This window comes from Streptomyces sp. NPDC001450 (genome assembly GCF_053597295.1).
The window spans coordinates 1-54,600 of the sequence record NZ_JBSFHY010000002.1; the positions used below are offsets into that span (position 1 = coordinate 1).

General features: G+C 72.3%; 46 protein-coding genes and 1 pseudogene. 22 read left to right on the plus strand and 25 right to left on the minus strand.

The annotated features are described in order from the left end of the window. Positions 1 to 176: 176 nt before the first annotated feature. Together ACWC5O_RS01860 and ACWC5O_RS01865 are read right to left on the minus strand one after the other, a co-directional pair. Positions 177 to 2,102, minus strand: a complete 1,926-nt coding sequence (locus ACWC5O_RS01860; RefSeq protein WP_450582144.1) for a phosphatase PAP2 family protein — start codon at positions 2,100 to 2,102, stop codon at positions 177 to 179. A gap of 219 nt (positions 2,103 to 2,321) precedes the next feature. Beyond that, positions 2,322 to 3,224, minus strand: a complete 903-nt coding sequence (locus ACWC5O_RS01865; protein ID WP_450582143.1) for a BadF/BadG/BcrA/BcrD ATPase family protein — start codon at positions 3,222 to 3,224, stop codon at positions 2,322 to 2,324. Between the two features lie 261 nt (positions 3,225 to 3,485). On the opposite strand from ACWC5O_RS01865, the gene ACWC5O_RS01870 reads away from it, so the two are divergent. The 5 genes from ACWC5O_RS01870 (at position 3,486) to ACWC5O_RS01890 (ending at position 10,069) form a co-directional block, all read left to right on the plus strand. Then, positions 3,486 to 4,607, plus strand: a complete 1,122-nt coding sequence (locus ACWC5O_RS01870) for an ROK family protein (protein WP_450582141.1) — start codon at positions 3,486 to 3,488, stop codon at positions 4,605 to 4,607. 269 nt (positions 4,608 to 4,876) lie between these two features. Next, positions 4,877 to 6,208, plus strand: a complete 1,332-nt coding sequence (locus ACWC5O_RS01875; RefSeq protein ID WP_450582139.1) for an ABC transporter substrate-binding protein — start codon at positions 4,877 to 4,879, stop codon at positions 6,206 to 6,208. 53 nt (positions 6,209 to 6,261) lie between these two features. Next, entirely contained in the window at positions 6,262 to 7,242 is a 981-nt protein-coding gene (locus ACWC5O_RS01880; RefSeq protein WP_450582137.1) for a carbohydrate ABC transporter permease, read from the plus strand. A 48-nt stretch (positions 7,243 to 7,290) separates the two neighbouring features. Further along, positions 7,291 to 8,178: a carbohydrate ABC transporter permease gene (locus ACWC5O_RS01885; RefSeq protein ID WP_450582135.1), complete on the plus strand. Its 888-nt coding sequence runs from the start codon at positions 7,291 to 7,293 to the stop codon at positions 8,176 to 8,178. A 7-nt stretch (positions 8,179 to 8,185) separates the two neighbouring features. Continuing rightward, positions 8,186 to 10,069, plus strand: coding sequence for a hypothetical protein (locus ACWC5O_RS01890; protein ID WP_450582133.1), 1,884 nt, complete (start codon positions 8,186 to 8,188; stop codon positions 10,067 to 10,069). Here ACWC5O_RS01890 and ACWC5O_RS01895 read toward each other — a convergent pair. Further along, positions 9,999 to 10,658 carry a nucleoside/nucleotide kinase family protein gene (locus ACWC5O_RS01895; RefSeq protein ID WP_450582242.1) on the minus strand — a complete coding sequence of 220 codons (660 nt, stop codon included), beginning with the start codon at positions 10,656 to 10,658 and terminating at the stop codon, positions 9,999 to 10,001. The genes ACWC5O_RS01890 and ACWC5O_RS01895 overlap by 71 nt on opposite strands. Before the next feature lie 119 nt (positions 10,659 to 10,777). Between ACWC5O_RS01895 and ACWC5O_RS01900 the strand changes: the two genes are divergently transcribed. Together ACWC5O_RS01900 and ACWC5O_RS01905 are read left to right on the plus strand one after the other, a co-directional pair. Further along, positions 10,778 to 11,518 carry an HAD family hydrolase gene (locus tag ACWC5O_RS01900; RefSeq protein WP_450582131.1) on the plus strand — a complete coding sequence of 247 codons (741 nt, stop codon included), beginning with the start codon at positions 10,778 to 10,780 and terminating at the stop codon, positions 11,516 to 11,518. After that, positions 11,515 to 13,857, plus strand: coding sequence for a glycoside hydrolase family 65 protein (locus ACWC5O_RS01905; protein WP_450582130.1), 2,343 nt, complete (start codon positions 11,515 to 11,517; stop codon positions 13,855 to 13,857). The genes ACWC5O_RS01900 and ACWC5O_RS01905 overlap by 4 nt, the downstream gene beginning before the upstream one ends. A gap of 3 nt (positions 13,858 to 13,860) precedes the next feature. Here the strand turns inward: ACWC5O_RS01905 and ACWC5O_RS01910 are convergent, their stop codons facing one another. Further along, positions 13,861 to 14,754 (minus strand): M48 family metalloprotease, encoded by an 894-nt coding sequence (locus tag ACWC5O_RS01910; RefSeq protein WP_450582128.1) that lies wholly within the window; start codon positions 14,752 to 14,754, stop codon positions 13,861 to 13,863. After that, entirely contained in the window at positions 14,751 to 15,134 is a 384-nt protein-coding gene (locus ACWC5O_RS01915; RefSeq protein ID WP_450582126.1) for a BlaI/MecI/CopY family transcriptional regulator, read from the minus strand. The genes ACWC5O_RS01910 and ACWC5O_RS01915 overlap by 4 nt, the downstream gene beginning before the upstream one ends. Before the next feature lie 168 nt (positions 15,135 to 15,302). Between ACWC5O_RS01915 and ACWC5O_RS01920 the strand changes: the two genes are divergently transcribed. From ACWC5O_RS01920 to prcB, 3 genes are all read left to right on the plus strand, one after another. Then, positions 15,303 to 16,790, plus strand: a complete 1,488-nt coding sequence (locus tag ACWC5O_RS01920; RefSeq protein ID WP_450582124.1) for a hypothetical protein — start codon at positions 15,303 to 15,305, stop codon at positions 16,788 to 16,790. 97 nt (positions 16,791 to 16,887) lie between these two features. After that, positions 16,888 to 17,829, plus strand: a complete 942-nt coding sequence (locus ACWC5O_RS01925; RefSeq protein WP_450582240.1) for a lysylphosphatidylglycerol synthase domain-containing protein — start codon at positions 16,888 to 16,890, stop codon at positions 17,827 to 17,829. 74 nt (positions 17,830 to 17,903) lie between these two features. Then, positions 17,904 to 18,758: a proteasome subunit beta gene (gene prcB, locus ACWC5O_RS01930; RefSeq protein ID WP_450582123.1), complete on the plus strand. Its 855-nt coding sequence runs from the start codon at positions 17,904 to 17,906 to the stop codon at positions 18,756 to 18,758. Between the two features lie 36 nt (positions 18,759 to 18,794). Here the strand turns inward: prcB and ACWC5O_RS01935 are convergent, their stop codons facing one another. The 3 genes from ACWC5O_RS01935 to ACWC5O_RS01945 are packed head-to-tail and all read right to left on the minus strand — an operon-like array spanning position 18,795 to position 20,733. Beyond that, on the minus strand, positions 18,795 to 19,475 hold the full coding sequence (locus ACWC5O_RS01935) for a phosphatase PAP2 family protein (protein WP_450582121.1): 681 nt from the start codon (positions 19,473 to 19,475) through the stop codon (positions 18,795 to 18,797). Next, positions 19,472 to 20,074 carry a phosphatase PAP2 family protein gene (locus ACWC5O_RS01940; RefSeq protein WP_450582119.1) on the minus strand — a complete coding sequence of 201 codons (603 nt, stop codon included), beginning with the start codon at positions 20,072 to 20,074 and terminating at the stop codon, positions 19,472 to 19,474. Before ACWC5O_RS01940 ends, ACWC5O_RS01935 begins: the two co-directional genes overlap by 4 nt. Beyond that, complete coding sequence (locus ACWC5O_RS01945; protein WP_450582118.1) at positions 20,071 to 20,733, minus strand: DedA family protein; 663 nt, start codon at positions 20,731 to 20,733, stop codon at positions 20,071 to 20,073. The genes ACWC5O_RS01940 and ACWC5O_RS01945 overlap by 4 nt, the downstream gene beginning before the upstream one ends. A gap of 214 nt (positions 20,734 to 20,947) precedes the next feature. Between ACWC5O_RS01945 and efeU the strand changes: the two genes are divergently transcribed. The 4 genes from efeU (at position 20,948) to ACWC5O_RS01965 (ending at position 26,225) form a co-directional block, all read left to right on the plus strand. Then, a complete protein-coding gene (gene efeU, locus ACWC5O_RS01950) occupies positions 20,948 to 22,978 on the plus strand; it encodes an iron uptake transporter permease EfeU (RefSeq protein ID WP_450582116.1) in 2,031 nt (676 codons plus the stop codon). A 32-nt stretch (positions 22,979 to 23,010) separates the two neighbouring features. Then, positions 23,011 to 24,273 (plus strand): iron uptake transporter deferrochelatase/peroxidase subunit, encoded by a 1,263-nt coding sequence (gene efeB / locus ACWC5O_RS01955; RefSeq protein WP_450582114.1) that lies wholly within the window; start codon positions 23,011 to 23,013, stop codon positions 24,271 to 24,273. A gap of 146 nt (positions 24,274 to 24,419) precedes the next feature. Further along, entirely contained in the window at positions 24,420 to 25,571 is a 1,152-nt protein-coding gene (locus ACWC5O_RS01960; RefSeq protein WP_450582112.1) for a HoxN/HupN/NixA family nickel/cobalt transporter, read from the plus strand. A gap of 114 nt (positions 25,572 to 25,685) precedes the next feature. Next, a complete protein-coding gene (locus tag ACWC5O_RS01965; RefSeq protein WP_450582110.1) occupies positions 25,686 to 26,225 on the plus strand; it encodes a hypothetical protein in 540 nt (179 codons plus the stop codon). A 46-nt stretch (positions 26,226 to 26,271) separates the two neighbouring features. Here the strand turns inward: ACWC5O_RS01965 and ACWC5O_RS01970 are convergent, their stop codons facing one another. Beyond that, on the minus strand, positions 26,272 to 27,282 hold the full coding sequence (locus ACWC5O_RS01970) for a GlxA family transcriptional regulator (RefSeq protein WP_450582108.1): 1,011 nt from the start codon (positions 27,280 to 27,282) through the stop codon (positions 26,272 to 26,274). A 100-nt stretch (positions 27,283 to 27,382) separates the two neighbouring features. Between ACWC5O_RS01970 and ACWC5O_RS01975 the strand changes: the two genes are divergently transcribed. Beyond that, positions 27,383 to 28,207, plus strand: a complete 825-nt coding sequence (locus tag ACWC5O_RS01975) for a dienelactone hydrolase family protein (RefSeq protein ID WP_450582106.1) — start codon at positions 27,383 to 27,385, stop codon at positions 28,205 to 28,207. Between the two features lie 36 nt (positions 28,208 to 28,243). Here ACWC5O_RS01975 and ACWC5O_RS01980 read toward each other — a convergent pair whose 3' ends face one another. Further along, positions 28,244 to 28,516, minus strand: coding sequence for a YrhB domain-containing protein (locus ACWC5O_RS01980; protein ID WP_450582104.1), 273 nt, complete (start codon positions 28,514 to 28,516; stop codon positions 28,244 to 28,246). A 186-nt stretch (positions 28,517 to 28,702) separates the two neighbouring features. Here ACWC5O_RS01980 and ACWC5O_RS01985 point away from each other — a divergent pair, with 186 nt between their 5' ends. Further along, on the plus strand, positions 28,703 to 28,864 hold the full coding sequence (locus ACWC5O_RS01985; RefSeq protein ID WP_450582103.1) for a hypothetical protein: 162 nt from the start codon (positions 28,703 to 28,705) through the stop codon (positions 28,862 to 28,864). Positions 28,865 to 29,712: 848 nt separating this feature from the next. Here the strand turns inward: ACWC5O_RS01985 and ACWC5O_RS01990 are convergent. The 6 genes from ACWC5O_RS01990 to ACWC5O_RS02015 form a co-directional block, all read right to left on the minus strand. Continuing rightward, positions 29,713 to 31,164: an amidase gene (locus tag ACWC5O_RS01990; protein WP_450582101.1), complete on the minus strand. Its 1,452-nt coding sequence runs from the start codon at positions 31,162 to 31,164 to the stop codon at positions 29,713 to 29,715. Between the two features lie 233 nt (positions 31,165 to 31,397). Then, complete coding sequence (locus ACWC5O_RS01995) at positions 31,398 to 31,712, minus strand: hypothetical protein (RefSeq protein ID WP_450582100.1); 315 nt, start codon at positions 31,710 to 31,712, stop codon at positions 31,398 to 31,400. Positions 31,713 to 31,794: 82 nt separating this feature from the next. After that, a complete protein-coding gene (locus ACWC5O_RS02000) occupies positions 31,795 to 32,754 on the minus strand; it encodes a hypothetical protein (RefSeq protein ID WP_450582098.1) in 960 nt (319 codons plus the stop codon). Between the two features lie 11 nt (positions 32,755 to 32,765). Beyond that, on the minus strand, positions 32,766 to 34,235 hold the full coding sequence (locus tag ACWC5O_RS02005) for an APC family permease (RefSeq protein WP_450582096.1): 1,470 nt from the start codon (positions 34,233 to 34,235) through the stop codon (positions 32,766 to 32,768). A gap of 256 nt (positions 34,236 to 34,491) precedes the next feature. Continuing rightward, positions 34,492 to 35,898, minus strand: a complete 1,407-nt coding sequence (sthA, locus tag ACWC5O_RS02010; RefSeq protein ID WP_450582094.1) for a Si-specific NAD(P)(+) transhydrogenase — start codon at positions 35,896 to 35,898, stop codon at positions 34,492 to 34,494. Between the two features lie 284 nt (positions 35,899 to 36,182). Then, complete coding sequence (locus tag ACWC5O_RS02015) at positions 36,183 to 36,701, minus strand: N-acetyltransferase family protein (protein ID WP_450582093.1); 519 nt, start codon at positions 36,699 to 36,701, stop codon at positions 36,183 to 36,185. On the opposite strand from ACWC5O_RS02015, the gene ACWC5O_RS02020 reads away from it, so the two are divergent. Together ACWC5O_RS02020 and ACWC5O_RS02025 are read left to right on the plus strand one after the other, a co-directional pair. Next, positions 36,700 to 37,308 (plus strand): helix-turn-helix domain-containing protein, encoded by a 609-nt coding sequence (locus ACWC5O_RS02020; RefSeq protein WP_450582091.1) that lies wholly within the window; start codon positions 36,700 to 36,702, stop codon positions 37,306 to 37,308. The two genes, ACWC5O_RS02015 and ACWC5O_RS02020, sit on opposite strands and share 2 nt — an antisense overlap. Further along, on the plus strand, positions 37,305 to 38,477 hold the full coding sequence (locus tag ACWC5O_RS02025; protein ID WP_450582089.1) for an MFS transporter: 1,173 nt from the start codon (positions 37,305 to 37,307) through the stop codon (positions 38,475 to 38,477). Before ACWC5O_RS02020 ends, ACWC5O_RS02025 begins: the two co-directional genes overlap by 4 nt. 131 nt (positions 38,478 to 38,608) lie before the next feature. Here ACWC5O_RS02025 and ACWC5O_RS02030 read toward each other — a convergent pair whose 3' ends face one another. Next, positions 38,609 to 38,815, minus strand: coding sequence for a hypothetical protein (locus tag ACWC5O_RS02030; RefSeq protein WP_450582087.1), 207 nt, complete (start codon positions 38,813 to 38,815; stop codon positions 38,609 to 38,611). Positions 38,816 to 39,057: 242 nt separating this feature from the next. On the opposite strand from ACWC5O_RS02030, the gene ACWC5O_RS02035 reads away from it, so the two are divergent. Next, on the plus strand, positions 39,058 to 40,896 hold the full coding sequence (locus ACWC5O_RS02035; RefSeq protein WP_450582086.1) for a glycoside hydrolase family 15 protein: 1,839 nt from the start codon (positions 39,058 to 39,060) through the stop codon (positions 40,894 to 40,896). A gap of 185 nt (positions 40,897 to 41,081) precedes the next feature. Here ACWC5O_RS02035 and ACWC5O_RS02040 read toward each other — a convergent pair whose 3' ends face one another. The 5 genes from ACWC5O_RS02040 to ACWC5O_RS02060 all read right to left on the minus strand — a co-directional run bounded on the left by ACWC5O_RS02040 (position 41,082) and on the right by ACWC5O_RS02060 (position 49,179). Further along, a complete protein-coding gene (locus ACWC5O_RS02040; RefSeq protein WP_450582238.1) occupies positions 41,082 to 43,706 on the minus strand; it encodes a SpoIIE family protein phosphatase in 2,625 nt (874 codons plus the stop codon). 197 nt (positions 43,707 to 43,903) lie between these two features. Further along, a complete protein-coding gene (locus tag ACWC5O_RS02045) occupies positions 43,904 to 46,423 on the minus strand; it encodes a SpoIIE family protein phosphatase (protein WP_450582084.1) in 2,520 nt (839 codons plus the stop codon). 528 nt (positions 46,424 to 46,951) lie between these two features. Next, positions 46,952 to 47,647, minus strand: a complete 696-nt coding sequence (locus ACWC5O_RS02050; protein ID WP_450582082.1) for a 2-phosphosulfolactate phosphatase — start codon at positions 47,645 to 47,647, stop codon at positions 46,952 to 46,954. Positions 47,648 to 47,687: 40 nt separating this feature from the next. Further along, positions 47,688 to 47,975 (minus strand): DUF1232 domain-containing protein, encoded by a 288-nt coding sequence (locus tag ACWC5O_RS02055; protein WP_450582080.1) that lies wholly within the window; start codon positions 47,973 to 47,975, stop codon positions 47,688 to 47,690. 22 nt (positions 47,976 to 47,997) lie between these two features. Continuing rightward, positions 47,998 to 49,179 carry a hypothetical protein gene (locus ACWC5O_RS02060; RefSeq protein ID WP_450582078.1) on the minus strand — a complete coding sequence of 394 codons (1,182 nt, stop codon included), beginning with the start codon at positions 49,177 to 49,179 and terminating at the stop codon, positions 47,998 to 48,000. Between the two features lie 366 nt (positions 49,180 to 49,545). Here ACWC5O_RS02060 and ACWC5O_RS02065 point away from each other — a divergent pair, with 366 nt between their 5' ends. Together ACWC5O_RS02065 and ACWC5O_RS02070 are read left to right on the plus strand one after the other, a co-directional pair. After that, positions 49,546 to 49,923 carry a PadR family transcriptional regulator gene (locus ACWC5O_RS02065; protein ID WP_450582236.1) on the plus strand — a complete coding sequence of 126 codons (378 nt, stop codon included), beginning with the start codon at positions 49,546 to 49,548 and terminating at the stop codon, positions 49,921 to 49,923. Further along, positions 49,920 to 50,936 (plus strand): hypothetical protein, encoded by a 1,017-nt coding sequence (locus tag ACWC5O_RS02070; protein ID WP_450582076.1) that lies wholly within the window; start codon positions 49,920 to 49,922, stop codon positions 50,934 to 50,936. The genes ACWC5O_RS02065 and ACWC5O_RS02070 overlap by 4 nt, the downstream gene beginning before the upstream one ends. Before the next feature lie 15 nt (positions 50,937 to 50,951). Here ACWC5O_RS02070 and ACWC5O_RS02075 read toward each other — a convergent pair whose 3' ends face one another. Then, positions 50,952 to 51,917 (minus strand): DUF1152 domain-containing protein, encoded by a 966-nt coding sequence (locus ACWC5O_RS02075; RefSeq protein ID WP_450582075.1) that lies wholly within the window; start codon positions 51,915 to 51,917, stop codon positions 50,952 to 50,954. A gap of 74 nt (positions 51,918 to 51,991) precedes the next feature. Next, positions 51,992 to 53,356, minus strand: a complete 1,365-nt coding sequence (locus tag ACWC5O_RS02080; RefSeq protein WP_450582073.1) for an FAD-dependent oxidoreductase — start codon at positions 53,354 to 53,356, stop codon at positions 51,992 to 51,994. Between the two features lie 173 nt (positions 53,357 to 53,529). On the opposite strand from ACWC5O_RS02080, the pseudogene ACWC5O_RS02085 reads away from it, so the two are divergent. Beyond that, positions 53,530 to 53,928, plus strand: a pseudogene (locus ACWC5O_RS02085) (NAD-dependent epimerase/dehydratase family protein); the annotation flags it as partial. A 19-nt stretch (positions 53,929 to 53,947) separates the two neighbouring features. Here ACWC5O_RS02085 and ACWC5O_RS02090 read toward each other — a convergent pair. Then, on the minus strand, positions 53,948 to 54,600 hold a 653-nt coding region (locus tag ACWC5O_RS02090; RefSeq protein WP_450780890.1), incomplete at its 5' end, for a C40 family peptidase.

Sequence of the window (54,600 nt, forward strand, 5' to 3'; positions counted from 1 at the left end):
AAGTCCTCGTCCGTCTCCGGTACCGCCACCAGGCCTCGGTCGCTCGGGAGGGTTTGGATGGTGAAGCCGGGGATGCCGGACTCTGTGGCCGAGAGCGGACGACGGTAGTCCGGCGACAGGACCTGGCCGGGGCCGGATCATGGCCCTACTGTCGCACCGCTCCCGCCACCGGGGCGTCACCGCTTCACGAGTCGTACCGACAGACCTTCTGCCGTGTACACGGGTACGGCCCGCAGCGCGTCGGAGTTCACCTCCACACGGTCGAACTGCCCGCGCAGCCGGGGCACGTCGAGCACCGGCAAGGTGCTGCCCGCGGCCGGCGGCCGCTCGGTGTCCAGCCGCAGCGACAGCACGGCCGAACGGCCCAGCACCGCCAGGTGCTTCACGGCCAGCGGCGCCTTGCAGCCCGCGCGCAGGGTGACTTCCAGGGTGCCGGAGTCCTGGGCGTACCCGCCGCGTACCCGCAGCCGCTCGTCGACCCGCAGGGTGCCGCCCGAGACCCGCACGTCCCCGTGGCCGAGAGCGTCCTCGGAACCGGCCGTCAGCCCGCCGGACTCCAGCACCGTCCCGCCCGTGTACCGGTTGCGGCCGGTCAGCGTCAGCGTGCCGGTGCCCCGCTTGGTCAGGCCGCCGCACCCGTCGATGGCGTTGCGCCAGCTGTCGGCCGCCGAGAAGCCGCCGGCGGCCGCGTCCAGGGTGAGGGCGACGTCGGAGTCGAAGGCGCCGTAGCCGTCGGCGGCGGCGAACAGGTTCAGCCGCCCCCACTGCTCGGCGCCGTCGAGCAGCACGTATCCGGCGGGCAGCCCGGTGGTGCGCAGCACCTCGCGGCGCTGGTCCGCGTCCAGGTACGGCAGCCGGGTCTCCAGCAGCACCTCGGCGCCCTTCGGCACGGTCAGCGGCGCGCTGTGGCCCTGCCGGGTCAGTACGTACGTCAGCCGGGGCCGGACCGAGCGGGCGCCCGCGTCCCGGTCGGCGTACGGGTCGGTGTCCGGGTGCGCGTAGGTGTACAGGGTGTCGGCGGTGGTGCCGGTCTGCGCGGTGAAGTAGGCGAGGGCCTGGGCGCGGGCGGCGGCCTTCAGTCCGGCGTTGGCCGGGTCGGCGAGGGCGGCCGCGGCCAGCGCGGTGGCCATGACGCGGCCGCCGATGACGTCGACGGTGCTGTGCATGCCCGCCACGATCCGGGTGTGGCTCAGCTCGAAGGCTCGCGTCACCAGCTCCTGGAACCGCTCGGGCACCGCGTACGCGTAGGCGAGAGCGGCCAGGTGGAAGGCGTTGGTGTGGCCGCTCGGGAAGCCGCCGTCGTCGGTCGGGGACGTGCCGCGCTGACGCAGCAACTGCGGCGCGACCACCACGTCGGACTCGTACACCGGGTAGCCGAGCGGGTCCTTCGCGCCGGTGTCGACGACCTCGCTGTCCTCGTTCATGCGCCACGGACGCGGGTACTGGTAGGCGTACTTGGCCGGGTTGCCGGAGGCGTACGGGCCGCGCACGGTGTCGACCAGCTCGGCGACCTTGCCGAGCGCGGAGTCGTGGGCGCCCGCGCCGAGCGCCGAGCCGGCCGGGGCGTTCGCGGGTACGGCGTCGCCGACGGTGGTGGCCGGGGTGCCGTCGGGCGCGCCGGTGATCGAGGTGACCGCCTTGGCGCCCGCCTTGTAGAGGCCGGCCAGCGGGCCGAGACCGGCGATCATCGCGTAGCTCTGGTGCTGGCGGTCGTAGACGAACGCCTCCCTGGCCTGCGCGTCGGTGCGCTCGCTGGTGATCCGGGCGCAGTAGCGCATGTTGGCGCGCAGCACCTCGGGCTGCAGCGGGGTGCCGGTGTCCCAGGCCGGGCCGGTCTTCCACGCCTGGGCGAAGCCGCCGAGGATCCGGACCACCGCGTTGGTCTCGGGGGTGAGGTTGGTGAGGACGTTGGTCCGGTAGTCGTCGACGAACGCGGCGGGGGCGGTGGCGGCCTCGGCGTCGGCGGCGGACAGCCACGCGGCGAAGGCCGGGGCGGCGAGCACACCCGCCGGCACGCCCAGCGAGGTCTTGAGGAAACCGCGCCGGCCCAGGGCGGTTCCACGGGCCGGCGAGGAGGAGCGGAGCCCGGCGGGTGACGGCATGCGTGTGCCTCTCTCGAGTTCTTCGGCCGGACGGCGGCCGGGGAATGACCCACGGGACCGCCCGGCGCGCACGGCCGAGACACCGGGCCGCGATGGGCCCGATTGTGCGATCCCGTGGGAAAGAAGTTGAACGAGTGAATATCTAGGGCGGGGTCGTGTCCCGCCGGGGAGTCCCCGGCGACGAGGGCGGGTGCGGCAGGTGAACGCGGGGCACGCCGTTCACAGGATCGAACGCGCCAGCGCCACCGCCCCGTTGACGGGCGGCACCCGCAACGGGTACGGCCGTGCTCCGGGCAGGGCGTCGGCGAGCGCGGCGGCGAAGGCGTCGTACAGGAGCGGCTGGGCGAGGACGGTGCTGCCCGCGACCACCACGTCGTCCACGGCGAGGCCGCGGTCCGCGAGCCGGACGACGAGCGCGGCGAGGGAGCGGCCCCCGGCGGCTATCACCTCGTGGGCGAGCCGGGAACCCGCCGCGGCGGCCGAGAAGAGGACCGGGGCGTGTCGCCCCCACTCGGCGGAGGCGTCCGTGGCGCTCTCCAACGCCGCGCCGAGCGCGGGTACTTCGGGCACCTCGAACGCGGCGAGCAGCGCGGCGGCCAGCGCGTCGGGTGCCTGGCCGCGGTCGTGGGCGGCCCAGCAGGCCCGCGCGGCCTCCCGGACCAGCCCGGCCGACCCGCCCTCGTCACCGAGGACCGCGCCCCAGCCACCGACCTGCACCGGCGTGCCGTCGGCCGCATGGCCCACCGCGACCGAGCCGGTGCCCGCGACCAGACCGACCCCCTTCTCCAGCCCGGCGGCGGGAACGAGGAGTTCGGCGTCGCCGACGATCAGCGCGGGCGCGTCCAGGACGTCGCCGAGGGCGGCCCGGATCGCGGCGCACTGGCGCGGGGTCTCGCAGGCGTGCCCGCCCACGGCGAGGGCGGCCGGGCTCAGACCGGCCGGCAGGGCGTCGTCGAGCAGTGCGGCCAGCCAGGCCGCGGCGGCGGCCGGGGCGTGCGGCCGCCAGCCGCCGCTGGAACGGACACGGTCGGCGACCAGCTCGCCCCCGGCCAGAGCCCGGAGACGGGTCTTGGTGCCGCCCACGTCGATGCCGACCACGAGGGGATACGGAACGTCCTGCACGGATCCTCTTTCGTCGTCCGCAGGGAGCTGCGCTGCAGGAGCCGTGCTCCCTGGTGCTGTGCTGCGACGGTGGGCGAACCGCGCCTGGATGAACGGCTGCAGAAGGTGTCGGGAAGCCCCGGGACGGGCTTCGGCGGCGGCCACGGCAGGCGAGTACCGTGGAGTTCGTTAGGAAATTAACTAACGAAGTAGAGTGCGTCAAGAGGCACGCAATCCCGGCGCCCCTCACCAGCAGACTGCGGCTCGAATCTGGGGGAGAGCATGAACCTGAGCGAGAGCGCCCGCGCGGTGTTCGCCGTCCTGGCCGCGGCCGGCTCCGCCACCCGCCCCCGGCTGGCGGCCGACGCGGGCCTTTCGAAACCGACGGTCTCCGGCGCCGTGGCCGAGCTCGAGGCCGCAGGGCTCGCCGCCCACTCCGGTACGGCCTCCAGCGGTACCGGCCGCACCGCCGCCGTCTACCGTCTCGGCCCGGCCGCAGGGGCCGTGCTCGCCGTGGACCTCGGCCCCGCCCGCACCCGGGTACGCGGCTGCGCCCTCGACGGCAGCCTGCTCGCCCAGGCCACCACCTCCCGGGCCGACGCCGCCGACGCCGTGCGCGAGGCCCTCGGAGCGCTGCCCGCCGACGCCCCGCTGCGCACCATCGTCGTCGCCGTCGGCGACGTCACCGCACAGGACCGGGAGGGCACGGGCATGCGGCCCGCGACCGCCAAGGCCGGCCCCGCCTACGACGCCATGGCCGTCGCGCTGCCGCCCGGTGTCCCCGTCCACCTCGAGAACAACGTGAACTGCGCCGCGCTCGCGGAACTGCACGAGGGCGCCGCCCGCGGCCGCCACACCTTCGGCTACCTGCGGATCGGCGTGGGCATCGGCCTCGGGATCGTCGTCGGCGGCCGGGTGCTGCGCGGAGCGAACGGCGCCGCGGGCGAGCTGGCCCGGCTGCCCTACCCCTGGGACGACGACCGCGAGCCGCGCCGCGAGGCCCTGGAGGAGTACGTCGGTGCGCACTCCCTGCTGGGTCGGGCGGCGGAGGCCTGGCAGCCCGCCGACGGCCCCTGCCCCCACACCACCGAGCAGCTCTTCGCCCTCGCCGCACAGGGCCGGGCGACGGCCCGCGCCGTCGTCGGCCGCCATGCCGCCGACGTGGGCCGGCTCGCCGCCGCCGTGGCCGCCGTGCTGGACCCCGGACTGATCGTGCTCGGCGGCAGCACCGGCGCGGACCCGCAACTCCTGCCCGGTGTGCGGGCCGAACTGGAGCGGCTGAGCTGGCCCACCGAGGTGGTCAGCAGCACGGTCGGGGACCTCGGTACCGTCGCCGGCGCGGCCCGGCTCGCGGTCGCGCGAGGAGTCCAAACCGTGACCGAGGCCCTGCCGGCGAAGCATTGACGGCCTCCGACTCGGTCTGCCAATGTCCGGACAAGCGCTTTCTAAGCCGGGCGGGAACCCCGGCTCGAGGGTGGGCGTCCCGACGTACGCGACGTACGGCAGCCACGCGAGGGCGTGCTCGCTGGGCAACGGCCGTGAGGGCCGGGGACCGCACCCGTCAGGGGTGCGCGGCCGGGCGAGGCCGCGTACCGGGAGCGATTCCAACACCAAGGCACCCGAGCCGAGTTGACCGGCTCCGGGATCCGTCACGCACCTTCAGGGAGGACCCGGTGGGTCACCAGATCTCGCGCAGAACCCTCATCCGCACCGCGAGCGGGCTGGCCGCCGCCGGCGCGCTCGGCTCGACGCTCGCCGCCTGCGCCGGCGGCACCGGCGCGGGCAGCGACAGCGGCAAGCTGACCATGACCTGGTGGGGCAGCGACGAGCGGCACGCCGCGTACAAGAAGGCCCTCGCCTACTTCCTGAAGAAGAACCCGAAGATCGAGATCGAGACCCGTTACCAGGGCTACGACGGCTACTTCGACAAGTTCAACACCCAGGTCGCCGGCGGCAGCGCCCCCGACCTGCTGCAGATGGACACCGCGCTGGTCGCGCAGTACGCCCGCAAGGGCATCCTCGCCCCGCTCGACTCCTACGTCGGCAAGTCCCTCGACCTGACCGGCTTCTCCAAGACGCTCCTCGCCGCCGGCACCGTCGACGGCAAGCTGTACGGCGTCCCGTCCGGCATCGGCGTCAACCAGCTCACCGTCAACCGCTCCGGACTGGAGCAGCTCGGCCTGAAGCTGCCCGACCGCGAGTGGACCTGGAACGACCTGAAGAAGATCGCGACCGACGTCTACAAGAAGAGCGGCGGCAAGCGGTACGGCGTCGACGACGGCGGCGGCTCCACCCTCCAGTGCTTCGAGATCTTCGCCCGCGAGAAGGGCCAGCAGTTCTTCTCCGACGACGGCAAGAAGCTCGGCTTCACCGCCGACACCCTTCAGGAGTGGTGGGAGTTCTGGACCGGGATGCGAAAGGACCACGCCTCCCCGCCGCCCGCCATCACCTCCGCCGCGCACAACGACCTCACCAAGAACGCGGTCGTCATAGGCAAGGCCCTGTTCACCTTCGACTCCGGTGTCTACGGAGCCGGCGGCTCGATCACCGACGCCCAGCTGGACTTCCTGCCCACCCCGCAGGGCGACTGGTCCGGCGCCCGCGAGGGCAACTTCGTCAACGGCGGTGTGCTGCTGAGCGCCACCAAGGCCGGCAAGAAGGTCGCCGACTCGGTGAAGATCATGGACTTCTTCGCCCAGGACGCCACCGCCATCAAGGACATGCAGCTGCTGCGCGGCATCCCGCCGACCGAGAAGGCCCGTTCGCTGATCTCCGGCGGGCTGACCGAGACCGACAAGCTGAACATGGCGAACGCCGACTACATCTCCCAGCGGGTCTCCAAGGCCGCGGGCGCGCTGCCCGCGCCGGTGCCCCCGCCCAAGGGCGCGGACCAGATCTGGGACCTGCTGTTCCAGTCCAACCTGGCGGTCGCCTTCGGCAAGAAGTCCGTCAAGGCGCAGCTGAGCGAGTTCTTCGACCAGGCGCAGTCGATCCTCGCGGGCTGACCGCCCGCCCCAGCACAGTCAGGCACCGGGAGAGGGCCAGGGAGAAGATGGGCATGACCACCACCAAGACCGACGAGGTCGTGGGGGAGGCGCCGGCGGCGTCGGCGGCCCCCGCCGACCAGCGCGAGCGGGAACGGATGCGCCGGCGTGCCGCCAGACGGCGCGGCGGGGGCTTGTGGCCGTACCTCTTCCTGGCCCCCTGGTTCGTCGGCCTGTTCGGCCTGACGGTCTATCCGATGCTGGACTCGCTGTACCTGTCCTTCACGGACTTCGACCTGCTCTCGCCCGCCAAGTGGGTCGGCGCCGAGAACTACTCACGCATGTTCACCGACGACCCGGTGTTCTGGGACTCGGTGCACGCCACCCTGCTGTACGTCCTCGTCTCCGTGCCGCTGAAACTGGCGCTCGCGCTCGGCGTGGCGATGCTGCTCAACCGGGACCTGTTGGGCATCGGCCTGTACCGGGCCGCGTTCTATCTGCCCTCGCTGCTGGGCGGAGCGGTGGCCATCGCCATCGTGTGGCGCCAGGTCTTCGGCGGCGACGGCCTGTTCAACGACTTCCTCGGCTGGTTCGGCATCAAGGGCCAGGACTGGATCTCCAGCCCCGACTCCGCGCTCTACACGCTCGTCCTGCTCGCCGTCTGGCAGTTCGGCACCCCGATGGTCATCTTCCTCGCCGGGCTCAAGCAGCTGCCGAAGGACGTGTACGAGGCGGCGGCGATCGACGGCGCCCGGCCCGTCACCCGGTTCTTCCGGATCACCCTTCCGCTGCTCACGCCGATCGTCTTCTTCAACGTGGTCCTGCAGATCATCGACGCGTTCAAGACGTTCACCCCCGCCTTCGTGATCAGCAACGGCACCGGGGGACCGCTCAACTCGACCATGCTGTACTCCCTGTACCTGTACAAGAAGGGCTTCACCGACCTGCAGATGGGGTACGCCTCGGCGCTGGCCTGGGTGCTGTTCCTGGTCATCGCAGGCTTCACGGCGGTCAACTTCGTCGCCAGTCGCTACTGGGTGCATTACGACGACTGACGTCGTCGGAGTCCGATTCGACGCCTGAGCGAGGAGTCCTCACACCCCATGTCCGCCATCACCCCGCCCCGATCCTCGATGCCGCCGCTGCAGAAGCTCCGCTCGGCCACCGGCACCCGCCGCATCTTCATCCACACCGTGCTCATCGGCGTGGCGGTCGTCATGCTGTACCCGCTGCTGTGGATGCTGAGCAGCTCGCTCAAGCCCGACACCGAGATCTTCACCCACCCCGGGCTGATCCCGGACCGGCTGCACCCGCAGAACTACTCCGAGGGCTGGAGCGGCTCCGGCAACTCCTTCTCCCTCTACGTCACCAACTCGCTGATCGTCACGATCGGCGCGGTGATCGGAAACGTCATCTCCTGCTCGCTGGCCGCCTACGCCTTCGCGCGCTTCGAGTTCCGGGGCAAGAAGATCTGGTTCGGCCTGATGCTCGGCACGCTGATGCTGCCCACGCAGGCCGTCCTGATCCCGCAGTACACGATCTTCTACAACCTGACCTGGATCAACACCTACCTCCCGCTGATCGTGCCGAAGTTCCTGGCCACGGACGCGTTCTTCATCTTCCTGATGGTCCAGTTCATCCGTTCCATCCCGCGCGAGCTGGACCAGGCTGCCATGATGGACGGCGCCAACCCGCTGCAGATCTACTGGAAGATCATTCTGCCGCTGATGAAGCCGGCCCTGATCACCACCACGATCTTCACCTTCATCTGGACGTACGACGACTTCCTCCACCAGCTCGTCTACCTCCAGCAGAACGACAAGTTCACGGTCCCGCTCGGGCTGACCCTGTTCCTGGACCAGACGAGCGGCTCCTCGTACGGCGCAATGTTCGCCATGTCGACCATCGCGCTCGCGCCCACGCTCATCTGCTTCCTCATCTTCCAGAAGAGGCTGGTGGAAGGCATGGCGACCTCCGGCATGAAGGGCTGATCCACCCGTGCATCTCCCCCACCAGCGCGGCCCCTTGCACGACCTCCCGGACACCCCCGAGGCGTACGACGCGGTCCTCGCCGACGTCACCGAGCAGGCCCTGGCCCGTCTCACCCCCGAGGGCAACCTGGAACACCCCGACGCCGGCGACGACATCGGCGACACCTCCCTCGGCATCACCTCCCTGCTCGCCCTCGCCTGGCAGCGGGGCGGGGACCCCCGGCTGCCGGAAGCGGTGCGCCGCAGCCTCGCCTTCCATCTCCGCGAGCGCGTCTACACCGTGGACAACCCCGGCTACCCCAACCTCCGCGCCACCGACTCGGGCCTGCCGTACGCCCGTTACGTACTGGAAGCGGGCGCGCACCCCATCGGTGACTGGCCGAGCACGGTGTGGGCGCTGCTCCAGGCGGTCAACGTCCTCGACACGGCCGACGGCCTCCTGGACGACGAACAGCGCACCGCGCTCACGGACCTGGCCCACGGCTACTGGCGCTGGCTGACCGAGGCGACCTTCTTCAACCCGCAGGAGGCGGGCAACCAGGCCATCGGCTGTGTGGTCGGCGGCCTGATGCTGGCCCGCCATCTCCCGGACGGGCGGGGGGAACAGGTCCACGCCCGCGCGCTCGCCGTGTACGCCGACGAGATCCGCGCCCACCGGGTCCGCGACCGGGGTGCCCTGCTGCCGCCCGAGCACGGCGGGGCGTACGACAACAACTACGGCCCGATCTCCCTCTCCTTCCTCGCCCAGGCCCACCGGGTCAGCGGCGAGGAGGTGTTCGCCGAGGACGGAGAGGCGCTCGCCCGCTACATCGACGCCCGCCTGACGAGCGGCGGCTTCGACAACGGCGGACCCCGCTACAGCGAACAGCACTCCGGGTTCGAATCCGTCCTGGGCCTGCGCTACTTCAGTGCACGCGTCGGCGCGGACCTGGGCCGCTACCGTGGCGACACCCGCTGGGGACGGCACGCGGTCCAGCGCGACGGTGGCATCGACGGACACTTCGCCTTCATGCTGGTCTGGCAGATCCAGGACACCATCCGCTGGCACCGCGTCCCGTCGACCGCACCCGCCCGCCACCAGCTGCGCTCCGGCACGGTCTCCGTCGCCTTCGACAGCCGCATGACCCCCTCGCTCGTCGAGGCTGCCGGCACCTACTACCTGCCCGCCGCCGTGCGCCGCCAGCACGGGTTCGGCCCGGTCACGGACGGCTTCCTGCTGTGCCGCCCGATGGGCGAGGTGCGCGTCCGCGACGTCCGCGCCGACGGCCTCGCGGCCAAGCTGGTCACCAAGCCGGTCGTCGGCCGCGACCACGTACTGCGCCATGTGCGGTCGCTGTACGTCACCGACGGCACCAGCCTGTGGGTGACGGTCGCCGTCGAGCGGCTCGACGGGGCACCGTACCTGCTGTCCGGGCTGCCGTACGCCGCCGACGACGGCGACCGGGTGCGCCGCGTCGCCGAGGGCGAGGTGGCCTGCGCGGGCGGGCTGCGCCTCACGCATCCGGCGGACCCCGGCCCCGACCACTTCGACGCCCGCGCCGAACTCACCCAGGAACAGGCGGCGTTCGCGCTCGCGGCCGACCCGCGCGGCTACGGCAGCCCCGACGAGGGCTGGCGCCACCTGGTCGGCTCCACCGCACTGGAGGCCGACCCGGCACCGGGCGCTCCGGAGGGCCTGCACGTGTTCGCCGTACGGTACGGGCCCGGCGGCCCCTTCTCACCCGCCTTCGACAGCGGCGAGCAGGGGCTGACGGTACGCACCGAGGAGTTCACCGCGGTGCTCGGGGATCCGGCGGGCGATGCCGCCGGCGAACCCGTACTCACGCTGAGCGTCCGAGCGAGGGCAGCGCGCCGGGCGGCACGACCAGGTCCGCCCGGCCCCGCGTCGTAGCGATCAGAGCGGCGTTGCGCTGGTCCGTCCCCAGGACCCAGGCCACGGCCGCCTCGCGCTCCTTGCCGAACTCCTCGTGCCGGGCGACCAGTCGCCGGATCCGTTCCTGCTCGTCGATCTCGCAGTACCACACCTCGTCCAGGCACGGCCGCACCCGCGCCCACGAACCCTCCGCCAGCAGCAGGTAGTTGCCCTCCGTCACCACCAGCCGAGCCGTCGGCGGCACCGGGATCGCGCCCGCGACCGGCTGCTCCAGGACCCGCTCGAACCCGGGCGCGTACACCACCTCGCCGGTCTCCTCGCGCAGCCGCCGCAGCAGTGCCGCGTACCCGGCGGCGTCGAAGGTGTCGGGCGCGCCCTTGCGGTCCCGGCGGCCCAGCCGGTCCAGTTCGACGTCGGCCAGATGGAAGCCGTCCATGGGGACGTGCACCACCCAGGGCGGGCCGTCCGCGTTCAGGGCGCGCACCAGATGCTCGGCCAGCGTCGTCTTGCCCGCGCCCGGACCGCCCGTGATCCCGAGGATCGCGCGCCGCCCGCCCTGGGCGAGGGCACGGGCGCGGGTGAGGAGGTCGTCGAAGGTCAGCGGCACACAGCAGAGTGTGTCACCGGCGGCGGCGACGGTGACAGTCAGGTCGGAAGGTTCGAAAGTCTGGCTCATGTGGCGCTCGCCACCCACTGGAGGGCGCTCCATGGGGAAGGGTGCTGAGTATGACTCAGCTCGGTCTGCCCGACACCATCCTGGCCTGTCTGTTCGACCTCGACGGGGTCGTCACCAAGACGGCCGTCGTGCACGCGGCCGCCTGGAAGGAGACGTTCGACGCGTTCCTGCGCGAGTACGAGGGCCCGCAGGCGCGGCCGTTCGACGAGATCGCCGACTACGACGAGTACGTCGACGGACGCCCGCGCGCCGACGGCGTCCGTTCCTTCCTCGACTCGCGCGGCATCCACCTGCCCGAGGGCGGCCCCGACGACCCGCCCGGCGCGCGCACCGTGCACGGCCTCGGCAACCGCAAGAACGACCTGCTGCTGGAGCGGATCCGCACCGGTGGTGTGGAGGCCTACGCGGGCACCCTGCGCTATCTGGAGGCCGTCCGCGCGCAGGGCCTGCGGACCGCGATCGTCTCCTCCAGCGCCAACTGCCGGGACATGCTGCGGGCCGTCGGCGCCGAGCACTTCTTCGACGTCCGCATCGACGGCGTGGTCGCCGCCGAGCGGCACCTGCCGGGCAAGCCGCACCCCGACACCTTCCTGGCCGCCGCCCACGACCTGGGCGTCGAGGCGGCGCGGGCGGCCGTGTTCGAGGACGCGCTGGCGGGGATGGACGCGGGCCGCGCGGGCGGCTTCGGATACGTCGTCGGCGTCGACCGGGTGGGACAGAGCGACGCCCTGTACGCACACGGCGCGAGCATCGTCGTCAAGGATCTCGCGGAGCTGGGAGGCAAGCAGTGATCACCCACCGGTCGTACACGGTCGAGCCCTGGGCCGTGCGCGAGACGGACCTGAACCTCGACGTCCTCGCCCAGAGCGAGTCGGTGTTCGCGCTGTCCAACGGCCATGTCGGCTGGCGCGGCAACCTGGACGAGGGCGAACCGCACGGCCTGCCCGGCAGCTACCTCAACGGGGTGCACGAGGTGCACCCGCTGCCGTACGCGGAAGCCGGCTACGGCTATCCCGAGTCCGGGCAGACGGTCATCGACGTCACCAACGGCAAGATCCTGCGGCTGCTGGTGGACGACGAGCCGTTCGACCTGCGCTACGGCCGGCTCCTCGCCCACGAGCGCGTCCTCGACCTGCGCCGCGGAGTGCTGGAGCGGACCGTCGAGTGGACGTCCCCGGCCGGCTCCACGGTCCGGGTCCGCTCGACCCGGCTGGTGTCGCTGACCCAGCGCGCGGTGGCCGCGGTGGCGTACGAGGTGGAGGCCGTCGGCCGCCGCAGCCGGGTGGTCATCCAGTCGGAGCTGGTCGCCAACGAACAGCTGCCCGGCTCGAACGGCGACCCGCGCGCCGCGATGGCGCTGCAGTCGCCGCTGGAGCAGGAGGACGACCTCGCCGCGGGCAACCGGCTGCGGCTGGTACACCGCACCCGGCGCAGCGGCCTGCGAGTGGCCGTGGCCGCCGACCACGTAATCACCGGCCCCGAGCACACCACCACCCGCAGCGAGAGCGGCGGCGACGTCGCCCGGCTCACCGTCACCTCCGTCCTGGAGCCGGGCCGGACGCTGCGCGTGGAGAAGCTGGTCGCCCACGGCTGGTCCGGCACCCGCTCGCTGCCCGCGATGGCCGACCAGGTCGACGCCGCCCTCGCGGCCGCCGCGCACGACGGCTGGCAGGGACTCCTGGACGACCAGCGCGCCTACCTGGACGACTTCTGGTCCCGCGCGGACGTCGAGGTGGACGGCGACGAGGAGATCCAGCAGGCCGTACGGTTCGCCCTCTTCCACGTCCTGCAGGCCGGGGCCCGCGCCGAACAGCGGGCGATACCCGCCAAGGGCCTGACCGGCTCCGGCTACGACGGGCACGCGTTCTGGGACACCGAGATGTTCGTACTGCCCGTCCTCACCCACACCGCACCCGAGGCCGTCGCCGAGGCGCTGCGCTGGCGGTACAACACCCTGGACGAGGCACGCGAGCGCGCGACCCAACTGGGGCTCGGCGGGGCCGCCTTCCCCTGGCGGACCATCCAGGGCGCGGAGGGCTCGGCGTACTGGCCGGCCGGCACCGCCGCCTTCCACGTGAACGCGGACATCGCCGACGCGGTCGTCCGCTACGTCGAGGCCACCGGCGACACCGCCTTCGAACGGGAGACGGGCGTCGAGCTGCTGGTGGAGACCGCCCGCCTGTGGCGCTCGCTCGGCCACCACGACCACCACGGCGTCTTCCACATCGACGGCGTCACCGGCCCCGACGAGTACAGCGCGGTCGCCGACGACAACACCTACACCAACCTGATGGCCCGCCAGAACCTGCTCGCCGCCGCCGACGCCGCCGAACGGCACCCGCACGAGGCGGACCGCCTGGGCGTGGACGAGGAGGAGAGCGCGGCGTGGAGGGACGCCGCCGAGGCCGTGCACCTCCCCTACAACGACGAGCTCGCCGTCCACGAGCAGCACGCCGGATTCACCCGCTACCAGCGCTGGGACTTCGCGCACACCCGCCCCGACCAGTATCCGCTGCTGCTGAACTTCCCCTACTTCGACCTCTACCGCAAACAGGTCGTCAAGCAGGCCGACCTGGTGCTGGCCATGTACACGTGCGGCGACCGCTTCGACGACGAGCAGGTGGCCCGCAATTTCGCCTACTACGAGCCGCTGACCGTACGCGACTCGTCCCTGTCCGCCTGCTGCCAGGCCGTCATCGCCGCCCAGGCGGGCCATCTGCGGCTCGCCTACGGCTACACGGCCGAGGCGGCCCTGATGGACCTGGAGGACCTGGAGCACAACACCCGGGACGGACTGCACATCGCCTCGCTGGCCGGTACCTGGATGGCGCTGGTCGCGGGCTTCGGCGGACTGCGCCGCGACGGCGAGGGACTGCGCTTCGCGCCGCGCCTGCCGGAGCGGCTGCGCCGCCTGGCCTTCAGCCTCCAGTTCCGCGGCCGCCGCCTCAGGGTGGAGATCGGTGCGGACAAGGCGACGTACACGCTGCTGGACGGGGAGCCGCTCACGCTCCACCACCACGGGGCGGCGCTGCGGGTGAGCACGGACGAGCCCGCCGTCCGCTCCGTACCCCGGGTCAGCCCCCGCCCGGCCCCGGAGCAGCCCCTGCACCGGGCGCCGAACGCCGGCTGAGCGTCAGTTCAGCACCCCGGACAGCAGGCCGAGCAGGTCGCCCGTCGCGTCGGCGGCGAGCAGGGCGGGGAGGGTGCCCAGGGCGAGGACGGCCGCCGCTGCGGTCCACAGCTGCGGGGGCGGGCTCGTCTGGAGCGCCGCGATCCGGCGGGAGACCGCGCGGTCGGTGAAGTTCAGGGTGCACGCCGGGCGGGCCCGTCCGGCGCTGAGGGCGGCGCGGGCCAGGGCGCGGGCGGTGGTCCGCCGGTCCCCGACGGCGGTCGCCGCCTGCTCGTCCGCCCAGCGTTCCACGAGGAAGACCACGGCCGAACGGACCGGTGCGAGCAGCGGGTTGGCCGCCGCAGCCAGGGCGGCCGCAGTCACCAGCAGCCCGTGCCGGTGCGTCAGATGCGCGCGCTCGTGGGCGAGCAGCACCCGCCGTTCGTCCGGCGCCAGCGCGCCCAGCATCGCCGAGGTGACCAGGATCCGGCCCGGCCGGCCCGGGATCGCGAACGCCCGCGGTACGTCGGAGGCGGCGACGATCAACTCCGTGTCCGCGGGCTGCCCCGCGCACAGCCGCCGCAGCGCCCGCCGGGTGCACCGCTCGGCGCGCACTGCCCGGTACACCCGCCACACGACGACGGCCAGCGCCACCGCGGCGGCGACGCCGATCACCTCCGGCACCGGATCCACCAGCCGACGCCCGTCCTCCCGGGCCTCCCGCACCACCGGCGGCGCGTCCCAGACCAGCGCGGCCGCCAGCAGCACCAGCGTCCAGGTCGTGGCCGCGGCGGTCAGCACGGCCGCCGACGTCAGCACGCGCGCGGCGAGCCCGGGCGCCACCCGGCCGCCGATCACCGGAGCGACGCCGGAGAGCAGCAGCGACAGCAGCAGTGGGGTGTAGACGTCGAACCTCATGCGCCGCCTCCGGCGAGCAGCTCCCGCAGCGCCCGCTCCTCCTCGGGGCGCAGGCCGGTCACGAACTGCTGGAGTGCCGCGATCGGGTCCGGGCCGCGGTCCAGGGCCTCGTGCATCGCCTCGGCGGTCAGCTCCGCCGCGTTCTTCGCGGGACGGTACGCGCCGCGCCGGCCGTCGGCGTCCCGCAGCACCAAGCCCTTGTCGTACAGGCGTTTGAGGATGGTGTGCACGGTGTTGTAGGCGAGTCCGCCCGCTATCTCGGCCTGGATCTCCGCCGGGGTCAGCGGCCGCTCGGTGGCCCAGAGTGCGGCCAGCACCTCGCTCTCCAGCTCCCCGGCGCTGCGCCGCTCCGCCCTGCCGCGGGACCCTGTGCCAGCCATGCCCCAACCTTACAGCGCGTAGTGCCGTCGGCCGGATGGCCCTCTTCGCCCGACACGGATCCGCGATCCGCGTTAGTTTGTCGGTGTTTTCCCCGATCCCCGCCCTCAGTCCTACGGGCTGTAGGGTGCAAGTCGACCCTACGAGTTGTAGGGGGAAGAGGGGTGATCATGCTCGGCAGCGCGCACGCCAAAGCCGACGCGGCCCGGCGCGAGCGCTTGCGCCGCCCGCCCGCCGGCACCGGAGCGGCCCGCGCCACCTGGCCGCTCGCGGCCGTCGCGGCGGTCTTCACGCTGGCCCAACTGCTCCTGGTCCGGCCCGGCATGGGCCTCGGCTGGGACGAGACGGTGTACGTCAGCCAGGTCAGCGGACACGTCCCCGCCGCCTTCTTCAGCGCACCCCGCGCGCGGGGCGTCTCCCTGCTGGTCGCGCCCGTCGCCGCCTGGTCCTCCTCGACCGCGCTGCTGCGGGTCTACCTCGCGCTCCTGTCCGGCCTCGCCCTCTTCCTCGCCCTGCGCGCCTGGCGCGGCCTGTTCCCCGTCCCGGTGCTCGCCCTCGCCGGCGCCCTCTTCGCCTCCCTGTGGGTGACCCTGTTCTACGGCCCCCAGGCCATGCCCAACTACTGGGTGGCCGTGGGCGCCCTCGGCGCCGTGGCCTGCTTCCTGCGCGCCCGCGCGGACCGGGCCGACCGGGCCGCACTGTGGGGCCTGGGCACGGGCGCGGCACTCATGGCCTGGATGCGTCCCGTGGACGCCGTCTGGGTCACCTTGCCGCTCCTCGCCCTCGGCCTGGTGCGCCACCACTGGCGGCCCCTCCTCGTCCTTCTCACCGGGCTCGCCGCCGGGGCACTCGAGTGGGTGATCGAGGCGTACGTCAGCTACGGCGGCCTCGCCCAGCGCCTCGCCGACGGCTCCGCGATCCAGGGAGGACTCGGCCTGCACTTCGCCGTCGTCGACCAGCTGCGCAGCCTCGGCGGGCGGGCGCTGTGCCGGCCGTGCACGGGAGCGCTGCCCAGCCCGGTGGTCACCGTCTGGTGGTTCGTACTGCCCGTGCTCGCCGCGCTCGGCCTCACGGTCGCGGTCCGCGCCCGGCGGACGGTGCCCACCCTGCTGCCGCTGGCCTGCGCGGCCACGGCCGCCGTCCCCTACCTGTTCATGATCGGCTACGCGGCGCCCCGCTTCCTGCTCCCCGCCTACGCCCTGCTGTCGATCCCCGTCGCCCTCGCACTCGTCCATCTGCTGACCGCGCCATCGCATGCCTGGCGGCCGGTGGTCGTCACCCTGCTGCCGCTCGGGCTCGCCGCCCACCTCGCGGTGCAACTCGCCGTCCTGGAAGGCGCCGTGGACCGCACCACCGCCGCCCACCGCGACTGGTCCCGCACCGCCGCCGCCCTGCACGGGTTGGGGGTCCGCCCGCCCTGTCTGGTCACCGGGCACGAGGCCATCCCGGTGGCGTTCTACGCCGGCTGTTCCTCGGCGGCGACGACCGGGCACAACGCCAACAGCACGGCAGAGGCCATCACCCGCACCGCGCGCCACACCCCGGTCGCCGCCCTGGTGCCCGCGGGCTCCCGGCCACCGCGGTACGCCCGCTCGTGGCCCTCCGTGCCGCTCGACGGGCTGCGCCTCTACTACGCCGTACCGGAGGCCGGTTCATGACCCGGCGCCGTGGCGGACACGGGGGAGGCGGTCGATGACCCAGCACGCCGTACAGGAGGCACCCCAGGACGCGTTCCACCCTGCCCGCGGCCCGCTCCTGACCGCTTCCGCGGACCTCACCGTCGGCCGCCGCCGGGCCTACTGGCACACGCTGGTCTGCCTCGCCGTCCTGCTGGGCGCGGCCTACGTGGCTCGGCGGCACTGGCCGGCGGTGGAGACCGGGGCGCTGCGGCTGGCCGTCGCCGACGAGGGGTGGCTGCTGCTCGGCGCGGTGGCGGCCGTCGGCACCTGGGTGGCCTCGGCGCTCGCCCAGCAGGGCGCGGTCGCCCGGCGGCTGCCCGGACCACGGCTGCTCGCCGCCCAGTTCGCCGCCTCCGCCGCCAACCACCTGCTGCCCGCCGGGCTCGGCGCCGGCGCGGTGAACCTGCGCTTCCTCATGCGCTGCGGACTGCCGGCGGGCCGCTCGGCCGGCGCGCTCGCCGTGAAGGCAACCGCCGGAGCCGTCGTCCGCCTCGCCCTGATCGCGGCGCTCGCCCCGCTCTGCCCGGGCCTGCTGCGCGTCCCGCACGTCTCCCCGGCCGCGGTCGCCGCCGTGCTCGGCGCCGCCGGCCTGCTCGTGGCGCTCCTGGCCGGTCCGCTGCGCCCGCGCTGCCGCCGCGCGCTGGCGAGTGTGCTGGCCGACATCCGTACCGTGCACGCCTGCCCGGCCCGTGCCGCCGCCCTGTGGGGCGGCTCGCTGGCCTTCGCCGCCCTGCACTCCCTGGTGCTCGTCTCCGTCGCCCAGGCCGTCCAACTGCCCCTGCCGGCGCTCCAGGTGGCCCTCCTGTACCTCACCGCCAGCTGCGCGGCCGCCCTGCTGCCCACCCCGGGCGGGCTCGGCTCCCTGGACGCCGCCCTCGCCCTCGCGCTGACCGTGTCCGGAGCCCCCGCCGCGACCGCGGCCTCCGCCGTACTCGGCTACCGGCTGCTCACCGTATGGCTGCCGCTGCTCCCGGGCCTCGTCGTGCTGGCGGTGCTCGTCCGGCGCAAGGCCCTGTGAGCGGGCGGGAGTTTCCCGGACGCCCGCGCCAGGTAGGAGACGAACGGGCCTGACGGCACAGGAGGGGGAACGGCATGACGGAGCGTCACATCGCGGGGCGGCCGGCGGAGGAGTTCTTCACGCCCGGCAGCTCGTCCTTCTCCGAGTTCCTGGCCGCGCACCGCCCCGGCCTGCTGCCCACCGTGCCGCCGTTCCCGGACGGGGTCCGCGCCGCGCCCGGCAGCATCCCGCACGGCACCACGGTGCTCGCCCTCACCTTCCGCGACGGTGTGCTGATCGCCGGAGACCGCCGGGCCACGATGGGCAACCTCATCGCCCAGCGCGACCTGGAGAAGGTGCACCCCGCCGACGACCACACGGCCGTCGCCTTCGCCGGAACCGTCGGCCTCGCGCTCGACATGGTGCGGCTCTACCAGGTCGAACTCACGCACTTCGAGAAGATCGAGGGCACCCCGATGTCCCTGGGCGCCAAGGCGACCCGCCTCGCGGCCATGATCCGGCAGAACCTCGCCCAGGCCATGCAGGGCCTCGCCGTCGTACCGCTGCTCGTCGGCTACGACACCACCGCGCCCGAGGGCGGCCGCGGCCGCATCTTCTCCTTCGACGCGGCCGGCGGCCTGTACGAGAAGCGGCACTTCCACGCCGAGGGCTCCGGCTCCCCGTACGCCCGGGGCGCCCTGAAGAAGCTGTTCCGGCCGGACCTGACCCGCCGGGAGGCCGCCCTGGCCGCGCTCCAGGCGCTGTACGACGCCGCCGACGACGACTCCGCCACCGGTGGCCCCGACCTGAACCGCCGTATCTTCCCGGTGGTGTCGGCCATCACCGAGGACGGCTTCGAGCGGCTGTCCGAGGCCGAGACCGAGGAGCTGAGCCGCGAGATGGTCCACCAGCGCAACGGCCGCCCGGACGGCCCGCACGCCGCCGCCTGACCCTGGGCCCGCGCACTCAGCACGCGTAGGACGCGTTCAGCCCGGGCCCGGCTCGCTGGTGCTGGTGCTGGTGCTCGGGCGCGGGGGCAGCCACCAGGCCGCCGCGCACAGCCACAGGCCGAGCCAGCCGACGGCGAACAGCCAGCCCCCGAGCACGTCGGTGAACCAGTGCACGCCGAGGAAGATCCGGGTCAGGCCCACCCCAGCCCCCCAGCAGGCCACCGCCAGGCACAGTGGTGTGCGGCCGTGCGGGGCACGCAGGCACAGCGCGAGGATCACCAGACCGGCCGTCAGGGCCGCCGTGGTGGTGTGCCCCGACGGGAACGACCAGCCGGAGGCGTGGGTCTGCCAGTCGAGAGCGGGCGGGCGGGCCCGGCCGACGAGCTCCACAGCGGCGTAGCGCACGGCCTGGCCGGTGGCGAGGCAGGCGGCCATCAGCAGCGCGCCGACCAGCCGCTGCCGCCGGGTGTGGCCCGCCAGCAGCCCGGCCAGGACGACCACCGCGTACGGGACGACTCCGGTGCCGGTGGCGGTCAGCCCGCGGGCGACTGCGACGGCCATCGCCGGCCGGTGGCCGACGGACCAGGTCAGCAGGCCGTGGTCGAGGAACAGCGGGGCGCCGTGCCGGCCGTAGACGGCCGCCGCCAGCACGCCGAACGCCGCCCAGGCGCTGAGCGCGAGAGTGCCCGCCAGTGCCGCGAGGGTCTTGGCGTTCATGACACCAGCAGCGGACGCAGCCTGGTCGCCGCCAGCCGTCCGGCCAGTCCCCGCGGCCGGCGCCGGAGCACGGTCATCACCAGGAAGGCGACCAGGCCGCCGACGAGGGCTCCCACGAGGACGTCGTGCGGATAGTGGACGCCCACCCAGACCCGGGAGGCCGCCATGGCCACGGCGAAGCCGGAGGCGAGGAACCCCAGCCGACGGGAGACGAAGAACAGGGCGACCGCCGCGGCGGCCGCGATCGCGGTGTGATTACTGGGGAACGACCAGTCACCCGGCGCCGGACACGACTCCAGCGTGGGGAAGGGCAGGCCCCGGCAGGGCCGGTCCTCCCGGACCAGTGCCTTCAACCCGGCGTCCGCCCCGAAGGCCACCAGCACCGCCACCGGAACGGTCAGCGCCGTCATGCCCGCCGTGGCGTCGACCCTGCGGGCCCGCCACCAGCCGACGACCATGAGCAGCGCGAACACCGCCAGGCCGTACGTCGACCACAGCGTGACGACGCCGTCCAGCCGGGCGGGGGAGCGGTGGGCGAGATCCACCACGTCCCGGTAGAGCGGCCCGTCGAGCGACGAGCCCGTGAGCGCCAGGATCATCCGCGCGCCTCCTTGGCAGCCCTGCGGGAGCGCAGCACCTCGGCGGCGAGCGGGACCAGCGACACGACGGCGATCAGCGCGATCACCGGCAGCAGGTACTTGTCGACGTTCGGGATGGAGGAGCCCAGCGCGTATCCGGCCAGGGTGAGACCGAGGCTCCACACGAGCCCGCCCGCCACCTGCCAGAGGGTGAACGTCCGGGCCGGCACGCCCAGCGCGCCCGCCATCGGGTTCAGCACCGTCCGCACCACCGGCACGAAGCGGGCCAGCACGATCGCCTTCGCGTATCCGTAGCGCTCCAGCAGCTCCTCGGCGCGCTGCGCGCCCTGGTGCAGCCGGGCCGACCGGCTGCGGGTCAGCAGGGCGCCGCCCGCCTTGCGGCCGAGCAGGTACCCGCACTGCGAACCCGCGAGCGCGCCGACGGCCGCGGCGGCCAGCAGTGGCCCGAGAGAGAGGTGCACACCCCGGTCGGACGCTCCCGTGCACAGCAGCCCCGCCGTGAACAGCAGGGAGTCGCCGGGCAGGAAGAAGCCGATCAGCAGGCCCGTCTCGGCGAACAGCACCACCCCGACGCCGATCACCCCGAAGGCGGCCAGCAGGGAGTGCGCGTCGAGCACGTTGACCGCGAGCTGCGACGACAGGTCTGAGGGAGTGGCCATCGCCGCACGCCCTTTCCTCGGTTACTTCTGACTCGGCTGCTTCCGACTACACATATGTAGACCGTCTACCGAACTGTAGACGATACGAGTGTGTGCACAGTTCCCGAGCTTTGCCTGCCTATTGCCGCTTCATGGCTTACGGGCTGCATCCCTGTAGTCATGATGGTCCACGAAGGTAAGGCATGCCTTCACTAAGTTGGGAGGGTCGCAGGGCATGTGGGACGACGCGTTTCCGAGTTTCCTGATCGGACTGAGGGAGGGACTCGAAGCCGGACTCATCGTCTCCATCCTCATCGCCACACTCGTGCGGGCCGAGGCCCGCTCGCGGCTGCCGCAGGTGTGGACGGGTGTCCTGGCCGCGACCGCCGTGGCGATGAGCTTCGGCGCCGTCCTCACCTTCACCGCCGCGTCCCTGTCGGCGACCGCCCAGGAGGCGTTCGGCGGCACCCTCAGCGTGATCGCCGTCGCGTTCGTCACCGCCATGGTGTTCTGGATGCGCCGCTCGGCCCGCAGCCTCTCCGGTGAGCTGAAGGCGAAGGTCACCGGTGCGCTCGCGATGGGCTCCGGGATGCTGATCCTCACCTCCTTCCTCGCGGTCGGCCGCGAGGGCCTGGAGACGGCCCTGTTCCTGTGGACCACCGCCCGGGCGGCCGGCGAGTCGGCCGGCCCGCTGACCGGCGCCGCCATCGGCCTGGTCCTCGCGGCGGGCCTGTGCTGGGGCCTGTACCGCCGGGTCCTGAAGATCAACCTGACCAGGTTCTTCACCGCCACCGGCGCGGTCCTCATCGTCATCGCGGCCGGAGTCCTCGGCTACGGCCTGCGCGACCTCCAGGAGGGCGGGGTGCTGCCCGGCGGCACCGCCTACGCGGTCGACCTGGCCGGCGGTGTCGACGCAGGCTCCTGGTACAGCACGCTGGTCCAGGGCGTGTTCAACCTGACCCCGACCATGACCTGGCTGCAGGTCGTGACCTACGTCGCCTACCTCGTCGTGGTGATGACCCTGTTCGTCCGCGGGGTCCGCGACACCACCCCGAAGCCGGCCGCGGAGCGGCCCGCGCCCGAGCCGAAGGCGGCCCGCCCGCAGCGGCGCCGGCCCGTGTGGGTGATCCCGGCCGCCGTGGTCGCCGTACCCGCCGTGCTCGCCGGACTCGTCGTCGCCCTCGCCCGGCCCAAGCCCGCCGGCGACCAGACCGTCGCCGTCTCCGAGACCGAGTGCGGCAAGGGCTTCACCGCCCCCGAGCCCGGCCGGCAGACCTTCCAGATGCACAACAGCGGCGGCAAGACCTCCGAGGTGTACCTGATCGACCCGTCGACCGGCGCGGTCTACGGCGAGATCGAGGGCCTGGCCCCCGGCACCACCCGCGATCTGGTCGCCACCGTCGCCGGCGGCACCTACGCCTGGCGCTGCGTCCCCACCGACGGCAAGGCCGTCACGTCCAAGGCGGTACGGGTCAGCGGCGGCGGAGCGGCCAAGCCGGTCGACCCCGTCTCCGCACAGGACCTCGCCGCCCCCCTGAAGGCGTACAGGACCTACGTCGAGCAGGGCCTGGCCACGCTGGTCACCCAGACCCGCACCCTCGACGACGACATCGCGGGCGGCCACCTCGACCGCGCCCGCACCGACTGGCTGACCGCACACCGCACCTACGCGTCCCTCGGCGCCGCCTACGGCACCTTCGAGGACTTCGACCAGAAGATCGACGGGCGGCCCGACGGACTGCCGAACGGCGCACAGGACAAGGACTTCACCGGCTTCCTGCGCCTGGAGCACGGTCTGTGGCACGGGGAGCCGGCCAAGGACCTGCGCGGGCCCGCCCGGCAGCTCGCCGATGCGGCCGAGGGACTGCGGAAGGCCTTCCCGGCCCAGGCGTTCGACCCCGGCGACCTGCCGCTGCGCGCCCACGAGATCCTGGAGAACACCCTCCAGTTCGAGCTGACCGGCGACACCGACCAGGGCAGCGGCACCAACCTCGCCACCGCCGACGCCAACCTCGCCGGCACCCGCGAACTGCTCACCGTCCTCCGGCCGCTGCTGAGCAGCCGCGCACCCCGGATGCTCCCGACGGTCGACGCGGACATCGCCCGGCTCCAGAAGCTCCTGGACGCGGCCCACGACGGCACCCGCTGGACCCCGGTCGGCCAGCTCGCCGCCACCGACCGGCAGCGCGTCAACGGCGCCACCGGCCAGCTGCTGGAAGACCTCGCCCCGGTCCCGGACCTCCTCGAGATCCGTAAGTCCGCCTGATGATCACCGAGCACCCCGAAGGGAACCCTCCGATGTCCTCTGCCGACACCCCCGCCTGCCCGGCCCGCCGCTCCTTCGTGCGGACCGCGCTGGGCGCAGGAGCCGCCGGCGCGGTCCTGGCCGGCGGCGGCTTCGCGCTCGCCGAGAGCGGTGGCACGGCCCAGGCGCAGGACGCGGGCGCGGACAGCGGCGCGAAGGTCCCCTTCCACGGCGCCCACCAGGCCGGCATCGTCACCCCGGCGCCGGCCGCGGCCACCTTCGTCTCCTTCGACGTCATCGCCGATGACCGCAAGGGTCTCGCCGACCTGCTGCGGACGATCACCGAACGGGCCCGCCTCCTCACCTCCGGCGGCACCCCCGCCGACCTGGGCGTCGGCGCGCCGCCCTCCGACAACGGCATCCTCGGCCCGGAGGTGCCCTCGGACGCCCTGACCGTCACGGTCGGCGTCGGCGCCTCCCTCTTCGACGACCGCTACGGCCTCGCAAAGGCCAGGCCCGTCCGGCTGACCCCGATGCGGACCTTCCCGAACGACAACCTGAACGCGACCGAGTGCCACGGCGACCTGTCCCTCCAGCTGTGCGCGGGCAGCAAGGACACCGTGCTGCACGCCCTGCGCGACATCGCCCGGCACACCCGCGGCGCCATGCAGATCAAGTGGCGCATCGACGGCTTCCAGAACGCCCCGCGCCCCACCGGAGCCCAGCGCAACCTGCTCGGCTTCAAGGACGGCATCGCCAACCCGGACGTCACCTCGGCCCGCGAGACCGACCGGCTGATCTGGGTCGGCGACGGGCAGGGCGAGCCGGCCTGGGCCAAGGGCGGCAGCTACCAGGTGATCCGGATCATCCGGATGCTCGTGGAGTTCTGGGACCGCGTCTCGCTGACCGAGCAGGAGAAGATGTTCGGCCGCCGCAAGGACACCGGCGCCCCGCTCGACGGCGCCAAGGAGACCGACATCCCCGACTACACCAAGGACCCGCACGGCACCGCGATCCCGGTGGACGCACACATCCGCCTGGCCAACCCGCGCACCGCGAAGACCGACAGCTCCCGCATCCTGCGCCGCGGCTACAACTACGACCGGGGCGTGGACAAGGCCGGCAACCTCGACATGGGCCTGGCCTTCTGCTGCTACCAGCAGGACGTCAAGCGCCAGTTCGAGGCCGTACAGACCCGGCTGATCGACGAACCCCTGGTCGACTACATCTCCCCGACAGGAGGCGGCTACTTCTTCGCGCTGCCCGGCGTGCGCGACGCACAGGACTGGCTCGGCCGCGGCCTGCTCTCCGCCTGACGCGCCCCCTCGGCCACGGCCTTTCCCTCCCCATGGGAAAGGCCTGCCGCGACCTTTACTGCACATGAATTGCAACTGCGGGAGGATGGCACAAGGCTGTGCACCGCAGCCGTAGCCGCACCACCACCGAAGGAAACACCCTCCCTATGACGGCCGCCCCTGGTTCCGCTCCGTCCCTCCCCGCCCGGGCCGACGCCCCGCGTTCGGCCTGGCACCGCGTCCGTGGCTCCATGACGCGGCAGGAGTGGACCAGGGTCGGCGGCATGGCCGCCTTCGTGCTCGCGCTGCACGTGATCGGCTGGGGCACGCTGGTCGGGATCGTCACCCCGGAGCACTACAGCGTCGGCACCGACACGTTCGGCATCGGCATCGGCGTGAGCGCCTACACGCTGGGCATGCGCCACGCCTTCGACGCCGACCACATCGCGGCGATCGACAACACCACCCGCAAGCTGATGGGGGAGGGGCAGCGCCCGCTGTCGGTCGGCTTCTGGTTCTCGCTCGGCCACTCCAGCATCGTCTTCGGCCTGACCCTGCTGCTCTCCCTCGGCCTGAAGGCCCTGGCCGGACCGGTCCGCGACGACAACTCCCGGCTGCACGAGGTCACCGGCCTGATCGGTACGACGGTCTCCGGCACCTTCCTCTACCTCATCGCCGGGATCAACCTCGTCATCCTGGCCGGCATCTGGAAGGTGTTCCGGCAGATGCGCTCCGGCCGGTTCGACGAGGCCGCCCTGGAGGCGCAGCTGAACAACCGCGGCTTCATGAACCGCCTCCTCGGCCGGGTCACGGGGTCGATCACCAAGCCGTGGCAGATGTACCCGCTGGGCCTGCTGTTCGGCCTCGGCTTCGACACGGCGACGGAGATCGCCCTGCTGGTCCTCGCCGGTTCGGGCGCCGCCTCGGGCCTGCCCTGGTACGCGATCCTCTGCCTCCCCGTCCTCTTCGCGGCGGGCATGTCGCTGCTGGACACCATCGACGGCACGTTCATGAACTTCGCCTACGGCTGGGCGTTCTCCAAGCCGGTCCGCAAGGTCTACTACAACCTCACCATCACCGGCCTGTCCGTCGCCGTCGCCCTCCTCATCGGCACCGTCGAACTCCTCGGCCTGCTCGCCGAGAAGCTCGACCTGCACGGCGCGTTCTGGGACTGGATCTCGGGCCTCGACCTCAACACGGTCGGCTTCGTCATCGTCGGCCTGTTCTTCGTCACCTGGGTGATCGCCCTGCTGGTGTGGAAGGCGGGCCGCATCGAGGAGAAGTGGACGGCGGGCCTGGCGGAGGGGTCCGCGGACTAGCGCCCAGTCAAGATCGCATCAAATCCCCACGTCACCCATGGTGCACGGCTCCCGTGCGGCGTCACACTGCGCTGCCGGCGTGTTCCGCTGCCGGCGCTTCGGGAGGGACCAGGGATGTACACACTCGCGTCGCAGCAGATGTCGGCGCCGGACTCGGCACTGTTCGACCTGACATGGGGGCTGGGCGCCACCGCTGTGGGCTGGGTGGCGCTGATCAATCCGCGCGGCATCCTCGAGTGGATCGCGCTGCGGCGGGGCAACGGCGGGAAGATCTGGCCGAGCCGACTGGCCGGAGGCGTGTTCGCGGTGGTGGGCCCGGTGACCGCGATCAAGGGGATTCACCATCTGCTGGAGTTGAAGGGGCCGGAGCGTCCCACGGTGTTCCACCGGACGTCCGGTCTCGCCCCGGTCCTCGCCACCGTCATGATCGTGGCCGTGGTGCTCGTCGCGGCACATGCCTGGCGCACCAACGAGTTCCTCAAGGAGGCCTGGACGGCCGGCGGCCTGCCCCGCACCTGTGCCGTCCTGGCCACCCTCGCGGCCCTGTCGTTCGTCACCTGCACCGTCTTCGGCTACATGGCGGCCGGCATGCTCTGCTGGGCCCTGGCCGGAGCGGCCGCAGCCGGACTCGTCCTCACCCGCAGCCGCGCCTGACGCCGGTCCGGCCCTGGCCAGGGCCTGTCGCCGTCGCGGTCGGGTCTCACGCCTGTGTTCGCGGGGTTGATTCGTGGAGGTCGCAGCGGCGATGGAATTTCGCGCGGTACTCCCTCGGCCGCTGTCCCGTGTGTCTGGCAAAGATGCCGCCGAATGTGCCAGGGTCGCGGTACCCGACGTCGGCAGCGATGCTTGCCACGGTCCTGTCGGTCGTCTCCAGCAGATGTATGGCTCGACGTACCCGGGCCGTCTGCAGGTACGCGAGTGGCGTCTCGCCCGCTTCGTCGCCGAAGCGACGGAGCATGGTTCTCGTGCTGACGTGGAACTCCTGGGCGAGGGCGGTCAGGTCATAGCGAGCACTGAGGTTCTGGTCGAGCCACCGCTTGACGCTGAGCGAGAACTCCTTGCCGGCGGCGGGTATGAGCCCCGGGTCGACATAGGGAGCCTGCGTGGAACGTGCATCGTCAACAAGCGCGATACGCGCGGTGCTTCGCGCGACGCGGGGGCCGTCGTGCTCGCGGATGAACCGCAGCGCGAAGTCGTACATGGCACTGAAGGCCGCAGTGGTCGTCACCCCCCGGTCGGTCACGACCAGGTTCTCCGGACGGAGCCGCACGTCGGTGTACCGGCGGGCGAACCGATCCGCGAACAACCAGGACGTGGTCGCCTCGCGCCCCCGAAGCAGGCCGGCTTCAGCGACCAGGAAGGCGCCCACGCAGATCGATACGACAGCGGTCCCGGAGGCTGCCTGCGAGCGGATCGACGCCGCTTCCGGTCCCAGCTCCGCGAGTGTCGTGTCGAGATCGAGCGTGGGCGCAAGCTCGAAGCCCGGCACGATCAGGACGTCTACCGGGCGGACCGGCGAGACGTCGAGGACCGAGCCGCCGGACGCGACCACACGCCGACGGGGCGAGATGACCGACGCCTCGTAGGCCGACCGAACCGATCCTTGGGCCGCGGCGACGTGCGTTGCCATGGCCAGGAGGTCGGGGACTCCGAATACCTCCGACGCAAAGCAGCCGGGGTAGGCCAGCACACCGATTCTCAGCGGACTCATGCGACCCCTCCGGTGCCTGTGAACGGGTGGCGATATTACCGGGACACATGGCGATCCCGCCGCTTCTCAAGGAGGGCGGGCACTGATCATCATCTTCGTCATGACCATCAGGCCAGGACAGAACGACCCCTTGGACGACTTCTCGCGGAGAGTCGTCAGCGTCGATGACGTGGACAAGACCGTGTACGTTGCCGGGTCGGGACCGGCAGTCGTCCTCATGCCCGAGATGCCGGGCATCAGCCCCGACGTCGCTCGGTTCGCGCGTTGGGTGCGCGAGGCCGGCTTCTCCGTGTACCTGCCCTCCCTCTTCGGTGTCGACGGTGCCTATCCGCTCGCCGGGGCAGGCGAGACCATCGTTCGACGCGCGTGCGTCAGCGCCGAGTTCCGAGCGTTTGCCGGTGGCGGCACCAGCCCCGTCGTGACATGGCTGCGCGGCCTTGCTCGCCTGGCGCACGCCGAGCGTGGCGGGCCCGGCGTCGGCGCCGTCGGTCTGTGCTTCACCGGCAACTTCGCCTTGACCATGGCGCTCGAACCCGCTGTCATCGCACCAGTTGTCAACCATCCGTCGCTCCCGCTCGACGACCCCGGCGGTCTGGAGATCAGCGAAGAAGACGCTGCCGCCGTTGCTGAACGCGTAGCGCGAGACGGACTGAAGGTTCTCGCCTACCGTTTCGACAACGACAGGTGGTGCACCGGCCAGCGGTTCGCGGCCTACCGGGCGCTGCTCGGGGACGCATTCGACGGCCGCGTGCTCAAAGGCGAGACGGCGAACACGAACCCTCCGCCCTTCTTCCGTGACGTTGTCGGTTGCGCCCACAGCGTCGTCACGGCGCACCTCGTCGACCAGGACGGTCACCCCACCATGCAGGCCCGTAACCAGATCATCGCCTTCCTGACCGAGCGGCTCGGGACGCGCCCTGAATGAGCCCTGGGTGCTTCAGCACGCACAGCCACAGCTTGGTCAGGAGTTCGGGTTCCTCCACAGATGCCGCTCGTCCAGGGTCCCGGACCGCACGTCTCCGCGTTCAAGGTCGACGAGGATGGGCCAGCAGCCCAACAACTGCTCTCCCACATCACGCGAGGTGAGGTACTGCACAGAGTTGTACGGCACGATCAGGAGCCCATTGCTCTCCTGGCTGTTCGCGAGAAACGCCACCGCGAGCTGCAGGGCTTCGTCTGGATGGCCCTTCAATGGGCTGAGCCCGCGGAAGTCGAACCAGTAGATGCTCTGCATGGGCGAAGCCTCGCAAATGAGGCCCCGGTGATCAGCCCTCACCAGGATTCCTCTGCATTCGGAGGCCATCGCCCTTCGGCGGCTCGGTCGTCACACCAGGCTCAAGGCTCGCTCAAATCGGGCGTACCTCCCGGGCAGCAGGCGCATACTCCCTGACAGGCACAAGCGCTTATGGGGAGAACGCGCATGAAGTCCTTGCTCACTTTCATCCGGGACATCGTCTCCGGCCGTCGGCTTCTCGCGAAGTACGGCGACCCCGAGGCCCACCGCCGCCATGACCGGGATGCCGGCCTCGCCCGCCACTACGTTCCGGCACAGCAGTTCCCCACGTCAGGGCTCGGCGGGTAATCGGGGAAGTGGTCGCGCGGTTGCCTCACGTGAGGCAACCCCGCGACCGTTCGGGACATGCCCCGCCTTCCCCCTTCGTAGGCTGCCGCCATGGAGTCGTCTGCCCCCGCCGAGGTCCTGCTGCTCGTCACCGCCAGCACCGTGCCCGGAACCGATTCGAACTCGCGAGCCTCCGCAGCGTGCAGGACCTCGATGCGGCGCGTATCAGGCAGGAGCCACGGGCGGAGCGACGCCGGCGGCTGGCCGAACCCGCCAGCCTGCAGCACATCCCTGCCGAGGTCCGCCCGGTACCCGACACAAAGGCGAACGCCGCCTGCTGTGGGGGTACTGGCCGCTGGCCGGCTACGGCCTGCGCGCCTCCCCGCGCCTTCACCTGGCTGCTCGCCGCCATGACCCTGACCGTGCTGCTCCTCATGGGCGTCGGCCTGCCCACCCACGATCCTGACCCCGCCACCACCGGCACCCTCCACGGCAGCACCATCAGCCTCAACACCAGCACCCCTGACCTGCACGGCGGATGGTCACAGCGCCTCAGCAGCGCAGCTTCCAGGGTCTCCAGGTCGTCACGGGCGACCTGGAGCAGCGCGAGCGCGGCAGTGACGTCGTCGGCGCGGTCCTCGGGCACTTCGGTCCGGAATGGGAACCGAATACACCAGAAAGGGGCCGTGGCTTCGGTGTTCGCATCGGACGCGAAGCCTTCGCGTCCGATGCGAACACGATCCGGCTGTCGAGGCGACTGGACAGCCGGCATGGCCGGTCCCGCGTGCCAGGCCGCGAGCGTCAGGACCAGGCCCCATCCCTCGCTCGTCATCCGCACCTCATCCTCGACGGACACCCGCTAGTACGCCCTACCTCGGTGCCTGGAAGCCGCCGATCTTCTGCTCGAGCAGTTCGGCCAGCCGCAGCGGGGTGCGGTCCTCGAACATCGGACCGATGAGCTGCACCCCCATCGGCAGGCCATCGGAGGCCCGGCCCGCTGGTATGGCGGTGGCGGGCAGGCCAGGCATGGTGGCCAGACCAGCCCAGACGAGCTGGTCGAAGTACGGGTACTCGACGCCGTCGATGTCGATCCGGCGTTCCAGCGGATTGGGGTTGTGGTCGTGCGGGAAAGCGGGAGTCGGCGTGATGGGACACACCACGGCATCGAACTCGGCGAAGAGCTGCCGCCAGCCGTGACGGTGGAGCTCGCGACGGTTGTTGGCCTCGATCCAGTCGCGGTGGCTGAGCACCATCCCGCGCAGCCGCGCCGCGTCGAGACTCCGGTCGTCTGCGCTCAGTCCGGCGGCGCGGGTCCGCAGCTGCTCGTAGGAGTCGACGGGAAAACGTGCGACAGAGCCCGAAAACAGTAACTGCGTGTAAAGCATGGCGGCTTCGGTCAGATCGGGCAGCAGCGGAGTGTGCCGTTCGACGCGGGCGCCGCCGTCGGCAAGCGCGTCGGCCACCCGGTTCACGCCCGCCTGCACAGCGGACCCGGTCGGAATGAGCGGATGCTCGTCGACGACCAAGACCCGGAAGTCGCCGAGCCGCTCGTGGCGCGCGGGCGGCAGCGTCAAGTCGTGCGCCTTGCCGAGCGTGAGCGGGTCCGGTCCGGCCATGACGTCGAGCAGGAGCGTGAGGTCGCGGGCACTGCGCGCCATCGGACCGACGACGGCGAGGTCGAGGTCGACCGGCAATGGCGGTACCGACGGCGCGACCATGCCGCGGGTTGCCGCCAGTCCGAGTGTCGGCTTGTGCGCATAGATGCCGCAGAAATGCGCGGGGGTGCGCAGCGAACCGGCGAGGTCGGAGCCGATGGACAGCGCGCAGAATCCGGACGCCAGGGCCGCCGCTGATCCGCCGGAGGATCCGCCCGGCGTGCGATCGTGATCCCACGGATTGTTAGTGGTGCCGTAGATCTCGTTGAAGCTCTGGATATCTTGCAGCCCCAAGGGCACATTGGTCTTACCCAGCACCACCGCGCCCGCGGCCTTGAGCCGCGACACCTGTACCGCGTCCTCGGCCGGCACATGGTCCCGGTGTTGCGGCATGCCCCAGGTCGTGGGCAGCCCGGCCATGTTGTAGGACTCTTTGACCGTCACCGGAATACCGAGCAGCGGCCGGACCTCGCCGCGGGCGCGCGCCTGGTCGGCACCGCGCGCGGCGGCCCGCGCACGGTCGAAGTCCGGCACGCAGATCGCGTTGATCACCTTGTCGTCGCGCTCGATACGGGCAATCGCCTCATCGGTCAGTTCCGCCGAGGTCACTTCACCGGCATGCAACGCGGCCGCCAACTCCTCGGCCGTCTGAAAACTCCTCTCCATGAATCCGACGCTACCGGCCTCTGAAGCAGGCCATGAAATGCCGCTTCGCGCAACGGGATAGATGTCTCAACTCATCATGTTGCTCTCCGGCCACAGAAAATTCGCCCGACCGCTGGGCATGGCGACGCGCGGTGGCCTGGCACACCTACGGAGATGGTCACGACGGAGGCGCTGCTGGAAGCAGGAACACAACACGGCCATGCTCGGCATAGCCAGGCTGCACAACCTCGCCCTCATTGGAAGAGCTGGCTTCGCCTCACGGTGAAAGTATCCTGCCCGTCCAGCGTCGCGACGCTGTCGGGCGAGGTGGAGACCGTCACGATCTCGTCGCCGACTGTCCCCACGGCATCGCCCTGGACCACACACGCCACCGTGACCTCGACCGGGTAGGTCGAGTCAGGGGTCAGCTCACCAAGCTGGGCAAAGATCGCACACTTGTCGATCAAGGACCAGCAGTGTCCCGTTGCATCGATGAACCGGACCTCCACGATGCCGGGGAACGGCTCATCGTCCACCCAGCGAACCGCTTCGCAGCGCAACTCAGGCACTCGGCCCCCATTCCAGAGCCGCGCCACCGCGGCAACGACCGTCAGTATGCCCGAGAGGCCGACATCACTTACGGGACAGCCTTCAGGTCCGCACCCCCAGCTCCTTGCGCCACTTCGTCAGTTGCTGGGCCGGATCGCCCGTGAACGACCACGGGGTGCGGGTGGCGCGGCGGCCGAGCAGGCGGAGCAGGGACGCGGCGACGTCCGCCGTGCCGGCCAGACAGGCCGCGTGCGCCAGGTGGTTGAGGTCGCGCAGCTCGGTCGGGGCCGGATTGCTGTCCGGGCGGGCCCGCACCCAGCGCTCCCAGGTGCGCCGTACGTCGTTGACCGCGCCGTCGTGGTCCCAGTGCTGGCCGAGGCCGACCGAGCCCTGCCGGCCGCGGGCGGCGTCGAGGGCGTAGCGGTACTCCTCGACCCGGGCGTACTGGACCAGCACCGGCAGCGGGCAGCCGGGCGGTGCCACCCCGGCCGCGTCCCGGGCGAAGTCGTACATCAGGCCGTGCGTGCCGTGCCAGCGGGCCGAGTAGTAGTGGAGGACCTGCAGGTGGCCCTCCACGCTGAAGGGGTCCCGCCGGTGCAACTCGTCCCACCAGCGGGCCAGTTCCTGGCGCCGTACCCCTGTCGGATACAGCCGGGCGACGGAGATCAGCGACACCCACGGGGTCGGGTCCTCGGGGCAGGCCTCGGTGGCGTGCAGACAGGCCAGGACCGCGGTGTCGATGCGGTCCCGGTCGATCGGCACACCCCGCCCGGCGGAGATGGCCAGGTGGAAGGCCCGGGCCGTCTCCGTCGCCGCGCGCAGCACCTGCGCGTCCGCGTTGCCGGGCTCGGCGGCCAGCCACGACTCCACCGTCGAACTGCCCGCGCAGGCCTGCGCCAGCAGCCGTACCCGGTGGCCGCGCAGCGTCCGGTCCTCGCCGGTGACCCACAGCAGGTCCCTGAGGCCCTGCCAGCGGCCGATGACGATGTCCTGCCGGGCGGAGGTGAGCCGCGCGTCCCCGCAGTCGGGGTCGAAATCGGGCGTGAAACGGTCTCGCGCCATCGGGATCTCCCTCAGAAGTCGGTGGCGAGACCCTCGTGCGGCTGTGACGGCACACCGGCGCCGTCGGGAACGTACTCCGCCTCCACGGCGCGGGTCGCGTCCAGCTTCGCGGGCCGGTAGTAGTCGCTGCCCTGCCCCCAGTACCAGAGCATCGGGACGAGCCCGACGGCCAGTCCGCCGATGCCGATCGCGATCGCGGCGCCGCTCAGCTCGCCCAGCGACTCGACGAAGATCCAGAACATGAACACGGCGCCGAACAGCGGCCACAGCCCGCCGAGCAGGAAGTTGGCCGGCGACTTCAGCAGCATCTTGCGGTAGGCGACGACCACCGCGAGACCGGCGAGGCCGTAGTAGACGGCGATCTGCAGGCCGATCGCCGAGATCGCGTCGGCGAGGATCTCGCCCACCGAGCCGAGCGCGTTGGCGGCGATGAACATCGCCAGCGCCACCGCGCCGACCACCACGATCGCCACCCACGGCGTGTTCCAGGCACGGTGCACCCGGCCCAGCGCGGTCGGCATCGTACGGTCCCGGCCCATCGCGAACAGCGAGCGCGTGACCTGGATGAGCGTGGTCTCCAGCGTGGCGATGGTGGACAGCATCACGGACACGATGAGCAGCTTGCCGCCCCAGCCCGGCCAGATCTCCTCGCCCAGCGCCGCGAGCACGTTGGCGTCGTTCTCCTCGATCTGCTTCGAGGTCAGGATGACGTTCACGGCGATGGTGAACACCTCGAACAGCAGGAAGACGATCCCGACCCCGATCAGGCCGGCGAGTCCGGTCGTACGACGGCTGTTTCGGGTCTCCTCGCTGAGGTTGCTGGTGACGTCCCAACCCCAGTAGTAGAACGCGGCGAGCAGCGCGCCGGACGCGAACCCGCCCATGCCGTCGAAGTGGGAGAAGCCCAGCCAGGACCAGTCGAAGGCGCGGGCGTTGTGCGTGTGGAAGACGGCGAGCACCGCGAACAGCGCCAGAATGCCCAGCTCCACACCGGACATGAGCAGCTGGGCGCGGACGGTGAGCCGGGCCCCGCCGAGCACCACGCCCAGCATGACGAGGAACCACACCGCGCCGACCACCGTGGACAGCGCCGTGTTGTCCGCGAGTTTCTCGTCGAAGAGGGCCAGCGTCATCGACCCGGCGGGCAGCGAACCGGCCACCATGAAGATGGTCGCGGAGATCACCAGCGCCCAGCCGCTGATGAAGCCCAGGAACGGGTGAAGGGTACGGCCCACCCAGGAGTAGCTGGCGCCCGCGTTGACGTCGATCCGGCTGAGGTAGCTGAACGCCAGGGCGATGCCCAGCATGGGTATCGCGCAGTACAGCAGGGCGGCCGGGCTGGCCAGTCCCACCGCGCCGACGAGGACGGCGGTGGTCGCGGCGAGCGAGTACGCCGGTGCGCTGCCGGCCACCGCCATCACCACGGTGTCGAACGTGCCGAGGACATTGGCCTGCAGTCCTCTGCCCCTGTTGTTGCTCATGGTCGTGCCGCTTTCCGGTTGTGCACGGCGCACGGGCGCCCGGCCCTACGGCGTGCAGGTGGGGGGTGGACCCGCCTCGTACCCGAAAAGGGATGGCCTCGGGTCATGAGCCGGTCAGGAAGAACGGGGGTGGATGGACACACCGTGCTGCCGAGCGTCGGCGGACGGTCACCGTGTGTGGGTGTGACTATAGCGTCACTCATTGACCTTTCAAGATGACCAACCGGTAACGTCCGCTGACCTGTTCCGACACCGCTCAGTCGGCGAGATGTTCGATCTGGCGCAGGCGGTTCGTCGCGTCCAGGGCGGCCACCTTGTACGACTCCGCCAGCGTCGGGTAGTTGAAGACCGCGTCCACCAGATAGTCAACCGTGCCGCCGCAGCCCATCACCGACTGGCCGATGTGAATCAGCTCGGTGGCGCCGGTGCCGAAGCAGTGCACACCGAGCAGGGTGCGGTCCACCGGGGAGACCAGCAGCTTCAGCATGCCGTGCGAGTCCCCGATGATCTGGCCCCGGGCCAGTTCCCGGTAGCGGGCTACGCCCACCTCGAACGGGACGCAGTCCTCGGTGAGTTGGTCCTCGGTCCGGCCGACGAAGCTGATCTCCGGAATCGTGTAGATCCCGATCGGCTGGAGGTGGTGCATCTGCCCGACCCGCTCCCCGCACGCGTGGTACGCCGCCGCCCGGCCCTGCTCCATGGAGGTCGCCGCGAGCGCCGGGAAGCCGATGACGTCACCGACGGCGTAGATGTGCGGCACCTGGGTGCGGTAGTGCTCGTCCACCTCGATCCGGCCGCGCGCGTCCGCCCTCAGCCCCGCCCGGTCCAGGTCGAGCCCGGCGGTCAGGCCCTGACGGCCGGCCGAGTACATCACCGTGTCGGCAGGGATCTTCTTGCCGCTCTCCAGCACGGTCAGCGTGCCCCGCGCATGGCGCTCGACGGCGGCGACGGTCTCCCCGAACCGGAAGGTGACGGCGAGGTCCCGCAGGTGGTACTTGAGCGACTCCACGACCTCCACGTCGCACAGATCCAGCATCCCGGGCCGCTTCTCCACGACCGTCACCTTGCTGCCGAGCGCGGCGAACATCGAGGCGTACTCCATGCCGATCACGCCGGCGCCCACGATCACCATCGAGCGCGGCACCCGCTCCAGGGAGAGCACGTTGTCCGAGTCCATGATCGTGCGCCCGTCGAACGCCACGCTGTCCGGGCGGGCCGGCCGGGTGCCGGTGGCGATGACGATGTGCTCGGCGCTCAGCAGCCGTTCGTGACCGGTGACCTCGTCGCGCAGGGCGACGGTGTGCGGGTCGGTGAACCGGCCGGTGCCCGAGTAGAGGGCCACGTGGTTGCGGGAGAGCTGGCTGCGGACGACGTCCACCTCCCGGCCGACCACGTGCCGGGTGCGCGCGGTGAGGTCGGCGACGGTGATGTCCTCCTTGAGCCGGTAGCTCTGCCCGTACAGGTCGCGCTGGGTGAGGCCGGTCAGGTACAGCACGGCCTCGCGCAGGGTCTTGGACGGGACGGTGCCGGTGTGCAGGGAGACCCCGCCGAGCATGTCGGGGCGGTCGACGACGGCGACCCGGCGGCCGAGCTTGGCCGCGGCGATGGCGGCCTTCTGCCCGCCGGGTCCGGATCCGATGACGAGCATGTCGAAGTCGGGCATCTTCCGGAGTCTGACAGCCACCGGGCACTGCACGGAAGGCCCGCGCCGCCGCCGGGCGGCCAGGAGCGTCGCCGACCGGCGCACGGCCGTCGCAGGCCACCGGCTGCCCGGACCCGACGCGCTGAGAACACCTTCCGGCTGCCGCGTCGCAACCTGGCGCGCCACTACAACCTCCCTGCCGCCAGGCAGGGAGCCATGGGCCGCGCCCGGGTGTCCTGTCCGTCGAGCTGAGCGCCTGCCTCCGGGGTGGGCGTTCAGCCCCGTCTGTGGCGGCCGCCGCCGGCTCAGGTCAGGGGCAGCCTCATGATGGTCAGGTCGAGCCGCCGGCCGAACTTGGTGCCGACCTCCGGCACGGTTCCGACGTGGTGGAACCCGAACCGCTCGTGCAGCCGGATCGACGCGGTGTTGCCGGCTTCGATGCCGGCGATGACGACGTGGTGGCCCGCCTCACGGGCAGCGGCGATGAGGGCGGCGAGCAGCGCGGAGCCGATGCCGAGTCCGTGCCGGCCCTCGCGGACGTAGACCGAGTCCTCCACCGTGTGGCGGTACCCGTCCAGGCTCCGCCACGGGCCGAACACCGCGAACCCGGCCACCTCGCCCTCCGCCTCGGCCACGAACGCCGAGCCTCGCTCCAGGTGAGCGGCCAGCCAGGCCGCCCCCTCGGCGGGGGACTGCGGGGCCTGCGTCCACAGGGCCGTCGAGTGCTCGACCGCGTGGTTGCGGATCGCGCGGATCGCCTCCGCGTCGCCGGAATGTGCCGGACGTACCGTCACGGCCCGGCTTCTCTCGTATATTGGATCCATGTCCAACATAGTAGATCCTCTGGTGGGGCAGATCGCCGCCCGAGTCCGCACCGAACGGGAACGCCGCCGCTGGACCCTGGCCCAGCTCGCGGACGCCTCCGGGGTCTCCCAGGCCATGATCAGCAGGATCGAGCGCGGCGAGAGCAGCCCCACCGCCGTCGTCCTCGGCAAGCTGTCCGCCGCCTTCCAGCTCAGCGTCGCCTCCTTGCTCGCCCTCGCCGAAGGAACCCGGGACGACGAAGGAACGCGGGACGGCACGGACGGCATCGCGGGAGTGCGCCGCCGGGGCGACGCGCCCGAGTGGCGCGACCCCGGCACCGGCTACCGGCGCCGCCAGATCACCGGCCCGCACTTCCCCGCGGAGATCGCCGAGATCCGCCTGCCCGCCGGTGCCCGTGTGCCGTATCCGGCCGCGGCCTTCGCCTTCGTGCGACAGGTCGTCTGGGTCCTCGACGGCCACCTGACCTTCCACGACGGTGACACGGTCCACGAACTCGACGCGGGCGACACCATCGAACTCGGCGAGCCCGCCGAGCGCGTCTTCGCCAACACCACCGACGCCGAGTGCCGGTACGCCGTCGTCCTCACCCGCGGCGCACAGCCGTGACCCGCCCCCTTCCCCGAGGGGGCGGGTTCCTCCTCGCCGCCATAGCCGGGACGGCGATCGCGAACAACTACGCCCTGCAGCCCGCGCTCACCGCGGTCGCGGCCGACCTGGGCGTCCCCCTCTCGGTGATCGGCCTCGTACCGACCGCCGCGCTCGCCGGCTGCATGACCGGCTTCGCCCTCCTGCTCCCGCTCACCGACCACCTGGCCCCCAACCGCCTGATGGCCGCACAACTCACCGCCCTGGCCGCCGCCCTCACACTCGCCGCGGAGGCACCCGGCGCGGTCGCGCTCCTGGCCGCCTACCTGCTCATCGGCGCGGCCGCCAGTGTCGCGGCCCAGGCCGGCAGCATCGCCGGCCGGCACGCCCCGCCCCGGGGCCGGGGAACCGGCGTCGCCACCGTGGCCCCCGGCATGTCGGCCGGTATCCTGCTCAGCCGCCTGGCGGGGGGAACCCTCGCCGACGTCCTCGGCTGGCGGCGGATGCTCCTCGTCTTCGCCGCCCTCGCCCTGCTCGGTGCGATCGCCGCCGCCACGCTCCTGCCCCGGCAGCGGCCGCAATCCCGCCGCGGCTACCGCGCCACCCTCGGCGCACTTCCCCCGCTCCTTCGCCGCCACCCGCAGCTGCGCCGAGCGGTGGCCACCGGCGGGCTGTGGTACTTCGCCTTCAACCTCGTCTGGGTCGCCCTCGCTCTTGCCCTCGCCCAGCCGCCCTACTCCCTCGACCCGACCACCATCGGCCTGTACAGCCTGGCCGGACTCCTCGGCTTCGCCGCGCTCCCGGTCACCGGACGCCTCGCCGACCGGTACGGTCCCCGCGCCGTGATCACCGTCTCCATGGTGGCCGCCGCGGCCGGGGTCGCCCTCCTGGTCACCGGCTTGAACACCCCGTTGGTCACGGCAGCCGGACTCGCGCTCTGCGACGCCGGCTGCTTCGCCGCCCAGGCCGCCAACCAGAGCCGGATCATCGCCCTCGATCCCCAACACTCCGGCAGCCTCAGCAGCGTCTATCTCGTGCTGTACTTCACGGTCGGCGCCGTCGGCACCGGCCTCGCCGCACCCCTGCTGAGCACCCTCGGCTGGCAGGGCACCGCCCTGACCGCCCTCGCCGCGCTGCTCCTCGCCGCCGCCCAAGGACGCAGCGGCACGGCACACCTGCGCGACTGCTGACATACGGCTTCGCGACGACCGTACGGTCCGATGCGCGGGCAGCACGGGCGCCGGGCGGGCACGCTGCCGTAAGGCCGGCCCGCCCCTGCCCGGCGCCTCCCCGTTGGTGTGCTCGGGTTTCCCGGACCGCCCTAGGGCAGCAGCTTCTCCACGGCTGCCCGGCCCTCGGTCTCCAGCTTGCGGCGCGCCCAGTCGAGGTTCGCCGGAGTGACGTCCCTGCCCGCCGCCATCACCAGGTCCTCCGCGGTGACGTCCCTCGACGGAGCGGAGTGGAGCAGGGCGTCCGGGGTGCAGTGGTCGTCGGGCGAACGGGACTCTTCGGGTGTGGATGTCGACATGATGCCTCCTCCTCGGTCCGGATGACCGCATCCGTGCCGGTGCCTCCGAACGGGGCACACCCCCACCATTCCGCGCCTCGGCGCACCCTGCATCCGGAAGGCGCCGCGGCGCCTCCCGGATGCAGAGTGACAGGCCGCTGCCTGCCCGAAGGGCGGGCCACGGGAATTGTCAGACGGGCCCTAAGCTGGGATGCAGCCCGAGCTGGAATGCAGCCCGCACACCGCACCGGGAGGCCTGAGCGATGGCCGAGATCCCCTTCCCGCAGGACCTGTCCGGGAGCCCCCGCTACCTGCCGATCGCCGAACACGGTCTCATCGGCGATCTGCGCAGCGTCGCCCTGGTCGGCTCCAACGGCACGATCGACTGGTACTGCTCCCCGTCCTTCGACGCACCCAGCGTCTTCGCGGCCATCCTCGACGCCGAGCGCGGCGGCCGCTTCGAGCTGGCCGCCGCCGTACCGGCGCGCACCAAGCAGTTCTACTTCCCGGACACCAACGTGCTGATCACCCGGTTCTTCACCGAGGACGGCGTGGGCGAGGTCCAGGACTTCATGCCGGTCAGCGGAGAGGAGTCACACCTGGAGGGCCGGCACCGGCTCATCCGGCGCGTGGTGTGCGTCCGCGGCACCGTGCCCTTCCGGGCCCTGATCGCCCCGCGCTTCGACTACGGCTCCGACGCGCACACCCTGCGCACCCTGGACGGCCTCGTCGTCTTCGAGTCCCCCAAGCTGTCCCTCGCCCTCACGTCCACCGTCGTCGTGGAGTGCGACGGCCGGGACGCGCGGGCCGACTTCAAGCTGAGCGAGGGCGAGACGGCGGTGCTCGCCCTGGACCAGGTCGGCGCCGAGGTGGCCCCCCGCGGCTGCGCCCACGCCGAGGCCGAGGCCGAGTTCAACGCCACCGTCGCCTACTGGCGGCGCTGGCTGCACCAGTCCCGCTACCGGGGCCGCTGGCGCGAGATGGTGCACCGCTCCGCCCTCACCCTCAAGCTCCTCACCTACGCCCCCACCGGCGCCATCGTCGCCGCGCCCACCACCAGCCTGCCCGAGCAACTCGGCGGCGGGCGCAACTGGGACTACCGCTACGTGTGGGTCCGCGACGCGGCCTTCGCCGTCTACGCACTGCTCAGGCTCGGCTTCAGCGGCGAGGCCGCGGCCTTCATGAAGTTCCTGACCACACACATCAGCCCCGGCAGCGGCGACGGCTCCGGCCCGCTGCAGATCATGTACGGCATCGACGGCCGTGCCGACCTGCCCGAACGCGAACTGCCCCACCTGGAGGGACACCTCGGCTCAGCCCCGGTCCGGGTCGGCAACGCCGCCGCCGACCAGCTCCAGCTGGACATCTACGGCGCCCTGATCGACTCGATCTACCTCTACGACAAGTGGGCCGAGCCCATCTCCAGCGGCCAGTGGGACGACGTGTGCCAGCTCGTCAACTGGGTGTGCGACCACTGGGACCAGCCCGACGAGGGCGTGTGGGAGACCCGCGGCGGCCGCAAGACCTTCCTGTACTCGCGGCTGATGTGCTGGGTCGCGATCGAAAGGGCCATCCGCCTCGCCACCCACCGCGGGCTGCCCGCCGACCATCGCCGCTGGCGCCAGGCCCGGGACGCCATCTACCGGCGGATCATGGACCGCGGCTGGTCGGAGCGCCGTAACGCCTTCGTGCAGTACGAGGGTGCCGACGTGCTCGACGCCTCGGTGCTGATGATGCCGCTGGCCAAGTTCATCGCGCCGACCGACCCCAAGTGGCTGAACACCCTGGACGCCCTCTCCGAGGACCTGGTCTCCGACTCCCTCGTCTACCGCTACGACCCACAGGCCAGCCCCGACGGACTCCGCGGTGACGAGGGCACCTTCTCCATCTGCTCCTTCTGGTACGTCGAGGCACTGGTCCGGGCCGGCCGGCTGGACGAGGCCCGGCTGGCCTTCGAGAAGATGCTCACCTACGCCAACCATCTCGGCCTGTACGCCGAGGAGATCGGCCGCACCGGCGAGCAACAGGGCAACTTCCCGCAGGCGTTCACCCACCTGTCTCTCATCAGCGCCGCGTTCAACCTGGACCGTGCCCTGGGCTGACCGCCCCGGCGCCTACCGGTTGTCACCGCCCATGACAGCCCGCGCGGGCGCCACAACTCCGTCCGCCGAGCGGCTGTTCCTCCCCGGCCGCACGGGGGAGTCCGATCGGCGATTCCTGCGCGAGAACACGCCGGAGATCGTCCCCCGCGGCCTGACGCGCCCTCAACGGATTTCCGCGCAGGCGCTCAGGGCAGTGACTGCTCCGCCCAGATGATCTTGCCGTTGTGGGTGTAGCGGGTGCCCCAGCGGTCGGCGAGCTGGGCGACCAGGAACAGGCCCCGGCCGCCCTCGTCGGTGGTCGCCGCGTACCGCAGATGCGGGGAGGTCGTGCTGTGGTCGGAGACCTCGCAGATCAGGGTTCGGTCGCGCAGCAGCCGTACGCCGATCGGCCCGCGCCCGTAGCGGATGGCGTTGGTGACCAGCTCGCTCAGGATCAGCTCCGTCGTGAACGACATCTCGTCCAGGTCCCATTCGGCCAGCCGGCGGGTGACGGAGGCCCGTATCTCCGAGACGGCCACCGGATCCGACGGCACCTGCCACTCGGCGACCCGGCCGGCGCCGAGGACGTGGGTGCGGGCCACGATCAGCGCGACGTCGTCGCTGGGCCGGTTCGGGAGGCTGTCGAGCACCGCCCGGCAGGTGTCCTCGGGCGAGGCGCCGGGCGCCCGGCCGAGGGCTTCGCGCAGCAGTTCGAGACCCTCGTCGATGTCCCGGTCCCGGTCCTCCACCAGGCCGTCGGTGTACAGGACCAGGCGGCTGCCCTCCTCGAGTTCCAGGTCGGCCGTCTCGAACGGCAGTCCGCCGAGGCCCAGCGGGGGACCGGCGGGCACGTCCGGGAACTCCACGCGGCCGTCGGGGTGCACCAGCGCGGGCGGCGGATGGCCGGCCCGGGCCACCGTGCAGACCCGGGACACCGGGTCGTACACCGCGTACAGACAGGTCGCGCCGGTGACCGCGGCGGCGCCGTCGGCCGGGGTCTCGTCCTGGTCGATCCGGCCCACCAACTCGTCCAGCAGTCCGAGGAGTTCGTCCGGGGGCAGATCGAGCGCGGAGAAGTTGTGCACCGCCGTGCGCAGCCGGCCCATCGTCGCCGCCGCGTGCAGTCCGTGGCCCACGACGTCGCCCACCACCATGGCCACCCGGGTGCCGGACAGCGGCAGTACGTCGAACCAGTCGCCGCCGACCCCCGCCTGCGCCGGCAGATACCGGTAGGCGATCTCCAGGGCGCCCTGCTCGGGCAGGGAGCGCGGCAGCAGGCTGCGCTGGAGGGTCACCGCCATGCTGTGCTCACGGGTGTAACGGCGGGCGTTGTCGATGGACACGGCGGCCCGCGCGACCAGTTCCTCGGCGAGGGCCAGCTCCTCGGCGTCGAACGGCTGCGGCTTCTCCGAACGATAGAAGTTGGCCAGACCGAGGACCAGGGTGCCGGCCCGCAGTGGAACGGTGATCAGGGAGTGGATGCCGTAGGCCACGATCTGCCCGGTGCGCTCCAGGTCCTGGGCGAGCCAGCCGGGCGCCTCCCGCAGCACCGGCGCGACCACGGACTGCCCGGTCGTCAGGCTCCGGGCCTGCGGCGAGGCCCCCACGAACCGGATGCGCTCGCCCACCGGGTAGAGCGGGGCGTCCTTGCGGATGCCGCTGCAGGCCGCCCGGCGCAGCGCGGTCCCGGGCCTCGGCTCCTCCCCGTTCAGCACCGCGTCGAACAGGTCCACGGTGACGAAGTCCGCGAACCGCGGCACGGCCAGCTGCGCCAGTTCCTGCGCCGTGCGGGCCACGTCCAGGCTGGTGCCGATGCCGATCCCGGCGTCGTACAGCATGTTCAGCCGCTCGCGCGCGACCTCCGCGCGGCCCGAGAGGGCGCGCAGCTCCGTGGAGTCGCGCAGCGTGGTGACGCTGCCGGCCGGGCCGCCGCGCAGGTCGGTGGGGCGCTGGTTGATGGCCAGCAGCCGGTCCTTGACCAGATGCACCTCGTCCGTGGCGACCCGTCCGGAGGCGAGCAGCCCGGCCGTGTCGTCGTCCAGACCCAGCTCCAGCACATGACGCTGCTCGGCGTCCTCGGGCAGGTCCAGCAGCCGCTGCGCCTCGTCGTTGGCGAGCAGCAGCCGGCCGTCGCCGCCGACGATGAGCACGCCCTCCCGGACCGCGTGCAGCACCGCGTCGTGGTGCTCGTACATCCGCGTCATCTCGTACGGGCCGAGGCCGTGCGTCTGCCGCAGCAGCCGCCGGCTGACCAGGGCCGTGCCCCCGGTGGCCAGCGCGAGGGCCGCCGCGGCCGCCGCGAGCAGCAGGGGCAGTTGCTGGTCGGCGGCCCCGCCCACGTGCGCGGTGGTGATGCCGGCCGACACCAGGCCCACCACCTTGCCGCCGGAGTCCTTCACCGGTACGACGACCTGCACGAGTTCGCCGATCGTCCCGTGGATCTCCTCGACGACCGTGCCCCCGGCCAGCGCCGGAGCGATGGTCCCGACGAACTTCTTGCCGATGCGGTCCGGCTTGGGATGGGTGTAGCGGATGCCGTCGGTGTCCATCACGACGATGAAGTCCACGTCCGACCCCTTGCGGGCGGCCTCGGCCTTCGGCTGCAGGATGGCCGTCGGATCCGGGGCGCGCAGCGCGGCCGCCGTGCCGGGCGCGTTGGCGAACGTCTCGGCGACGGCCAGGGAGCGGTTGAGGGCCTCCCTGTTGCTGTCGTGCTGCACCTGGAGCACCTGCGCCACCACGGCCGACACGACCAGCAGCAGGACGATCACCACCTGGAGGACGAACACCTGCCCGGCGACGCTGCGTCCGGTCACCGCCGACCGCAGCATCCCCGGCCGGCCGCCGTTCGCGCCCGACGAGTCCTTCCGTCGGCCCTGCGGCGTGCGCGGTTGCCCGAAAGGACGGGGCGGCCGGGTCTCGGACCGGCCGGGCAGTCGCACCATGTGCCCATGTCTACACTGCCCGGCCCCGTCAGGCGAGGCCGTCGCCCAAGGTGGAAGCCGCCTGTTCCGGCGGCGGGCTGCGGTCACCTGCGGTGCGCGGTGCGGCGGGTGGTGAGGAGCAGCGCCACGTCGTCGGGGCGGTCGGTGGCGTGCCGGGCGGTGGCGGTGATCCGGTCGGCGACCCCGGCCAGGGACCGGCCGCCGCGCCGTCCGGCGGCCGCGCCGGCCTTCGCCAGCGCGAGGCGCAGCGCGTCGATGCCCTCGTCGATGTCGGCGCCGGGCCGCTCCACGAGGCCGTCGGTGTACAGGGCGAGGATCGCGTCCGGCTCCAACCACAGGTCGGTCACCGGGTACTGGGCGCACGGATCCACCCCGAGCACGACACCGCCCGGGATGTCCAGCACCCGGGTATGTCCGTCGGGGCAGCGCAGCAGCGGCGGCGGATGTCCCGCCCGGGCGGCCCGGGCCTGTCCGGTGGCCGGATCCAGACGGACGTAGCAGCAGCTGGCGAACTGGCCCGGGTCCAGGTCGATGAGCAGGTGGTTCGTGCCGCTCAGCACCTCGTCGGGCGGCCGGTCGCCGAGCGCGAAGGCGCGTACGGCGCTGCGCAGCTGGCCCATGGTGGCCGCCGCCTGCACCCCGTGCCCCTGCACATCGCCGATGACCAGCGCCAGCCCGTCCCCGGCCTCGACGACGTCGTACCAGTCCCCGCCGACGTCCATGCCCTGCGTGCCCGGCAGATAGCGGCCCGCCGTCTCCACCTGCGGGTGCGCCGACAGCCGCCGGGGCAGCAGGGCCTGCTGCAGGCCGCGGGCGAGTGCGGCCTCGGTGTCGTAGCGCTGCGCCTTCTCCATCGCGTGCGCGATCAGCCCGGCGAGCGCGGTGAGGACCGTCTGCTCCTCCGTGCTGAAGCTGCGCGACCGGTCGAAGCCGAGGATGCACGAGCCGACCGGCCGGCCGGAGGCGATCAGCGGCAGGAAGGCGCGGGCGCCCTCCTCGGCGTCCAGGGGGATGCCCGGGTAGGTGGCCGCCAGCTGGTGCATGGACTCGAAGAAGATCGGGCGCCCGGTCGTGAGGGTCTCCACGCCGGGCAGGTGCGCTTCGAGGCCGACGCCCTCGAAGGGGGCGAGGAAGCCCTGCGGGAAGCCGGTCTCCCAGGCCAGGTACAGGTGCCGGTCCTGGAGCAGGTAGATGGCCAGGCGGCGGCCGCCGAACGCGGGCAGCAGCTCCTGCATCACGACCGCCGACACCTGCCGGGCGGTCACGGCGTCCGTCAGCGCGATGGCGAGGGCGATGGGCCGGTACACCGGCGCCAGCGAGTGATCGCCGGGCACCGTGTCCAGCGGCGCGGGCGGCTCGGCCCCGGCCGGGGCTTCAGGGGAGGGTTCAGCGGGGGCGTCCACGCGGCTGGCCGGGACGAGCGTGCAGGTCAGGATGTCGGGGCCGGGATGCACCGAGAGGGCGAGCCAGTCGCCCTCACCGGTTGCCGCACGTCCGGCGGCCGGACGCCGGACGTGCACGTGCACCGGTTCCTGGGACAGCAACGCGCTGCGCAGATGGTCGTCGTACGGCGGTCCGGTCAGCCAGGGCATCGCCTCCCACAGCGGCCGGCCGAGCAGCCATGCCCGCTCCCGGCCCGCCATGCGTGCCGCGGCCGGGTTGACGTACACGAGCAGCCCGAGCCGGTCCAGGCAGAACACCCCTTGCGGCAGCAGGTCGGCCGCGCCGTCCGCGGAGGCGCCCGGGCCGGGGTCGAAGACGGTTCCGGCGACCAGGGACGCCTCGTGGGCCTCCGTCGCCGGGGACAGGTCGACGAGCCGCGGTGTCCCCTCCTGCGACCAGACGTTCAGGGGCGCGGCCGACGGCTTCCCGGCGCCCGCCTCGTGCAGCGCGGTCATGATCCGGTGCGCCTCGGCCGGGGACACGGCGTCCGCGAGCGCCGGGCCGGTCCCCGCGAACTCGGCGGGATCCAGCCCGAGCAGCGCGTACAGCCGGTCGTCCGGGTGCACCGCCGAGGTCTGCGGATCCCAGGTGAACCGCCCCACGAGCGCCTGTACGGGCCGATTGGCGGGCGGTCGTACGCAGTGGGGTTCCCCGTCCCAGACGATGGCCGCCTCGTCCCCGTCGGCGAGAGCGAGCAGCTCGGCGCCCAGTCCCTCGGCGAGCCGCGTGAGCAGTTCCCGGTCCAGCAGCTCGTCCACGGTGTCGGTCGCCGCGGGGCGCAGCACGGTGAGCACCCCGAAGGGCTCGGTCCCGCCCGGCACGGGCACGTGCACCGACCCGAACGGGAAGGGCAGACCCGCCGCGAACTGGGGATACCGGCGTGCTGTCTCCGTGGCGTTCGGCAGCACCACCTGGATGCCGAGCCGGTAGGCGTCGGCCACCGGGAAGGGTCGGCCGAGGTGCAGTCGCCACCAGGGCCTGAACAGCGGGCCGGGCAGCCCGACGAGCACCGCGAGGCGCAGCAGCCCCGGGGTGCTGGAGCGCAGGTACACGCCCGCCACGTGCGCTCCGGCCGCGCCGAGCGCGCTGGTCGAGGCGTCGACCAGCAGCGTGGTCAGCCGGGCCCGCGTACGGACCGCCGGCTCTCCGCTCCCAGCCATGGGCCCTACCTCGTCCCGTACCGCCGGGTGGATGACACAAGAATGCGCCACGTCGGTGGCGTAATGCACGTGGGCGGGAGAAGACGGTACTGCAGGGCGGCGGCCGGGGGGAGGGGCCGTGCGGACCTGGTTCCGCGCGTCTCACGCCTGTGCCTCACCCAGATGGCGGGACGCTGCGCGCTTTTGGTACCTGGCCGAAGGCGCCCCTGGGGACGACCCCTGAGGCCCCGCGTGCGGAGGACCTCTACGGCGATCCGCTGCACGGCCCGGTCCGCGCGGCCGTCGCCGACCGTCCCCCGCGGACGTGGTCCGGCTGATCACCCTGTTGGAACGCGGGCCCGAGCACGCCCGGACCACCTCGGCCGGTCCGTGGAGGACGTCACCCGCCTGGTCACCCTCCTCACCCGGCCGCCCCGCACCAGCGCCAGCGCCGACGTGAAGATCGGCGCGGCCGCCGAGTGCCGCCTGTCGCAGCCGCGCCGACGGGTCTCGGGTCGGGCCGCGGTAGCCGCTTCGACGGGCCTTCGGTCACGCGGTCGTGGGCACGCCCACCGGGCGCAGCACCAGGTGGCCGTCCATCCGGGCGGCTGCCATGGCGAACGGGAAGGTGTTCGCGCGCAGGCACATCGGAACGTCCTCGGGGTGGACACCCTTCCAGCCGAGCCGTACCCCCTCCGCGAGGCGGGCGGCGGCGTCGGAGTGCCGGGCCCGGGCCAGGTAGGGCGCGGGGTCGGCGGTGGGCGAGTCGGTGCGGGCCGCGATGTACTGGGCGCAGGCCAGGTCCTCCTCGGCCCGTCCGCCGTCCCCGGTGACGACGAAGGTCACCGTGTCCGGCCGGGCGCGCCGCAGCACCTCGGCGGTCGCCCCGGCCACCACGAAGCTCGCGCACAGCAGCAGCCGCGCGTCGGCGACCGCCAGCGCCCCGGCCGTCCCGGCGGTGGTCTTCTGCACGACCGTACGGCCCCGCACATCGAGCGAGCGCAGCCGGGCGGGCGAGTTGGCCAGGTCGAACCCCGGCACCGGCGGACCGTCCTGAAAGGCCAGCCAGCCCGGGTGGCGGGCCTTCAGCTCCAGGGCCTCCTCCTGTGTACCGGCGAAGACGATCTTCTCCGCGCCGCGCCGGAACGCCCAGGCGGCGACGGTGAACGCGCGCATGACATCGACGACCACGGCGACGTCGGGGGAGGTCGGCCGTTCGGGGATTCCGGTGAAGGTGGGCTGCATCGCTCCATGGTGCGGCAACCGGCCTTCGTGCAGCGCGAGTTCAGTACTCCGAGGGTCCGGGCGGCAGCGTGCGGGCGGCGCGCAGGCTGCGCAGCGCGAGGAGCAGGACGGCGATGTCGTCCAGGTAGACCGGGTCGGGCAGCAGGTCGGTGGGCAGCACCAGATACAGGACCGCGCCCCAGAACACCCAGCGCGGCCCCGTGGGCAGCCCGGCCCGCTGCAGGGTCCGCCGGGCGGTCACCAGTCGCACCAGCAGCCAGACGGCGACGCCGAGCAGCAGCGCCGCGACGACGGCGACGATCACCAGCAGGGTCGTCGTGGAATCCATGCGGCCTCCTGTCCCTCCTGGCTCACGCCGGGTCGGTGGTGTCCGTGCCGTCGCCCCCGGGGGAGGCGTCCGGGCGCGAACCCTTCGTGCTGAACTTCAGCCGTTCGAAGGTGCGTGTCAACTGCTGCAGCGCGGACGGGGTCCGGGCGCCGGGTTGTTCCTGCCGGCGGGGCAGGGCGTGCGGAGCGGGCGTGTCGCGGTAGGCGGCGAGGGCCTGGTGGGCCTGCTCGGCGGCTTCCCGGTACAGGTCCCGGGACTTCGTCATGGCCTCCAGCGCCTCGGCGTACATGGCGACGAGCCGCCGTTCGCGCTCCAGCTCCTCCTGGAGGGTCAGCAGGGTCCAGTTGTCGCGCAGGTCCGCCAGCGCCTCCGCGGCGCCCTGCGGCAGGGGTCGGGGCAGGGCGGCGAAGTGCCGCAGGGCCGCGACGAGTTCGGCCGGTTCGGAGCCGTCCAGGAAGACGGTGCGCACGCTGTGCTCCTGGCGGTCGTAGTCCTTTGGCGCGGGGTCCGGGGGCAGCAGCACGGCGCCGCCGCGCGGCACCTCGACGCCGAGGTCCTTCAGCGCCCAGTTGACGGCGCGCAGTTGCTGCGGCGCGGCCCGGTGCTCCAGCACGCGGTGCCGCAGTCCGGGCGGCAGCTGCTGGGCCAGCGGCAGCCGGCCGCGCTCCTCCGGGGTCATCGCCTCGTGCACGACGAGGTTGACGCACCAGGCCTCGCGGGCCGCGTCCCGCAGCCGGCGCCGCATCTCCTTGTCGTCCTCGGGGAGCGCGTTCACCTGCCGGAAGCGCAGGCCCGCGACGGTGGGGTGGTGGTCCCAGGCGCCGTCGGTGCCCTCCGCCGGCCCGGCCTCGGGCCAGAACAGCGTCGCCGGCGAGGGCCAGGCCTCGTTCCAGGGGCGCTCCGCCTCCGCGACGAGCGTCCACTGCCGCCCATCCGGCCGGTCTTGCAGCGGTACGAGCGTGAGCCGGGCCCGGACGGTCACCGTGCCGTCGGCCCGCCAGCGCGCCTCGAAGATCCGTTCGGGGGAGTCCTCGGGGGAGCCCTCGGGTGCGGGTGGCTCGGCGAAGTCGTCGATGTCCCCGCTGTCCTTGTGCCGGCGCAGGGTGCGGCGGACGACGTCCTCGGCGGCGGGACCGGTGTGGCGGCCGCGGGCCGCCCAGAGGGTCTGCGGGATGGTGGCGCGGTCGGTGGCGGAGTTCGACATGGGCCAATCTGCTGATGGGAGCGGGTGCGCCTTCCAGTATCACCACTCGGGCACGGTACAGGTCGGGCGGGTCCCAGGGGCGGCGCGCCGCCGCGGTCTCGCGACCCGCGCACGGGGTGTGCGCCCCGCACCCGGGGTGCGCGCCGCACGCCTCACACGACCGCTGTTCACACGTCCCCGAACCGTCCCCCGGTACCGAAAACTGTCCGTCGAACGGGGTCCGCCCACCCATCCGCTTAGGGGTAGGCCCCGTTCACCATGTGCGGTGGGCCTGTGGCGTCGCGCGCAGGACGGCCACACCGCCTCGGTACACAGCTCGATATATATCGGCTGACGAGATATCCTGCTCGCATGGCATCGAGGAACATGACCCGACCGGCGTTCTTCGTCCTCACAGCACTCGCCGACCAGCCGCGGCACGGCTACGGCATCCTGCGCGAGGTCGAGGAACTGTCCGACGGGGAGGTGCAGTTGAGGGTCGGCACCCTCTACGGGGTGCTGGACCGGCTGACCGCGGACGGACTGATCGTGCTGGACCGGGAGGAGGTGCAGCAGGGCCGCCTGCGGCGCTACTACCGGCTCACCGAGGACGGAGTGGCGGCCCTCGACGCGGAGGCGGAGCGCATGGCCGCCGGCGCCGGGGCCGCCAAGCGGCGCATCGCCGAGGGCCGCCGGGCCGCCGCCCCGGCCGACACCGCCCCCGTACCCCCCACGGCACCCGGACTCGCGGGAGGCTTCGCATGACCACACTCCTGGAATCCCGCTACCGGACTGTGCTCCGCCTCCTCCCCGCCTACTACCGGCGCGAACGGGAGGAGGAGATGGTCGAGACGTACCTGTGGGACGTCGACCGCGACACTCAGGACCAGAGCCGGCCCAGCCTGGGCGAGGTGGCGAGCATCGCGGCCCTCGCCGTGCGCAGCCGGCTGGGAGCGCCCGGGGCGCCGCGCCGCTACGTCCTCCTCGGCTCGACCGTCCGGCTCTTCGCGCTGTTCGCCGTGCTGATCCAGGCGGCCGCAGGGGTCGTCGAGCTGGTCCTCGAAGTGACCTGGGCCGCCGGCCGGGGCGGCACGGGGCGGCACCTGTTCCTGGCGCAGTTCACCGACCAGGGACTGCTCACCGCGGTGGTCACCGCCGCCCAGTGGATCCTTCCGCTGCTGTGGACGGTGGCTTACTTCGCCCTCCTTTACGACCGTCGACGCCTGGCCCGGACGGCCGCGCTGCTCGCCGCGCTGCCCACGCTCTGGCCGCTGCTCGGCCCGCTGACGGGCGCGATGGTCCCCGCGGACCCGGCGTTCGCCACCGCCTTCGGGCTCCTGGCCTGGCTGCCGGCCCTCGCGCTGTGCGCCTCCCACCACCGGGACGCACCCCCGGCCCGGCTCCCCGCCGGCTCACCCGGGCTGGTCTTCATGACCGCCTGTGTGGTGATGGGGGCGTCCATCGTGGTGCTGCCCGCCCTCCCCGACCTCGCGTGGGCGCCCGCGAGCTGCTTCGTCGTGGGAGCCCTCGGGTGGCTCCTGTACCAGGCCCGGAGCGGCGACCGTACGACGCCCGGCGGCGCGCTCGCCCTGGCCGCGCTCGGCCTGCTGATCCTGGCCGTGCGGATCGTGGCTCTCTATCCCTGGCTGCACCTGCCCGCGCCCGCCGCATACGTCGGTGGTGGTCTCGCGCAGACGGCCGCGCTCGCTCTGCTGACCGTGGCGCTCGCGGTGGTCGGCCGCCGGGACCTGGTCACGGCCGAGCCGGGCCTGTCGTGACCGGCGTGCCCCGGCTCAGTGCGGGAACGCCCGGGGCGGCCGCTGACGCGGCAGCCCGTCACGGAACCCGGCGATGACCGAGCTGATCTGCCGCATCAGCATCGTGCCCTCCAACCGGTCGAGGTAGAGGTTGGCACGGGCCAGCGCGGGCAGGTCGACGCAGAAGTAGAGGGACATCAGCGGGTTGACGAACAGCTCGCTGTCCCGGGTGCGCTCGGTGAACCGCACGTCGCCGAAGTCCCCGCGCACGGCGGCCGCGACCGAGCCGTGGACGATGCTGGGGTAGCTCTCGTGGGACTGCTGGGCGTGCGCCACCGCGTCGAGATAGAGGGCGCCCTCCTGGCTCTCGCGGGGGAGCGAGAACGCTCCCAGGTAGGCGCCCTCGCGGTCCAGGGCGGCCAGGTTCTCCAGGAACAGGGAGTGGTTGACGCCGTGGTAGGCGTCCACCCCGAAGCCCAGGCAGGCCACCAGACGGTGCGGGACCTCGTCGAGACCGGCGACGGCGGCCAGGCTCGCCATGTCCTCCTCCGGCGTGCCGAGGCCGTGCTCGTCCCCGCGCATCAGGATGTCGGTCCCGCCGTCCACCAGCACGACGGCGTCCACGCCGCCCAGATGCTCGAGGAGCGCCCGGTAGGCGGCGCGCAGCGGCTCGACACCCGTACGGGGGAAGGCGTACACGGTGTCGGGCATCCCCTGCTCCCCGAGCCACCGGGCGAGCGCGCGCTCGGGGAAGTAGTCGCCGCGCAGCGGGGTGTCCGGGCGGACGGCGGCGACGTCCTCCTCCACCCAGGTGTCCAGGCTCAGGCCGTACAGGTCGGAGAAGGACAGGTTGGCCAGATGGACCTCCGCACCGGCCGACCGCAGTGCGAACGCCAGCGGCAGTCCGGCGTAGACGTCGAAACCGCCGCCCGCACCGGCGACGAGGATTCGGCGCGCCTCGCGCAGGCGGGTGAAGAAGAGGGGCTCACGCAGGGAGAACACCTCAGGACCCTAACAGGGGCCCTGGGAGGCATCGTTGGACTCGTGACCGAAGCTTCCCAGGGCACTCCCGGGAATCAGGCCCCGCTCTCCCGGAGCATGTCCTCGCGCTCGACGATCTTCACGCGCTCACGGCCCTGCGGCTCGCCCAGCGCCCGCTCGGCGGCGTCCAGCTTGTACCAGCCCTCCCAGGTGGTGAAGCGGATCTCACGCTCGGCGAGGAAGGCGTCCACGGACTCCGGCGTGGGGGAGTCCGGGGTGTGCAGACGGCCGTTCGCGAAGTCGTCCAGCAGGTTGGCCACGGTCTCGTTGGCGTCGCCCTTGGTGTGGCCGATCAGGCCGACCGGGCCGCGCCGGATCCAGCCGGTGACGTACGTCGACCGGAGGTGGTTGCCGCTCTCCTCGACGACCCGGCCGCCCTGGTCCGGGACCGTGCCGGACTCGATGTCCCAGGGCAGCTTGGGCAGCTTGTCGGAGAGGTAGCCGACGGCGCGGTAGATCGCGGTGACGTCCCAGTCCTTGAACTCGCCGGTGCCCTTGACGTTGCCGGTGCCGTCGAGGGCGGTGCGCTCGGTGCGCAGGCCGGCCACCTTGCCGTCCTCGCCGAGGATCTCCGAGGGCGACTCGAAGAAGTGCAGGAACAGCTTGTGCGGCCGGTCGCCGGCGTCCCGGATCGCCCAGTTCTCCAGGGTCTTGGCGACCATGTCGGCCTGCTTGTTGCCGCGCCGGGTCTCGATCGAGCCCGCGTCGTAGTCGATGTCCTCGGGGTCGACGATGACCTCGATGTTGGGGGAGTGGTCCAGCTCGCGCAGCTCCATCGGGCTGAACTTGGCCTGCGCGGGGCCACGGCGGCCGAAGACGTGGATCTCCACGGCCTTGTTCGCCTTCAGTCCGTCGTAGACGTTCGGGGGTATCTCGGTCGGCAGCAGCTCGTCCGCCGTCTTGGCGAGGATCCGGGCCACGTCGAGCGCCACGTTGCCGACGCCGAGCACGGCGACCTTCTCGGCCTCCAGCGGCCAGGTGCGCGGGACATCCGGGTGGCCGTCGTACCAGGACACGAAGTCGGCGGCGCCGTACGAGCCGTCCAGCTCGATGCCCGGGATCGGCAGCTCCCGGTCGGCCGTGGCGCCGGTGGAGAAGATCACCGCGTCGTAGAAGGAGCGCAGGTCGTCCAGGCCGATGTCGTTCGGGTAGTCGACGTTGCCGAACAGCCGGATCTGGGGCTTGTCGAGCACCTGGTGCAGGGCGGTGATGATGCCCTTGATGCGCGGGTGGTCGGGCGCCACGCCGTACCGGATCAGGCCGAACGGGGCGGGCATCCGCTCGAAGAGGTCGATGGAGACGCCGGGTTCGGCGGCCACCTCGGACTTGAGCAGGGCGTCGGCGGCGTAGATCCCGGCGGGGCCGGCTCCGACGATGGCTACCCGCAGGGGGCGCGGCATGATCAGTTCCCTTCGAGCGTGATCAGATACTCGAGTGGGAAGCCTAGACTAAGGCAGACCTAAGTTAGTACACGGGTCTGGTCTATGACCCCATAAGTGGATCTTATGACTTATCCAGGGGGCTCTTATGGGGGTCTCTTGTCCGGGGCCTCTTGCGGAGGAGGGCGCGCGGGGAGAACAACCCCTACCACTACGCCAAGACCGCCGCCGAACGCGCGGCCTGGGACGCCGACGCGGCACAGGACCGCTGGCGCGTGGTGTCCGTCAACCCCGGCCTGATACTGGGCCCTTCCCTCACCCCCTCGTCCGAGTCGGGCAGCCTCTTCCTCCTCGACGAGCTGTTCAAGGGCTACTTCTGCTACGGCGCCCCCGACTTCAGCTTCACCACGGCCGACGTGCGGGACGTGGCCGACGCGCACATCGCGGCCGCCGAGGAACCCGGGGCCAAGGGCCGCTGCATCGTGGCGGCCGAGACTATGACGTCGTTCCGCGAGATGGCACGCATCGTCCGCACCCGTCACCCCTACGACCCGCGTCTGCCGCGCACCACGCTCCCGCACTGGCCGGGCCGATGCCGGCGCGCCCGCGGCATCACGCCGGCCGGATCACCCGGTGGACCGCCGCCTCCCCGGCGCCGTAGATCGACTCCTCGCGGATGTACGACCCCGGGCCCGGCGCATGGATCATCATGCCGTTGCCGGTGTGCAGGCCCACATGCCGGTCGTCGTCGAAGAAGAGGACGAGGTCACCGGGTTCGAGACCGGCGAGCGTGACCGGCGTGCCACTGAGCGCCTGCTGGTGCGCGGCCCGCGGCAGCGTGACCCCGGCCGTCTTCCACGCCGCCTGGGTGAGGCTGGAGCAGTCGTACGAGTCCGGCCCCATCGCACCCCACACACACGGCTTCCCGATCTGCGCCCGAGCGAAGGCGATGGCCTTCTGGGCACGTAGGGCGCGGGGCGACTGCGGGGTGGGGGTTACGGGTGCGTACGAGCCCGTGTCGGTCGTGGGGGTGGTGGTGACAGGTGGGGTGAAGGAGCTGGTGTCGGTCGGGAGGGGTGCGGCAGCGGCTGGGGGTGGGGTGAAGGTGCCGGTACTGGCGGCGACGGGTGCGGCGAAGGAGCCGGTTTCTGCGATGGCGGGCGGAGTGAAGGAGCCGGTGTCGGCCGGAAGAGGCGCGGTGAAGGAGCCGGTGTCGGTCGGGAGGGCTGCAGTCGGAGGCGCGGTGAAGGAGCCGGTGTCGGTCG

Bases quoted from the DNA above. Each gene is read 5' to 3' on its own strand.
- ACWC5O_RS01860 (WP_450582144.1), bottom strand. From the start codon at position 2,102: ATGCCGTCACCCGCCGGGCTCCGCTCCTCCTCGCCGGCCCGTGGAACC.
- ACWC5O_RS01870 (WP_450582141.1), top strand. From the start codon at position 3,486: ATGAACCTGAGCGAGAGCGCCCGCGCGGTGTTCGCCGTCCTGGCCGCG.
- ACWC5O_RS01880 (WP_450582137.1), top strand. From the start codon at position 6,262: ATGACCACCACCAAGACCGACGAGGTCGTGGGGGAGGCGCCGGCGGCG.
- ACWC5O_RS01885 (WP_450582135.1), top strand. From the start codon at position 7,291: ATGTCCGCCATCACCCCGCCCCGATCCTCGATGCCGCCGCTGCAGAAG.
- ACWC5O_RS01900 (WP_450582131.1), top strand. From the start codon at position 10,778: ATGACTCAGCTCGGTCTGCCCGACACCATCCTGGCCTGTCTGTTCGAC.
- ACWC5O_RS01910 (WP_450582128.1), bottom strand. From the start codon at position 14,754: ATGAGGTTCGACGTCTACACCCCACTGCTGCTGTCGCTGCTGCTCTCC.
- ACWC5O_RS01915 (WP_450582126.1), bottom strand. From the start codon at position 15,134: ATGGCTGGCACAGGGTCCCGCGGCAGGGCGGAGCGGCGCAGCGCCGGG.
- ACWC5O_RS01920 (WP_450582124.1), top strand. From the start codon at position 15,303: ATGCTCGGCAGCGCGCACGCCAAAGCCGACGCGGCCCGGCGCGAGCGC.
- prcB (WP_450582123.1), top strand. From the start codon at position 17,904: ATGACGGAGCGTCACATCGCGGGGCGGCCGGCGGAGGAGTTCTTCACG.
- ACWC5O_RS01935 (WP_450582121.1), bottom strand. From the start codon at position 19,475: ATGAACGCCAAGACCCTCGCGGCACTGGCGGGCACTCTCGCGCTCAGC.
- ACWC5O_RS01940 (WP_450582119.1), bottom strand. From the start codon at position 20,074: ATGATCCTGGCGCTCACGGGCTCGTCGCTCGACGGGCCGCTCTACCGG.
- ACWC5O_RS01945 (WP_450582118.1), bottom strand. From the start codon at position 20,733: ATGGCCACTCCCTCAGACCTGTCGTCGCAGCTCGCGGTCAACGTGCTC.
- efeU (WP_450582116.1), top strand. From the start codon at position 20,948: ATGTGGGACGACGCGTTTCCGAGTTTCCTGATCGGACTGAGGGAGGGA.
- efeB (WP_450582114.1), top strand. From the start codon at position 23,011: ATGTCCTCTGCCGACACCCCCGCCTGCCCGGCCCGCCGCTCCTTCGTG.
- ACWC5O_RS01960 (WP_450582112.1), top strand. From the start codon at position 24,420: ATGACGGCCGCCCCTGGTTCCGCTCCGTCCCTCCCCGCCCGGGCCGAC.
- ACWC5O_RS01965 (WP_450582110.1), top strand. From the start codon at position 25,686: ATGTACACACTCGCGTCGCAGCAGATGTCGGCGCCGGACTCGGCACTG.
- ACWC5O_RS01970 (WP_450582108.1), bottom strand. From the start codon at position 27,282: ATGAGTCCGCTGAGAATCGGTGTGCTGGCCTACCCCGGCTGCTTTGCG.
- ACWC5O_RS01975 (WP_450582106.1), top strand. From the start codon at position 27,383: ATGACCATCAGGCCAGGACAGAACGACCCCTTGGACGACTTCTCGCGG.
- ACWC5O_RS01980 (WP_450582104.1), bottom strand. From the start codon at position 28,516: ATGCAGAGCATCTACTGGTTCGACTTCCGCGGGCTCAGCCCATTGAAG.
- ACWC5O_RS01985 (WP_450582103.1), top strand. From the start codon at position 28,703: ATGAAGTCCTTGCTCACTTTCATCCGGGACATCGTCTCCGGCCGTCGG.
- ACWC5O_RS01990 (WP_450582101.1), bottom strand. From the start codon at position 31,164: ATGGAGAGGAGTTTTCAGACGGCCGAGGAGTTGGCGGCCGCGTTGCAT.
- ACWC5O_RS02000 (WP_450582098.1), bottom strand. From the start codon at position 32,754: ATGGCGCGAGACCGTTTCACGCCCGATTTCGACCCCGACTGCGGGGAC.
- ACWC5O_RS02005 (WP_450582096.1), bottom strand. From the start codon at position 34,235: ATGAGCAACAACAGGGGCAGAGGACTGCAGGCCAATGTCCTCGGCACG.
- sthA (WP_450582094.1), bottom strand. From the start codon at position 35,898: ATGCCCGACTTCGACATGCTCGTCATCGGATCCGGACCCGGCGGGCAG.
- ACWC5O_RS02020 (WP_450582091.1), top strand. From the start codon at position 36,700: ATGTCCAACATAGTAGATCCTCTGGTGGGGCAGATCGCCGCCCGAGTC.
- ACWC5O_RS02015 (WP_450582093.1), bottom strand. From the start codon at position 36,701: ATGGATCCAATATACGAGAGAAGCCGGGCCGTGACGGTACGTCCGGCA.
- ACWC5O_RS02030 (WP_450582087.1), bottom strand. From the start codon at position 38,815: ATGTCGACATCCACACCCGAAGAGTCCCGTTCGCCCGACGACCACTGC.
- ACWC5O_RS02035 (WP_450582086.1), top strand. From the start codon at position 39,058: ATGGCCGAGATCCCCTTCCCGCAGGACCTGTCCGGGAGCCCCCGCTAC.
- ACWC5O_RS02040 (WP_450582238.1), bottom strand. From the start codon at position 43,706: ATGCTGCGGTCGGCGGTGACCGGACGCAGCGTCGCCGGGCAGGTGTTC.
- ACWC5O_RS02045 (WP_450582084.1), bottom strand. From the start codon at position 46,423: ATGGCTGGGAGCGGAGAGCCGGCGGTCCGTACGCGGGCCCGGCTGACC.
- ACWC5O_RS02050 (WP_450582082.1), bottom strand. From the start codon at position 47,647: ATGCAGCCCACCTTCACCGGAATCCCCGAACGGCCGACCTCCCCCGAC.
- ACWC5O_RS02055 (WP_450582080.1), bottom strand. From the start codon at position 47,975: ATGGATTCCACGACGACCCTGCTGGTGATCGTCGCCGTCGTCGCGGCG.
- ACWC5O_RS02060 (WP_450582078.1), bottom strand. From the start codon at position 49,179: ATGTCGAACTCCGCCACCGACCGCGCCACCATCCCGCAGACCCTCTGG.
- ACWC5O_RS02065 (WP_450582236.1), top strand. From the start codon at position 49,546: ATGACCCGACCGGCGTTCTTCGTCCTCACAGCACTCGCCGACCAGCCG.
- ACWC5O_RS02070 (WP_450582076.1), top strand. From the start codon at position 49,920: ATGACCACACTCCTGGAATCCCGCTACCGGACTGTGCTCCGCCTCCTC.
- ACWC5O_RS02080 (WP_450582073.1), bottom strand. From the start codon at position 53,356: ATGCCGCGCCCCCTGCGGGTAGCCATCGTCGGAGCCGGCCCCGCCGGG.